The sequence below is a fragment of the Rosettibacter primus genome, from assembly GCF_036860675.1.
Lineage (GTDB): Bacteria > Bacteroidota > Ignavibacteria > Ignavibacteriales > Melioribacteraceae > Rosettibacter > Rosettibacter primus.
On the sequence record NZ_JAYKGK010000005.1, the window covers coordinates 115,343 to 173,013 of the forward strand.

Here is a 57,671-nt window from a genome sequence, read left to right on the forward strand (position 1 = left end):
ATCAAATATTTCTTGCTCCACATGAACAATTTCAATTTTTTTATTTAGTAAATTAGCAAGTCGTTGTAGATATTCATTAAGTGAAAATATTTCTTCTGATGCAACATTATATGCATTACCTATCGTTTCAGGATATTCTAATAATTTCACAAATGTATCGGCAAGGTCATCTACAAAAACTAATTGTGTAGCAAAATCTCCACTACCAGGAACAAGCAAAGGTTTTCCATCCATGATTCTTTGTATCCAGAAATAATCTCTTTTATAAGGATCTCTTGGTCCACAAACATAAGGTGGTCTGATTGTAGTAACAGGGAATATTTTTTCATTATGAACAGACCAAAGAAATTCTTCACATTTCCTTTTATTAATTCCATATTCCATCCCAAAGGGATTGCGTGGGAAATACGGCATTATACTTCCTTTATCTTGGTCTTCTGTTATTGGACATCTTATTTCATTAGAAATCATGTAAACAGAAACTGTACTACAGTGAATAAATCTGCCTATTTTGCCTTTAAAGACATTGTATGCAAGTTTAGAATCTATTGGTTCATAAGCAATCATGTCATAAACAGCATCAAACTTTGTTTGAGAGATAATCTCATTTAATAAATTAAGTTCATTTCTTTCTCCCTTGAAAACTTTAATTCTATCATCGGATAATAAATTACTTTTTGTATATCCTCTAATTAGTATTGATACTTTATAATTCTTTCTCAATAAGAGCTCTGTTATTTTCGAACTAATAAACCCAGTTCCACCTATTATTAAAATATTCATATTAATTCCTAATTATTTAAGGAATAACATTTTCCTTGTTAACTTATTTCCATTAAATTCCAAACTATAGAAATATACGCCACTTGATAATCTATCAGGTTCAAAGTTTATTCTATAATATCCTGCAGTTTTATATTCGTTAAATAATGTGCTGATCTCTTTACCTAACAAATCATATACTGATAATTTTACATTTCCATTATCTGGTAGATAATAATCAATAGATGTAGAAGGATTAAAGGGATTAGGATAATTTTGAGAAAGCCATAAACTTTTAGGGATTATATATTTATTATCTTCAGCAGATACAATTGTCACCACTGTATCTGTCAATAAATAAATTTGACACTCATAAGGTCCCAATTTCAAATTTATGTTTGACAACTCGTTAGATTTCCCTGTAATTGTTTTACCATCTAATAAATTTGTTATATAATAACATTGAGCAGAATCCAAATTCAATTTATTAATGGGAAGTTTCATAGATGATTCAGTATTAACAAAAGAAAGATTTAAAACAACAAAAATATTCTCTTTATTAATCCATCTTCTGAAACCATAAATAAAAGAATTATTATCTATAAAAAGTTCTTCGAAGTTATCTGAAGTAATGGAATTATATTTTTTCCTTAATGATAATAAATACTTATAGTGCTCGAATAATTTATACTTATCTAATGACTTAATAGAATTACTTGGCCAAAATATCATCCAGTCATTATAAGGATGACCTTTTTTGCCAATTTCCTGTCCATTAAATATCATAGGAACACCATTCAATGTCATCAATAAAGCCGCAACCATTTTAGTTTGTTCAAGAGAATGATTTTCCATAAATCTATAAGTATCGTTATTTTCCATGAACCTCAAAATTTTTGCATTTTGTGAAAAACCATTACCATTATTCGTTAAAGCATTCCTTAAACTATTAACACGAGAAGTTATGTTACTTTGATTGAAAATTGTTTTGCTACCATAAATATCTGTTGCCCATGACCAGTGAGAAACCCACCAATATTCTGGGGTCCAATCGTAGGCCACATCAAATCTTTCATCAAATACCTGCGGTTGTGATGCTTTATCTTCTGCAATCAATAAAATCTCGGGTTTAATTCTCTTTAATGCAAATCTTAGTTTTTTTGTGAAATTGGGTGAACGGTCATTTGTTGCCCAGACAGCATCAAAACGAAATCCATCAATATCAAAATTTGCTACCCAGTATTTAGCAGCTTCAATTAAATATTTTTCTGTCTCAGGATTATTATGATTCCAATTAGGCATATTACTCCAATCAAAGTAATAATAAAATCCATTTGAAGATAATTGTAAATCAGATAAATAATTACCCGACCCCTTCATCCGTTGATAGAAATTATAATAATATGACTTACTTCCATATTTCAAGGAATGTTGAGCAAAAGGATGATATATTGATGAATGATTGATTACAAAATCTAATATTACATGAATTTTATATTTTCTTGCTTCAGTTATTAACTCTCTCAAATCATTTTCATTCCCATAATCTTGTCTTATCTTGAAATAATCAGTAACATCATAACCCTGCCCTTTATTATATGTAGGGAAAATTGGCTGAAGATAAATTGTATTTATTCCAAGTTCGTATAATTCCGGAATTTTTTCTTTTACATCTTTTATCTTTCCATTTTCAACAAAAATATAAGGGGCTACTTGATAAATAATAGCTTTGTCTATCCATTCACTACGAGCTTTCTTGATATCAAAAGGTATTATGGTATTTCCTCTTTTTGTTATATAAGTTCTACTTTTTACAGTATCGTTCCCTGATGTAATAGTTATTAGATTATAATAATATTCACCATCAGGGGCATTCAGCGGAAGTTGAAAAATTGGTTCTTCACCATAACTGTTAGTTAATAAGTAAGCCAGAGGATTATTTATATCTTCTTTCCAAAGAAATTTTAAAAAAACATTTTTAGGATTAGTTATTACTTCTTTTTTTAACCTTACATTATTGCCTATTACTTCTGCATAAGCATAAACCTCAGGTAAGATTTTATAACCTAATTTTAAAATTAATGTATCAGAAATAAATTTATACCCACTACTATCAATTACAATAAATATTTCATTAACTCCATCGTCAAGATTCACCTCAACAGAAAATGTAAAATCATTTTTTACTATTACATCAACCGTGTTCCCATTCAGAAATAATTCAGCTTTAGAAAAATTATTTGATGATACAATTCCTGAAATAAATTGAACATGAGACCAAACTTCATTACCATAAACTTTATCAAACTTTATGTCAATCCCGTAAATAGAGAATGTATAAATGATTACGATGGTTAAAAAATACTTAAATACTAAGTTCATACAATTACCTTAATATTTCCCATTTTTCCAAAAGTTCTTTTAACCTATAAAAAGACATTTTTGGTGAGCTATCCTCTCTTACTAAACCTCCATTAATTATGAACGGTCTGAAATCAGAAAAGTCATACCAATTAATTGCTTTAATAGAAGGTCGTGAATAACAAATTGTATACACTTGTTCAAGCCAATCAGCTTGAAGTTCTTCATCCCATTGACGATGCCAATCATAGGGTAAATTAAAGTCTTTTAATGGTTGTAGTGTATACGGGTTTATTCCACCTGATGTAGCACCTATTTCAGTGATATAAATAGGTTTATTAAATTTTTCAAAGCGCTCAAGAAGTCTAACAATGTCTGATAAATCTCTGTTTGGAAAATAAATTTGAATACCAAGAACATCAAAATCTACACCACCATTTATCATGTCTTCAATATATTTTCTTGGTGAGCGTAAGGGACGCGTAGCGTCCATTCTAGCCATTCTTCCTCTTGCTACATACTCAGCCCATGGATAACAATTATTCAAAATTGTCACAACTTTAGGATTAACTTCTTTTGTTTTATCAAATGCAAATTTTGTTAGTTCTAAAATCTCAGCTTCAGTATGGTTATGAATATTAGCCCAATCATGATATTCATTAAATACTTCCCAATGTAAAACATTATTACCATAATGAGTAACTAAATCGTATATATGCTTATCCATGTATTTTTTTAGTTGTTCAAAATTTTTACTTTTAAGCCATTCTGGGGTTACAGTAGGATGAAACCAAAATAAGGGTCTTCCTTCGATAGTAATATTATTTTTTAACAACCAATTAACAATGTTATCTTTAATTCCCCAATTATAAACACCTTCTTCAGGTTCGAATAGTTCGTACCAAGTATCCCACACATAATGAGTAATTGTAGCATAATTAAAAATCTCCGTAAATCTCTTGACAAAATCTTCCGATTTAGCCCAAACATATTGACGGGTTTCACAGCCGAAATAAACCTTATCAATTCTTTTATTTTTTTCAATTTCGTATCTGGCTTTTTCAATTTCCATCTTTTCACCTGCATGAAGAGCATAAAGAAGAGCCTTATCTGAAAAATCGGAACATTGTTTTTCATCATTTATTTTCTTTGTAGCAGATTCAAAAAGTTCTTCTGATAATGCTAATAAGTATTCAACTTCTGGAGAAAATGCTATCCCTGTTTTTTTATAATTCAATTTAACTTTTCTATTCCTAATTATACGAGATTTTGCAAATTCATAATTTAGGTTAAAACATCTACCACTGTTGAAGTCCTTTATGGAATAAAGTTCTCCACCATTATCTGCAGTAAGCATTATATATCCAAATCCCTCAACGAACCAACGTGTATTTAAAGAAAATCTTTTTTTACCTAATTCTTTTGGAACAATAATTCCTTCATTAGATACTTTAGTATTTGAAAGAAATGGATCTTCCTGTTCATCCGTCAAATAAGCAAAATCTATTTTAGGCATCCATGGATGAGGATTTGGTTTGAATATTAAATCATTTTCTGTTTTTGCAAATAAATTAAGATATTTATTAAACGTAGAACTAATAGTAACTGTACCTAAAGCTAAAATTGATTTTGTTAAAAAATTTCTTCTTGTAAAATTACCCATAAAAGCACCTTTCAGATTAACTGTAATTTTTGCTTTAATTTAATTAACCTATCACAAGCAGATTTTTTTTCACCATTAACAGAACGGAGCAATCCACCATATTTTAAAAAACCATAAGGATCTACAAAATCATACCAGTTAGCAGCTTCTATATATTTTTTTGAATAAGCTATTGAAAAAATAATTTCAAGCCAATTTGCTTGTAACTCTTCATCCCAATGGCGATGCCACTCATAAGGCTGAGTAAACCAATCTAAATCTTCATCACAAAATTCTTGTGTAATTCCCTTAGAGGGAGCTCCAACTTCTGCTAAATGGAGAGGTTTTTTAAATTCTTCATATCTTTCGATAAATTCTACTGTTTCAGTTATTGTTCTATGGACAAAATAAACTTGTACTCCAATTAAATCGAAATCTACATCAGCATCTAACAATTGTTTTGTAAATTGATAAGGAGTTCTCTGAGGATATTTGGCTTCTTTTAAAAACCATTTTTTACGCTGTATATAATCTGCAAATGGGCAACAATTATTAATTAATAATTTAATTTCTGGATTAGTATCTCTTGCAACTTCACAAATAAGTTTTGTTATTTCAATTGTTTGGTTATGATTCAATTCCAATTCATTAGCCCAGTCATGGAGCTCATTAACAACTTCCCATATTTTTATTCTATTTCCATAATGACTTATAACTTCTTTTACATGATTAGTTAAATAATTCTTTAATTCATTGTAAGATTTTTTATAAAGCCAATCTGGGGTAACCCAACCATGAGTCCAAAATAGAGGTCTTCCAACCACAGTAATATTTTTTTCAAGCAGTTTGTCTAAAAGAATATCTCGTTCTTTAAACTGTTTTTTCCCTTCTTCTGGTTCAAAATCCACTATATCACCTTTAAGATAATGGGTAATAGTAGCAAGATTAAATAGTTCAGTAAATCTTTCGAAGAAAAGACTTTCATCCATCTTAAAATATGCACGAGTATCACAACCAAAAAGAAAATTCTTTCTCACACTATTTTTTTCAATCAAATAATTTGCATATTCTATTTCTATTAATTCACTTACTAACAATGAATAGACTAGTGACTTTTGGGAATTCTCAGCGCATTTTAAATCGTCATGTTCAAAAAGACGTGCTTTTTGAAGAAAGTCATTTGCTATTTCTGATAATTTTAATATTTCATTTGATGGATTAAAGCCCATTGATTTTGTTTTTTCAAATCTTTTCTGATTTCTGTAAACTCTTGTTTTTGCCAACTCATAATTTAGGTTAAAAACATGTTCTCCATTTAATGGGAACTCATAAAGTTCACCTTCATTATCGGCGGGTAGATATAAATATCCATAACCCTCTACATTCCAGCGTACAGATATTGAAAACTTCTTCAAGCAATTATCGTTTGAAATAATTATCCCATTATTGTTAACAGAAATATTCGAATAAAAAACATCACCATTTTCATCTATGGTTAAAACAAAATCATTTAAATGTGGTCCTCTCCCTTTTTGTATAAATATTGGTTTGAATCTAACTACTTTTCTTGACATTAAAACCCCACAATTTATTCGTCGATTTTAGATTTCATCATTAATTAATTCCCCATTTTTTTCTTAATAAAAGGATTCTATCAAATGATAATTTTTTTTCACCTTTAGGTGATTTCAAAATTCCACCTCCTTTAATCCATGAAAATGGGTCTACAAAATCATACCAGTTTATGGCTTCTATCCATGATTTACTGTAAGCATACGAGTAAAGGGCTTCTATCCAATCAGCTTGTAATTCTTCATCCCAATGACGGTGCCATGCATATGGTTCATTCGGAATTTCAAGTATACCTGTTTTAACAGATTCCTCAGTAGGTCCTGAGGAAGCTCCTATTTCCGTTATATGAACAGGACGATTAAAATCTTTTAATCTTTCAAGTAAAATTATAATATCAGAAATGTCACGATAAGGGAAATACATCTGTTGACCAGTAATTGTAAAATTGACTCCAGCATCAGCAAGATCTTTCATAAATTGATATGGGGTTCTTTGAGGGTAAGTTGCATCTAATTCTCCCCATTTCTTTAGTTGAACATATTCAGCATATGGACAACAGTTGTTTATTAGTCTATGTATTTGGGGATTAACATACTCAGCAACATCGCAAGCAAATTTTGTGAGTTCAATTATTTGTTCTGGTTTTAACCTCAGTTCATTTGCCCAATCATGAGCTTCGTTAACTATTTCCCAAGCATAAATATCATTACCATAAAAGTTCATTACTTTTTTAGTATGGTCTTCCACATATTTCATTAAGGAATCAAAATCTTTTTTTCTAAGCCAGTCTGGAGTAACTGTTCTATAAAACCAGAAAAGAGGTCTTCCTTCTACCGTTATATTTCTTTTCTTTAATTCATCTAAAACTAATTTTCGAAGATTAAATTGTTTTTTCCCTTCGATAGGTTCAAAATCTTGATATACAGAACTTACAAGGTAATGTGTAATGGTTGCATAATTGAATAATTGAGAAAATAATTCCAAAAACAAGTCAGGATCCATTTGATTAAATCCTCTCGCATCACATCCTATAAAAAAATTATCCCTCTTATTTTTTTTGTTAATATCAAAATTTACCTTATCTAACTCAATTAATTCGCTTGTTTTCATTGCATAGAGTAGGCACTTTTGGGAATAATAACCACATTTATTTTCATCATTAAGACAATTAGTTGCATCCTTAAATAAACTTTCTGATAAATCATTAAACGCCATTACTTCAGTTGAAGGACTCCATCCATCTTTTTTATGTAGAGCAATTCTTTCCCTGTTACGAACTATTCTGCTTTTTGCCAATTCATAATTAAGATTTAATACAACTTCATTTTTATCTTCTGGAAGTGTATAAAATTTTCCACCATTATCAGCTGTAATAAAAAGGTATCCAAAACCTTCTACGTTCCACCTTACGTTAATTCCAAACTTCTCTTTCCCAAAAGTCTCTGAAATAACAACACCTTCTTTTGAAACATTTATATCTGAATAAAAAGCATCCCAGTTTTCATCACTCGCATAAGCCCAATCCAAAAGGTTTGGACCCGAGCCTCTTTGAACAAAAATAGGTTTGAATATTAATTTGCCTTTCATTGTTAATCCTTATAAATGAATAATATTATATTGGTAAATTTTTAAATTTATTTTGTAATCTTTTTAATCTATAAAAAGCTTCTTTCTTATCACCTTTAATATTTCTAAGTAAACCCCCATTTTCCATAAATGAGCCGGGGTCAATAAAGTCAAACCAGTTTATTGCATGTATGTAATTTTTACTGTATAATAAAGTATAAATATCTTCAAGCCAATCTGCTTGAGTTTCTTCGTCCCAGGGACGGTGCCACAAATAAGGTTCTTTAGGAAAGTTTGATTTACCAGTTTTTATAGTTTCATTTGTTGGTCCACCACTTGCACCTATTTCAGAGATATGCATAGGTTTCCCAAGTGTGGAAAGTTTTTCTATAAGCATTATTGTATCCTGCAAATCACGATATGGGAAATAGAGTTGCTGTTCTAATATATCAAAATCAATCCCTTCATCAATTAACTCTTTTGAAAACTTATAAGGTGATCTTTGTTTACATACAGCCTTCTTACCAGAAGAATATTGATTTAACTGAACATATTCAGCAAAAGGACAACAATTATTTATGGTTCTTTTAACTTTAGGAGCAACCGATTTAGCAATATCATTTATCAACCGTGTTAATTCAATAGTTTGCTCATTTGTTAAATTTAATTCATTTGCCCAATCGTGTAATTCATTAACAATTTCCATTGCATACAAATAGTCTCCAAAATATTTCATTGTATCATAAGTTAATTTTTCGGCATACTTTAATAAATTATCATATTTCATATTTCTTAACCACTCAGGCATACAGCAGTCATGAAACCAAAATAATAATCTCCCTTGTACTTTAATACCCCTTTCAATTAACTTTTTAATCAGTACTTCTCTTGTTTGTGTATTAATAATTCCAGGATAGGGTTGATAATCAGACATCATCCCATCATTTTTAGCCACAAATGTGATATTTGCATAATTAAAAAGTTCACTGAAAAGTTCGAGAAAGGTATCCTGATACATTTGATAAAAACTTCTTGCATCACATCCAAAAAAAAATCCTTCTCTATAACCATTTTTGTTAATATCAAATTTGGCTTTTTCTAATTCCATAATTTCGCTTGCCCAAAGAGCATACATTAACGAACGCTGTGAAAATTCCGCACATTTAAATTTGTCATCAATATTTTTGTCTGCCTCTTCAAGGAATTCTTCTGAAAGATTGATAAAAGTAAGAAGCTCTTTTGTTGGCTGCCAATTATCTTTAACAAAATCATTAATTCGTTTTCTATTTCTTACAACGCGACTGTTTGCGAACTCATAATTAAGCAATAAAGTTTTAGTTTTCCCTTTTGGAGGCAATTCATAAAAGTATCCTCCATTATCAGCAGTAATATTCGTAAACCCAAATCCTTCTGCGTTCCAACGTATATTAATTCCAAATTTTTTTTCATCATAAGTATCTAAAACTTTGATTTTATTGTTTTCTATTAGAATATTTGAATAAAAAGCATCCCATTGAGTATCAGTAGTCCATGCCAATGGATAAATATGCGGTCCTCTCCCTTTTTGTACATAAATTAATTCGAATATTAACTCACCTTTTATGATTTTTTTTTCTGTTCTCGATTTAGTTATAATTTCAGGAAAATCTTTAGCATAAATCGAAGGAATTACAGATGTCCCTAAACCTATAATTCCAGCTTTGGATAGAAATTCTCTTCTTTTCATATCAATATAATTTAATTTGATTGTAAATAAATTTTTCTTGGTTCTTTTACATTATATAAATACCATATTGTAACAAAGAAAGATATTGCAGAACTTATTATAAAAATTGTATTAAAACCATAAAGCTGTGCAATCCATCCTGCAATAATATTACTAAAAAGAAAAGGAACAGTGATGACGTTTGTTAGTGCAGCATAAATGGCTCTCTCACTATCAGAACACATTTCTGCTATTATAGTTAGTCTTGATACCTGTATAAGCGAATTAGTAAGAGCAACAAATACAAATACTATATAATATAATGTGACATTCCATGATATTAAAGCTATTAATGATGCCAAGAACGTTGATATACTAGTTAAAATAAGATTAATTTTATGCCCATATTCATCTGCTAAATAACCAAATATAATACTTCCTAAAATCATACTAGACATCATAATCATAGTAAATACACCAGCTGAACTATTAGATAGTGAAAATTTATCGATGGCATCTACAGTAAAGAAAGCAAATGATGTGTAAGCAAGAATCATAAGTGAGTCTGCAATCATAAAATTTCTATAGTTTTTGTTACGACTCAATATTACAGGGAAATATTTTATATATTCTTTATAATTCAATAAAAAAGACGCACTCGGTTTATCTTCAATAATAGAAAATAGAATTGTATAGGAAATCATTGTAATTATAAAAGCTAAAAAAAAGAGTATAGAATAACTATATGGATAAGTGAATGATTCCATAATTAGCTTAACAATATACCCCCCTAAAACCCCAAGAAACCCACCTAAAGAAATACGCCATGCAAATAACTTTCCCCTCAAATTAACAGGGATAATTTTAGAAATTAAATCAAACCAATTAGGTAAATTAAAACCACCTCCTACAGCAGCTAAAAAAAATATTACAAAAAATAGACATACTTTAATCTCGCTTCTCTCAATATTTAATGAGAAAAATGCAAATATTCCTAGGAATAACCAAAATATACGTTGAAAGAACCCAGTTATTAAAAGTAATTTCTTTTTATACATAAATTTACTTGTATAATTTGCTATTAATATTTGAGGCAGATTAAATCCAACTGTCCACACCACAGGAATTAATGCTATAGCAATACTATCACCGCCAAGAGATTTTACAAAAATTGGTAAAACTGTATTTTGTGACACAATCGACATTGCGAATGCAAAGATAGCTCCATCTAATACATTCAATATAAAATTATGTTTTGTTGTTTTATCATTAATTTCTGTTCTGATAATTTTTTCAACCAAGATAAACCTTTACCTCCTTAGGGTTTAATTTAATTTTGAGAATTGTCCCTTCTGATGTATTTATTGTGTTAATCACACTATTATCGAACAATTCACTAAATGTTCTTTCAAAATATTCTTTAAATAATAATTCATCATTGACAATTTCATCACTAAGATTTCTGATAATCAGCATAATTTTACCATCACTATCAACCAAATTATCTACTCTTACCTTCGAATTATTCAATAATTTTGGTTTTGTAAATAAAGCGCAGTATTCTACAAGTGAAGATATCAATTTTGCATTATTTATTATTACATTTCGATAAAGACACATTCCTATATAAGAACCCATCATAATTGCTTTACCTTTACCAAAATTATTTATTATAATTGCGGGTTCCCCATCGTCATAAACTGCAATCACTTCTGCTGTATTTATAAAATATGTTTCTCTTACAAGAAGTCCATTAACAATAAAACCTTTTTCAACTCCTGGCAAATCAATTATAGTTCTTATATTAGTTAATTCAGGTTTTAAAGCAGGATGAACAATTTTTTGTTTAACTCCGAATACTTCTTCAAAGCCATAACCAGGAATAATCTTCTCATGATGTCCATCATCAATATTCCACCCACCAAAATATGCCTCTGAGATAAACACTCCACCATTGAATATCCATTCTTTCAATATTTCACTCATTCTTTTATTAATCACATAAGGAAATGGATAGATAATTATTTTATAATTATTTAGAGTTTGAATAGAAAACTCATTTGGATGAATAAAATCAATGTTGAAGTTATTTTCATATAAAGCTTTATGGAACCCAAGCAATGAATCGGTAGCACTTTTTTCATTTCCAGTAGATGCCCAAGCAAATATCTGATTCTCGGGATTATAAATTAATGCTATATCACTTTTTCTTGGTTTAGCATTTAACAAAAATTCCTGATTTCTCTGCAAATTTTTACCTATTAGCGAAAAGGCTTTAAGCCATGGCGTCGGTTTGCCATCTAAGTAAGTAAGTCCCCATGCTGGTGCTTCTCTCCCTAAAATTTCTGGGCGGTACTGCCAAAATATAAACCCTTTTAAGTTACCTGCTATTCCGCTAAATATAAATCTTTTCACATCATTTTCATCAATATTTTTAGGCATATCCAGTGTATACCCGGGAAGCATGAGCATTTCTGCAGAAATAACTTGTTTATCTTTGGCACACGAACGTAGAATATCAACCATCATTGGGTCATCCATTTGAGTAAAGCCATGTAAATCTCCATATTGTCCTACATTCCAGGGGTCATTGGCAGTTGACGTTATAGGGAAACCCTGAATAAACACATGATGACACATTAATAGATGTTTTCCATTATCTATACTTTTAGTAATCTCAAATCTTTTCTTTATATTTTCTCCAAGTACATGAACAAAAAACATTCTCCAGTCAATTAAATCGTTAAAAGTATTTCTTGTTTTAGGCACTTCAATTTCATCAACGTATCGATAATTTCTATTCCATACTTGGTTTAATTTATGAAGACTTCCATATTTTTGAACAACCCATTTTTTGAATTTTGTTATGCAATGCTCACAGTAGCAAAGCATATCACCTATTCGAGTTGCATCATCAGCATATCCACGTAATTCAGCCATACTATTAGTAATCTCTGGTTCACTGCCCACATTCCATATTTCAAGAGCAGGGTGATCTTTATACCTTTTTACAGTTTCAGCTAAAAATCGAAATTGATGTTCAGTAACTTTTTCATTATTCAAGCAATAACCTAATCCACCAATCTGTCGATGAGGTTGGGTTTGTGGTCCAACTCTAAAACCTGAAAGTGTAATCATAGAAGCATCAGGGTATCTTTTATATATCCATGCTGGCGCAACATCAAAAATCGTATTCAACATTACTCTTAATTTATACTTATGGGCTAAATCCATTAATTGGTCTATATCATCAAAATAAAACTCATTTTCAGCTGGATTATTCCATCGCCATTGAACCCAAAACTTAACTGTGTTAAATCCTAATTCACTCATTTTCTTTAAGTCATTTTCCCAATCATCCTTATAAGGTGATGGAGCTCTATAATATTGGCTCCCAAAAGGGAAATATTTTAACATTTTCATTGACACTCTTCCTTAATTAAATAACATATTGTGATAGGTGTTTTAATCCTAACTTAAGACCGTATTTAATTTTTTCAATATTTCCTTCCCATACCGGATCTTCATGTTCAATAGATAAATACTTATCGTAACCATTTTCTTGTAAAGTTGATATCAAACTTTTCCAATCAATTTTCCCAAGTCCAGGAATTCTGTATCTCCACCATCCTGATTTCCAAGGTATTGGATCAATTTGTTTACCATATATTCCAAATTGATATATTCCTTCATGTAAAATTTCAGTATCCTTAGCATGTGCATGAAAAATTTTAGGAGCAAAATCTTTAACTGCTTTTAAATAATCTATTCCTAGCCATAAAAGATGTGATGGGTCAAAATTTAATCCAAAGTTGTCTGCTTGAATTTCATTAAAGAGTGCCAGCCATAATTCAGGCGAATATGCATAATTGCCAGGTAATCCAAATTTAACCCAATTTTCCATTGGACAATTTTCTATCATAAGGCAAACATTTCTATCTGCTGCATATTTAACTAGTTCATTGAATATTCTCCCTATAGCTTTAATATTTTCTTTTGGAGTTAAATCTGGATTCCCTCCTACAAAAGTTCCTACCAATTTTACATTTAGCATCGATGCCACATCGATGACCTTTCTTAGATGATTATGGAAAAACTCTCTTTGTTTAGTATCAGGATGAAAATTATTATCATAATATGCCATTGCCGAGATTTCGAGATTATTTTTTGCAAATAATTCCTTTACTCTTTCTGCATCATCCTTAGAAAATTTTTCTGCTTCTATTTGACGCGCTTGATAATCGCGGCTTGAATCACTTGGCCATGCAGCTAATTCTAAAGCTTTGAATCCACTTTTTGAAGCAAACCTCACTATTTCTTCAAGTGATAAACTTGGCAAGCATGCAGTTAAAAAACCAATTTTCATATTCTACCTCTCAATTTTATTTAATCTATATTAATCCATTTTTTTTCTTTATTACTTCTTATAATAGCTTCAACAATTTTATTTAAATAAAGTCCATCTTCAAATGTTGCAAAATGTCTATTTGCTTCATTACTAATACCTTTACCTGTTCTAACCAAATCATAAAATTCATTAAATAAGTTTTTAAAACAATCTGGATAACCTTCAGGATGGCCACCTGGATAATGTACATATCTTTTTGCTCCCTTATCAATCAATGATGGGTCTTTAATCAGAATTTCATTTGGTTTATTTCTATATCCTATCCATAATTTATTAGGTTCTTCCTGAGCCCATGCAATTGATTTTTCGCTTCCATTAATTTCAAAGAAGAATTGATTTTTTCTTCCTGCACTAATTTGTGAAACTGTAAATGTCCCATTAATTCCATCTTCCAGTTGAAATATAACAGTTCCACAATCTTCAGTTTCTATTTGAATTTCCTTTACATTTGATAAATGACTAATTTCTTTCTCTTTAAATGTTTCTACTTCTGTTTCAGGTTTATATCTTGTTTTATGTATAGTAAATAGATTAGCAAGTACTTTTTTAATTCTTTTTCCTGTTAGAAATTGGATCAAATCACACCAATGTGAACCAATATCTGCAATTGCTCTTGAATCACCGCTCATTTCTGTTTCTAATCTCCAATTGTAATCTGTTTTATAAAAGAGCCAATCTTGTAGATAATATCCATAAATAAAGTATAATTCACCCAAATCACCTTTATTGATAATACTTTTTAAATGTTGAACAAGTGGATAAAATCGATAATTAAAGTTAACAGCATTAATAGTCCCCTTTTGCTTAACAAGTTCAACTAATTCTTGTGATTGTTCTGAATTAATTGTTAAAGGTTTCTCCGAAATAACATGTTTACCCTGTAGTATAGCAGATTTGTTTATTTCGTAATGCAAATAATTTGGGGTACAATTATGAATTACTTCTACCTCCTTATTATCAATTAAATATTCCCATTTTTCATAAATATTAGGGATATTATATTTTTCAGCTAATTTCTTAGCTCCATTTAAATCATTAGATGCAATTGCAATAATTTCAACTCCTCCTATTCTCATTAACGCTTCTGCATGAGCAGAGCCCATAAATCCAGAACCAATAATTGCAGATTTAATCTTTTTCATAAAAGCCTCATTTTTTTTCTGTGCGTTTAATCATCATTTTTACTTCTGGGATTTCAATTTTTTGTTTATAATCATAAAGACACAAAGCAGGGATTACATTTAATTTTTTATATGCATTTTCCTGAAATTTAAACATTGGATGTGTTGGATGTTTGGTTAAAAGATGTGCTACATACCGGGTATATTTACCGAACAAATATGTTGAAACAGGATGAACAAACCGCCAATTAGTTTTTCCTTCAATACCATGAATTTCTGCAATACTATCAATACCATGAATCTGGGCTAAAGGTAAAACCTCAACATTTAATTCATGAAGACCTTCACCAGCAAATAAAATTCCCGGGAATGTTTCTTGAAGTCTTTTAATATAATTTTTCATACCCAAAATAAAATTTGGCCCTCTTTTAACATTAAAAGCAAGCAAAGTTTGATCTAAAAAAACAGCATCAATCTTAAATTTTGAAATTAGACTTCCGATAATTTTAACCATCAAGTCTCCCCAAGCTTGATAACCAGGATTAATATAGGCAAAAAAAGGTTCGGTTAACCAATCACCATCAATATCTAATGCCCATCCTTGCATTCTATCAAATACATCTATAACTTGATATTTTTTAAATCTCTCATATAAAGGATGTTCGAATGTCATCGCAATAGCATTAGTATGAATCATAATTTTATATCCCAATTGGTGTGCATAATCTACTAGTTTTTTAAAATCTTTTTCACCACCACACTGTTTACTTGGATTATAACTAGGGGCATTCGAATCAATCCCATGCTCTGCAAATCCTGGAAGATAAACTAAAGTATTCTCGGGGTTATAATTTTTTTTCCATTCGTCCAATCTATAAATCATTTGTCTAAATGTGTGCATTGGTTCTTCTCTATCTTTTCGTGCCCCCCACAACTCCAAAATAAATTTAATTTTCTTAGCCCATAAAGGGATTAATTTATTATTCTTCCAAGGAATTAAATTATAAGTTCGCTCCATCCAATTTCTATGAATGTCAACCCCCTTTTTCCAGCTTCCTTCAAAAGCTTCTAAGTACCACTCAAAATAAAACTCTCTTTTATTATCTTTAAAATTTGATTCAAAGCCTATAGTAATTGAAAACTTCTCTTTCTCTTTTTCTACTCTTAATAATTTCAGATTTGGATTAGAATCTTCAATTCTAAAAATTATACCTCCTTCTTTTAACATACCAATTACGAATTGAGCATTCCACCAAAATGGATACTTATAGGATATTGAAGTACCATCGGGCATATTTTTAGAAATTACTTGACCACCTAAAGCAGGAACTAATATCTTATCTAATTCTAAACCGGAAAATTTGCATTCAGTAAGCCAGATAGGGTCTTTAGAATTTATTAAAATAGAAAATTTTATTCTTCTATACTCACCTTGGATTTTAAATTCAACGCTCTGTGAATTAGTTTTATTATAATTTTTAAAAATAATACTATTATTTCTATAGATTATTTTACGACATATTAATATGTCGGGTTGAGAAACAGAATTTAATTTTCTTGTTAAAATAGTAATGTTACTTTTTGCACAAACCTTTGTTCTATTAATCGATAAAAATTCAAGTCCATTTTCTATTTTATTTTTATTATAATGAAGTAAAATTTTTGAATCCTCTGTCGTTATTCTGCACATATTTATTCTCATAATTAAATTATTATTTTAACTGGATTAATTTTTCTATGTTCGACATCTTCATATGGTGTATTGATTTTAAAAATAACAAAGTAAGATAATTTCTCTTTATTTATAGGTAGACAAGCTGCATGCCAAATTCCCTCTTTAATAATGACCGCTTCACCTACATCAATACAAAATGCTTTTAATGATTTTTCATTTTCATCTTCTTTAAATAATGGTATAATAAATGAACCATCAATAGGAATAAGAATTTCTGGCGTCGTCTTATGTCGTTCAACACTGTCAATTATATTTTTACTTTGCTTATACACAGTACAAATGCCTATCTCCGTCTTACCATTAATATAGTAGTTACCAATATTTGACCAAAACTTATAAGAAGACCCTTCAGAAGTCGGTTTATTCTGAGGGAGTGTAATGTGCGTTCCGTATTCTTTGAAATTTTCTTGGTTAATTTTTATTATCTTCATATTGTTTTACCTATTTTTTTATTTCTAATATAATGATACTACCTCCTGTAAGTTTTAATTTATTAATCACAGTAAAATTTTTTTTAATTTTTATAGTAGTAAAATTTTTACTTTCCCCTAATTCATTATAAATTTTTGCTTTACCAGTTAGTTTATATGGTATTTCTATATCAATCTTTTCTATTCTTTTATCAACCTCATCACCTTTAAAATTAATTCTTCTACCTGGTATATGAGTTTGTAACCAAGCAACAATTATTACATCACCATTTTCTCTTTCGAATGAATTAATTCTTGCATCGCTACTTACGGACTTTTTAACTAGAACCTCATTATCAATAGATCTCATTGGTTTTGAAAAGAGTTTATTAATAAAGGAAATTGCATAATAAGCTGGTTTGGGGTTATGGTCAGCCCATGCAACTCCTAAATGTTTATTATTATAAACATCACCTATGACTTCATCAGAAGGTGGTAAATCTTTTACTTCGTACCAGGCAAGCGCTGCTATTTTTTCTGTAGAACGAACTAAAGAAATTCTTTTAATCAAGTCAACTGCTTGATATTCAGGTGTATGCTCATAATTATAATTACATGAATATGAATCCGACACAAAAGAACCCTGTCTAAAAGTACTATAACCCACTTCAGCCATCCATATCGATTGACCATTCCCATATTGTTTTATAATATCAGACACACTTCCTATATAATCAACTATTGACTCAACAGGATTATGGTGCCAAGTCTCATAATAATTATGAATGTTAACTATATCAACATAGGGACTTAAGCCATAATCTTTAAACAAAGTTTTTATCCATTCGGGTCGATAAGCAATTCCTCCTAAAACAACTTTTGCTTGTGGATCTGCTTTTTTAACTGCTTCCGCCCCTACTTTGATAAAGCGAGCAAATTCTTTTGCATCTTGTGTGCTCCAGTAAATTGGAATATCCGGTTCGTTCCACAATTCCCATGTTTTAATCCAACTTTTATAACGACTAACTAAATCAAACATAAACTGGCCGAATTCTTCAAAATCTGTGGGAGGTTTGTTCCAGAAAAATAGGGAATCACTTGGATCGGGAGCTAACCATCTAGGAGTATAACAAATATATGGTATAAAAGTAATCCCATATTCTTCTACCCCTGTTTTAATAAAATCATCCCAGAACAACCAATCATATTTATCCTTTTGGAATTCTATCGCATCCCAGCCAAAAGAAATCCTTAATAAATCGATTCCTGCTCGTTTCAATAATTCAAAATCTTTAATATAAATGTCTCTTGTTGTTGTTTCTTCAGGATAATCTTCGCACAAACCTATCGGCATATGATAATATTTTAAATCTGACTTTTTCGTTAATCTATCATAATTAAGATTTTGTGAATAAACTAAGGATACATACAATAGTAACAAAAGTATTTTTTGAAAAATTTTCATGTTAACCTCTTTTAATTAATAGAAATAAAATTAATAGTCATATTTCTTTTTGAATCAGCTATTTTCTTCATTATAATTTTTACGCAACTTTTTTATTTAATTGTAACTCTTATTACTTTCAAGATTCATATTATCTGCAACTTCTATTCTTTTTTCGCATTCAAGTAATTATTTTTCACTATTTTATAATGTTAAAAAATCTCAGTGAAATTTCCTAGTATAAAATTTCTGAATGATGTTCATATAAATAATTTTAATTATTTCCCTTATTAAACACATATTGCTTTTCTTACGAGACGTAATTTTTCATGAAATAAGTTATAGTTTAAATGCTCTACAAATAGACTATATACTTCTTTAATAGAATCAGCTTTTAGCATTAACAAATGAACCAATTATATTTTTAATCCTAGAATTTATGATACAAATATTAACTTCCTATAATGTTATCATAATATCTTAACTTTTGTAGAACATTGTGCCAATATTCACTATAAAACTTGAAAACACATACAAGTTTCATAGACATAATTATAATCTTGATTCAAAATCTTTATTAATTGTTTACATCCTCTGGTTATGTGTCCAGTGAAGTTGACTCTGTTATATTCTACACAATTTAATATAAGTAACTCAGTAACATTAATAGATTGAACTTTAATAAACAAAAATATTCTCCTTTCTATCTTTAATAGTTGGTTTGCATCAATATTTTCAATATAATCTACAATCTTAGTAAAGATGTTAATAACATAATTTTCTTGTAGTTCCCACATATAATGAACAATTCACAAAACAAAAATCAAAACTTTAAAAATGTATAAACCAAGTGTAAAAAAAGTTTACATATTTCATTTATTATTCGTCTAAGCGAAATCTACACCAGAAACTAGGATTATATTAGAATATGGAGTAGCTTCTCCTGTTCTTACAAATGATACATTACTTTCTTTAATTAATTTTTTAAATTCTTCGTGTTTAACTTTTTTAACATTTATCTCTTTTAACAATTCCATTAGTTTTTGATAATTTTTAGGATTTTCAATCTGAAGTTCTTCTGATATTATAGCATACTCCACAACTAATTCATTTAAGATTGTTTTTACTGTTTCAATAAAACCTGGTAGATTTTTCTTCAATGCTAGATCTACTTTAGGCACACCCTTGGGAATTGGTAATCCACAATCAGTAATCACTAATTTGTCTGAGTGTCCCATTGAGGCAATTATATAAGACAATTCAGCATTAAGGATTCCATTTTTTTTCATAAATACTCCAGAAAAGTTTATAATAAATTTAATACTTCTTCCTTCGTTGGCATTGAAGTCTGCGCTCCATATTTAGTAACAGACACTGCTGCAGTAGCATTTGCAAATTTGATTGCATCATCAAGTGGATATCCTTCACTTAAAGCATAAACCAATCCTGCATTGAAAGCATCACCTGCAGCTGTTGTATCCAATGCTTTTATAGCGTAGGGAGGGAAGTATTTTGCAATTTTTCCGTTGTAAAGGAAAGCCCCTTTTTCTCCCAACGTAACTACAACATTTTTTACGCCTTTAGATATTAAAATATTCGCAGCTTTTTCAATAGAATTACTATTAATTTCCATATTAGTTAAAATTCCTAATTCAGATTCATTGGGTGTAATTATATCTACTAAACTAAGAATTTTTTCAGGTAATACTTTAGCAGGTGCAGGGTTTAACACTGTCATCATGTTATTAATCTTAGATAAAGATAAACATACATCAATAGTTTCTAGTGGTATTTCTAGTTGAGTCAAAAAAATTTTAGCTCCACTGAACAAATTTTGCTTTTTATATATATCTTCTGAAGAGAGATTCATATTAGCCCCTGAAATTACAACAATATAATTCTCTCCAGATTCATCAACCGTAATCATAGCTATTCCTGTAGGATTTTCATTGTCAATTATAATATTTTTAACATTTACTCTATTTGCTTTTAAGTTCATTAACATTTTTTTACCGAAATCGTCATTCCCTACTTTAGAAATAAAAACTACATTCTTACCTAATTTCGCCAAACCAACAGCTTGGTTTGCTCCCTTCCCTCCAGGATATATATGGAACATTTTACCAAAAATTGTTTCCCCAGGTTTTGGAAATTTTTTTACAAAAGACACTAAGTCTGTATTTGTACTCCCAACAACAATAATTTCCTTATTTCTTTTCATACTTATCCTCATTTTTATAATAAAATTCATATATATTGTATGGTTTTATATACGGTTGTCTTAATAAACCCGATTCTTTTTCAACTGCCTCGAGCATATTTATCAAAGTATTAGTAACTTTAATTTTAATTTCGTTATTACCAACTTTGATATAATTTGTAATATCAGCAACATATGGCTTCCATGGTAAAACTTTCACTATTTCTCCATTGACAACTATCTCGGCAATGTCTTCACCAACATCGCATTCTAAAAATAATTTGCAATTAAGATATTTTTCTGGAATATTTACTATTTGTTTATAAACACCTGTTCCGGAATAGAATGGAAACCCTTGCTTAGTCCAGCTTCCAATTTTTAATTTCTTATTAGTATCTTTAATTATATAATAATTTCCTCTTTTCGATAAAGAGAAATCTCCGATAATTTTAATCAGGTCAAGTATACCATCCGTTCTCCTCACCACTTCAAGACAGATTGCAATTAAATTTTGGCCAATTTCAACATATTTACTAATATTTATCTCATTAATTTCTGCATCCAAATTACTGCGAGTACCTCTTTCAAAAATCTCTTTACCATTTATGAATAATCTATAACTCTTACCACTAAAACCATCAATTAGAATTGAAAGATTTTTGGGCATTTGCTCTACTTTAAAATCTGTTCTATAAACCAAATGGACAGGGTAATTTTGTTCGTTTCTTTCCTGTGGTAATTGCAATTCCCATGCCCCGGTTGTAACATTAAGCCAATTTGAATCATCACAATCTTTCGATACAAGTTTAGGAATATCATCACCATTCTCAATCATTTTCATTCTGAATTTATCTAAACAAAGTACATTTTCGTTTTCAATTTCAAATTCGAAATCATTCTTAAATTTTATTATTTCTTTATTCTTTTGGGGTGCAATCGAATACTTGTGAGTTTTATTTCTATCTTTTAATGACACAAAAATATTTTCATCTTCTACATCAGTAAAACCAATAATTTTATATTCATTAAAACTTTCGATTGTCATATTTGAAGTAGTAATATATTTTTGAGGTAGTCCTTTTTTAAGTATTACTATATGTGAATCTGTTCCGTTAAAGTTAAGTGTAAGTTCCAATCTATTATTAATTATTCTATAATTATAAACTGGTTTAATTGAACCATCATTAGCATTCCATAATGAGGGTATTCCAATATTTTCGAAAGTAACTTTTACATTATGTTTGTCTAATCTTGAAGTATTTGTCAGAAAATAAATATCATAATCATTTTGCTTCCTATGGTGATAAAATATATCTCCGTCGCTAATAGTTACATCCGGGGTTATAAATTTTTCAATTGCTTTTTGGAGTAGTTTATAATTTCTTTTCTTATATAATTCTTCTCCAGTAAAAATTATTATATTCTTCTTTCTACTTATAATACAGGTCTTACTTTGCTTTATATAATTTTCATACATTACATTAGGGTCAATGCCGAATACTCTTTTAATCAATTTACCATAATTATTATCTTTACTTTCAACTACTCCAAGAGGAATTAAAGAGCTTGATATTAATTTTCCTCCAGAGGACAAAAATTTTTTAATCGAATTAAGAGTTTCTTTTTTAACATGAGTGATTGGTGGCAAAATTAATAATGAGTATTCTTCTTCATTAATGATTATTTTACCATTTTTAATAATTGCGTCGTTTAAAATATCTTCATCAACATAATCGAAGTCATAATGAAGTCTTAACAGTGCATCGGTTAAAAAATTAAATTCATTCTGAATTGTATTAAAAATATCATTAGTTCCACTTGGTGTATAATTAGTCCAAGCACTTGTTATTGGATAAAGCATTAATATTTTTGCAACATGCTTACCATCAGTTAATGCATAACCAATTCTTTTTATATAATCTGTAAAATAATTATAGTATTTCCACCATGTATGATGATAAAATTGTGATGGAGGCCAATCTCGTTTTCTTTCCCCTTCAATAGAATAGTGATAACCATGATTATTAAATATGTTCACTCCTAATACATATTCCCAGTTTGCAATCCATTTCATTCTTTCCAAAGTGCAGTCCCAATAAGTTCCTCCCATCGATTCACAAAGAACTCTTTTACTTCCGTAATGATGGGCTGCCGAAGAAGCTATTTTTAAAGCCACATGCTGATCGGGATTATCTTTCGTTCCAATAATTGGATAAAGATGGTCTACCCCAATGATATTAAAATGTTTGAGATGTTTAAAAATATTCCCTTCGCATCGAGCATGCATCCACAACCATTCTTCCCCTAATAGATGACCAGTAAATAAAAGATTATTTTTTTCACACCAATTGCGTATTTGTTTATAATAAGATTCAGAGTATTGTTCTGTTAATGTATTCCAGAAATCATATCTTATCTTAGGTGTTATATCCCCCATGTTCATAAATAATGCAGGTAAATATGGTTTTAAATCATATCCATTTCTTTCACGAAATATTTTAAACATTTGAGAAGTCCATGGGATTATATAATTAGTCATTCCAACATGATAATAGTGCATAGCAGGCTCGTCAGTATAGAAACCAGGGATTACAGAACCAAAATAATTACCGACAACATTTTTATATTTTTCGTGTGTTTCTTCTAAAAACCTTTTTGTAGATTCAGGATTTAATGCATCAATATAGTAGTCAATTTCTTTTTCAAGAAAGTAAAGCAATTTCCACTTTCCTTCCGGTGCTTCCCAAGGGATAACTGCATCAAAGGATAAATTTGGGGTAAGATCAATAATATTTCTTATTTCAGTGTTATATTCTTCTTCAGTGCATGCATAAGCAACTATAGGTTTCGAATTGCCTGTATTAACATATCTATCATCAGTGGCTTCGAGAAAGGTAAACAATGGACCATTAACAGGAAGTATGCATAGTTCCAGATATTTTTGTTTCAAATGCGGATATTTTTGTGGCACTTTTTTATTAGCTGTACCACTAGGCCAATTCATTTCATCATAAATCCATAAATCCATACCTATTTCTTTAGCTTTTTCAGCAGCATATTTTGCTTTTTCTAACCATACATCTGATAAATAACCAATTTTTTCTCCAAACCTCCCATGTAAGAATATACCTTTGATTCCTTTATTATAATACTCTTTCATCTGCCATTCCATTTCTTTTTCGTCCATATTACCATTCCAGAACCAAAAAGGAAGTAAACTAAATTCTATTGAAGGACTTTTAAATTTTTCTTCTGTGAGTTTTTCTCCTGTAATCAAAATTTTATCAAATGCCATATTATACCTTAGTTTGTTTACAAATATTTTTTAATTAAAAACTTAACATTATCGAAAATCGATGTGGTGATTCTAGATAAATATGATGGACATATGAGTAATCTAACTGAATAGAATACTTATAAATATCTGTTTTAACTCCAACTCCTAATGCGATATTCCCTTCATCAACATTAAATTTATAGCCTCCTCTTATAAAAAATTTATTTAGAAAAACATATTCGCCCCCGATATTTAATCTTTCCGAATAATCATTTGAATGTATTGCGTCTACATTCACAGTAAGACGATGATAATCTGGATTCCCACCTAAAAAAAGATTTTCTCCTCCCAAAAGATCAATAGAAACTGCAATTCGATATAGAAGAGGAATTTCATAAGTTTGCTGTTGCTGGGAACCAACGTTCAACCATCTTGCTTGATTCGCAAAATTCTGAGCACTCATAGCTAAACGAATTCCTTTCCATCCAGTATTATAATAACTCCCAATATCAAAAGCCCAGAGCTTAGAACTGTAAGTAAATAAATCTTCTCTTAAGTACTTTACATTAATACCAATAGATAATTTATCCGTAAAAGCACGTGCATAAGAAAAAATGAATGATAAGTCTTTCCCTGAAAAATAATTACCTGTTCTTGTATCCATTCCGCCACTAGGACTAATTACTTTGGCTTCCTCAATATTTCCATAATCAAGAATTGAATATCCAAGAGCTATAACTCCAAAATTTCCTAAATTAAATCCAATTGCTGCAGATTTTATATCTAAATCAGCAAACCAACTAACATAATTAAGTGAAGCCTGAAAACCATTCATATTGGATAATGCAGCTGGGTTCCAGTAAATTGCTTGAATACTATTAATGTTAGCAGTACAAGCTTCCCCCATAGCTGTTTCTCTTGCACCTATACCTATCTTAAGAAATTGTAATGAAGTTCTGCCAACCTTATTAAATTGGGCAGTTATATTTATACTCATTAGTAATACTATAATAATTACTCGTCTCAAGTTACCTCCAAAACTTTTTATTTATTACTTATCTTATAATCATAAACTTACCTATATCTCTTTTGCCTTCGGACCCTTTAGTCTCTGAGTCAACTACAAATATGTAAAGACCTGGAGCAACTAAAAGACCTGAATCTGATTTTTGATCCCATGCAGCACTACCAGATAAGTTACCATAAGTATCAGGCCCATGATGAAGTGTCTTGACAAGTTCCCCTGCTAGATTATAAATTCTTATTGTTGCTCTCTCTGGAAGATTTCTAAATTCAATTTTTTTGTCCGATAATTGACCAAAACTATAATCAATACTACCTTCTATATACGGATTGGGGACTACAAAAACATTAAAATCATTTTGTGTTATGTCAACAGGTCCTGGCTTTGCAAAGGTTAGTGGTGTTCTGTTATAATCAGCGCTTTTTAATTCTGAAAGATTATTCACAACTGTACCATTAGCTGATATCCAAGTTTTTGGTTTTGAGTTATATGCTTGAACATAATAGTAATAACCAAATCCAAAATGTAAATCTTTATCCAGATATTCATAAAGATTTTTTTCTGAATTCCAGTATTTATGTAACTCAGTTCTGGGTATATCAATTAATAGTTCCCATATACCTCTTTCATCATCTGTTCTAAAAATGCGATAGCCACTTAAATCAGAAACACCGTCATAAAAAATATTTCCGCTTTTATCGCTAATCTTTGTAGTTTCTGCTAGTTTATCCCATTGAATAGCTATGATAGCAGTGTCTGAACCTATAGAAGCATTAACAGCTTTACAGTTAGGTGCTGGAGGAGGTTCTGGCACATCTGCAGCTAAATTTATACCATTAATATTAGCCCCAAAACCCCATTTTATTGCTTGTCTAACTGCATTGACATTTCTTCTTATTGCCGATATAGAACTATCAGGGAAATGATGCATGGGATCTCCCATTGCAATTTCTTTCATATCCATCTGCCCTGCTATTTCTGCTATTATTAATCGAACAGAATCACCAGGGGCTAATGTATACGGTCCAAATGATGCTGTATACCAAGCATAAGTTTTACCATCATTCGGTCTTCTATAACTATGACGTGCAAAATCATAAAAGAATTGTTCTTTGAATTTATTAAATCCAAAGAATTCATTGAAATCTAAATCCTGACCTTTAAAATTATCACCTTCATCAGTATAAACACTGAAGTATGTTGGGTCTGCATCAAATGGGTCAGAAAAAGATGAGTTTTGAGGAGAATCCCTGTAAAGAATTACCCATCCAAAACATGCAGGATCCTGTAGTTCAGGCTCCCATTCGGGTTTTAATCTTAATAAGTCCCTCCAATTTTGCTTCACTGGCCATTTATCCCAAGGAACAGGTTCTCTTCCCCCATTATAATCTCTGCTGTAAAATATAATTCCTTTCCCATCACCATTATTATCATCTTCAATATGATAAATATCTGACCCTGGTTTTCCTCCATATCCACCAAATCCACCAGCAGGTGCAGCAGAATTTAAAAACTGATTTGGGTCATAATGAAAATTCAATGTACCTTTTGTGGAAACAGAAATGCCACTGTGAAATACAATCCAAACTTCATTTAAAGTTTGTTGATAATTCATTGTTTTATTTAATGACGGTATAACCATATCTCCTGTGTTTTTGAAAACATAGTCATAAATAATAAAGTCACTGAATCCTGGATAACTCCAAGCCATAGACCTTTGTTTTATAGTAATTCCTGTTACAGTAGGTATTTCTGTATAATACATTTCTTCAGGGAGCAGAGGATTGAAATTTTCAGTCCCTATAAAATTTTTTGTGGCCACAAAAGGATAATAGTTGGTTATAGTACCATACTTTGTTGGAGTTAATGAAGCATGATACATTAAAAAGTCTTTTGGTTTAGGGCTAAAATCAGGTGGTTCCAACGAAAAAAGGTCTTTTGCTATAATCCAAGGACCACTTCTAAAATTATGAAAATTAGCATTTGTTACTTTATTAGGTGAATTTGCTAATTGTTCATCATTCGGAAAGTAATAACCACTAAAACCAGGATAAAATCCTAATCCAGTTGTTTCTAAGTAATCCCAAGCTCCCGCACTACCTATTAAACCATTATTGTTAATTGTTTCCCATAATTTCCCTCTTGTGTGGGTGGCAAGCCCTTGCTGAGCATTTAAATTAAAAATAATAATAAAAAATGCTATAATAAAATAAATTGCCTTTTTAATTAGACTTACTTTCATCTTTCCTCTCGTTTTATTTAATTTCTACTGCTAAACCAAGTACTATTGAGCGTGGTAAGTTCAAATACTTTATAGGTTCCGGAAATGGACTACCATCAGGAGTATATTCTGGAAAAACTGTAAATCTTGAATTAATAAACTTTACTCTATCTTCTAATGTTGCAGTTGAAGAATTAATAACCTGTAAGTTAGTATGTGTATCATTAAATAAATTAGAAATCTCTAAAAACGCAGCAAGTGAAAATCCAGGCCTAATAGGAAATTCTTTTCTAACTCTAAATAGAGCATTTTTATATGGCATACGTGTATAAGTTTTCCCACCTTCACTTATATTATCCGATGCAATTTGTTTATGTGGATAATAAATCTGATAGTCTAATGAAATCTGCATATTTGAAAAAGCATTAAACATGAACGAAAAGTCTTTTGGTACGGCAAATATCACCCCAAATTTTAATCTTGGTGGTTCATAATTAATATAATCACCTGTAAATTGTGTAATTCTGCTTTGAATACCAGATTTTGGTGAAGCAACAATATCAGGATCGCCTGAACGTCCTGTAATTCCAGTACTCCATGAAAAGTTAAGATATCCACCCCATAATTCTGTTAAAGGTTTTCTCAAAGAAATTTCTATTCCTTTTTCATCAGCATAATTTGAATTACCAGTTGTCAGGTATGAAGTCCCATCATCCATAAATACGGTAACAGTTCTAATTGTATTTGTAATATCTTTATAGTATGCAGTAATCATACTTACAATTCCACCAAAATTATGTTCTATCCCTAATTCATATGCTACTGTTTTTCTTGGTTTTAATAATCTATTACCTAAATTATATGGCGTAAGTGTGCCATCAGCATTTTTGATAAAATAAGAATTTAATATTCCTGAAACAGTTTGACCTTCTACATTACTACCAGAACCTTCCCCATAATCTCCGAAATTTGCACGTTGAAAAAAATGTCCATACGAGAAATGTAACACAGTATTTTCTGAGATTGGATGAGAAATACCAATTCTCGGGGACAACTGACCAAATATTTTTGTTGGTTCTTTTAAAGGATTAGGTGTTCTTCCATCTTTTGTTGCGTTTATTATATCTAATGGGTCAAAAATATTTTTATAGACATAATCATTTGGATTATAAAAATCATACCTTAAACCCACATTCATTATTAAGCCTTCAAATTCAAGAGTGCTTTGAGCATAGATATTGCCTTCGTATGGTTTGTATACTGCCTTTTCTACAATATTATATGCTTTACCTTCTTGGTAACGGTCTATATGGTAATACGTAAAATCAAAACCTGTTTTAATTTGAACTTGTTTTTCCAATTGACTAACAAAGTCGAATGAGAGAGTATAATCTGTATTTTTATCAATCCCTCTGTAATAATAGCCAGTTGTATGCAATCCAATAATATTATTATAACCACCGGGGATAGGCAATCCATACTCATTTAACGCCCTTAAACGGTCATAAGTCGGTGTACCAGTTTCCCAACCACTATCATCACCTGGAAAAGTCCACTGACTACGATATCTATATATTCTGCTTAGCTGTAATTCATAAAATGTATATTCACCTAAAATATGTGTAAGTTTTAAGGTTTGTCCATCAACTCTATTTTTTGGATAACCAGCAAAATCATACAATGCATATTTATTATTGTAGCCATTTTCAAAAGCTAAATATTCCATACCATGACTTGTCTTTGAATCACTATAAAAACCCGAGAATAATAATTTAATATTTTTAGATAATTTGTAATTTATTTTCAATGTACCATCAAACCATCTTCCCCTTCTTTCATATGTATTACCGGAAATTGGCGGAGAAGTTCTATATTTACCAGAAAAGAAATAATACATATTATCAATTGGTAAAGGTCCACCCAAAGAAAATTCAGTTTGATATGTAGCTAACTTTGTATAATCTGTTAGCGGCTGATGAGTTTTAATATAATCTTCGTATGCTTGTTCTGGCTTCCAAATACAATTTGGGTCATTACCTGGGATACCGTTGGGATCGACCCATTGATTTGGGTTATCTATCCACCATTGTAAATGTCTTGCATGAGTATTTTCCCAGAATTTTGAAGTTGAATAATCATATAATGAAGTGCCCCAATGTTTAAGGCCGGGTGGTGTATATCTTATTTCTGCATATGCCTGAAATTTTTCTGAACCCTCTTTCGTAATAATATTAAAAACTCCAGATTGAGCTTCACCATACTCAGCATTAAATCCACCAGTTATTATTTCAAGTTCTTGAATAGCAGATAGATTTATATTTGTATAAGGTTGAAAATCAAGAGGGTTGCGCGCTCTTATACCATCAATTACAAAAGCCACTTGATCAAGTGTTCCCCCTCTTACTAATATTTCTCCTGAAGAACTAACATCGATGCCTGGTAAAGTTGAAAGCAAAGTGGTTAATTGATTTGTTGGCCTTGAAAAAATCTCTTTTGATGAGACAAAATGTCGCGTAGAAGTTAAATCTTTTTGTATTAATGGTTTATCTGCAACAACCACAATTCCTTCGCTTAACTGAATAACAGCTTCCTCTAATTCAAAATCCAAATAAGTTGTATGATTTACACTAATTTCAACATTTGTTTTAGTTATTGTTTGATAACCTACCATTGATGCTCGCACATTATATACTCCTGGAGGAATGTTTATCACCAAATATTCTCCTTCGACATCTGTAGCAGCTCCCATATTAATTCCTTCTATAACAATACTTACTCCAATTAGTGGTTCCTTAGTATTTTTATCAATAACCTTTCCTATTAATTTACCTCCAGCGGATAATACTATAGAATTATTAAATAATAATATGAAGTAGAAAAAAACAAGATAAATCCAACTTACTTTTATTGTTTTCATTTCTATTCTTTGTTTATTAATAAATATTAATCCATAATTATAACTGATTTTACAAATCCTGCAGGTTTATTTTTAGCAACAGTAAATGCCTGTTCTATCTCAGATAAGTTATATTTATGTGTAATTAATTGTTTAACATTAATTCTTCTTTCATTTAATAACTGTATACCTATTCTTGAACCTCTTAGAATAGTGTTAATATTACGGAAATGTGCATTTATAATTTCAAATGCCATCCAATTCCAATATCCTAAATCTTGAATAATTCTTTGACCAGGGTGATAACCGAAGATTACTAATTTACCTTCCATTCTACAAATACTTGCAGCTAAATCAATTGTATTTTGAATTCCTCCTGATTCAAAGCTAATATCTACTCCTTTGCCATTTGTAATATCGTTTATAATTTGTTTTACATTATCATTTTGAGGATTAATAATTATATCTGCACCCATATCTTTTGATAGTCTTAAAATTTCATCTCTTATATCAATAGCTATAATCTTGCTCGCTCCAGTTAAACGAATTAGTTGTAAAAGAATTAAACCCATAAATCCTGTACCTATAATAGCTACCGTATCACCAAGTTGTATATTAGTTTTCAATATCGCATTTATTGAGCACGAGACAGGTTCTAACAGTGCTGCTTCTTCGAAACTAAGTTCCTCATTCATTAAATATAATCTATCTTGCTTTATTGAGATTTTGTCTGCATAACCTTTGCCGTCTACCCAAGCTGCAACTTTATCCCCGATTTTAAAATTTGAAACATTTTGTCCCACGTCTATAATCTCACCACTAATTTCATGTCCAATATGTCTTGGATAATTTAATTCGAATATTTTTTTATCCCACTGATGAATTTCAGAATGACAGACACCACATGCTTTTATTTTAATTAAACATTCATCTTTCTCTATAACTGGATCTGGTAAATTTTCAATTCTAAAATCATGTGCATCATAAAGTATTGCTGCTTTCATTACTTCTCCGAATTTTATTTTATATGTGTGACAGATTTATTTCAATCTGCCACACATACTTGTTAATTAATTACTTTAAATACATCATTTTTTTAGTAATGACTTTACCATCAGCTTCTAAACTATAAAAATAAACACCGCTTGCTAACTTATAAGGATTCCATGTAACTAAATAAGTTCCACTACCTAAAATTTGATTATCAACCAATGTAGTAATTAGTTGACCAAGTGTGTTGTATATTTTTAATGACACTTTTGTTTTATTACTTACATGAAATCTTATAGTTGTTGATGGGTTGAATGGGTTAGGATAATTTTGGTCTAAAGCAAAACTAATCGGTAAATTATTTGCAAATTCATTCTTTATACTTGTACTAATTTCTTTAACAAAATTGAGAACAGCATGAGCTTGAGAAGTTGCTAAATTACTTGTCCCAGGATCACCCCATAAACCTTGGTCTCTCCATTTCTGTATTATTGGGGGTTCTGTATAGGGTTGGTCAGGCACATTCGGCTGCCAGCAATAATATGCATATGCATCCCCATTCTTTTCATGAAAATATCTTGAACCCGTACTTCCTCCTATGTTAAATCCCAAAGCTGATTGATAGGCTATAGAAGGATTATAAATAGCTAATTCAACATCCCAAACCCCATTTACCGTATCTATAATAGCTGCCATTCGTGCGTATTTTTTTGCATCAAAAGCATCTCTTGTCCATACTGTATCACCTAAAAATCTTCTATACCCTTTAGGAATAAATACAGAATCACCACCATTAAGTGTTATTTGATCTCCTAATATTAAGAAATGGTATGGCCCATCTGGAACTGTAAATACATTCCCATTATATCTCCCTTCCGGTGCAAAATCTATCCCTAACCTGTTCGATATACTTACAAACAATTGATCCCCTGTCCATTTACCTGCCCAGAATAAATTCGTTGAATCATTTACTATTTCATCTATATGGATAAATACATATAGCGTATCTTGTGTCCATAGCATCCTTGCATAGTACTCATCATAATCTGGTTCAGTTAAATCATCCCTGTAATATTGATTTGTATATATCTCATATCCTGATGATGTTATTAAATTAGCTTGGGCTGCTCTCTGCCATGCTGCTTCGTCCATCTTTCCATCAATCTTGATTGTATTAGGTTCAACTAATGGGACTTCTACTTCTTTACGGACATAAACCTCATTATCTCCCTCAAATACTAAAACAGCATGAGCTTGAGAAGTTGCTAAATTACTTGTCCCAGGATCACCCCATAAACCTTGGTCTCTCCATCTCTGTATTATTGGGGGTTCTGTATAGGGTTGGTCAGGCACATTCGGCTGCCAGCAATAATATGCATATGCATCCCCATTCTTTTCATGAAAATATCTTGAACCCGTACTTCCTCCTATGTTAAATCCTAGTTTTGATTGAGCTGTAACTGAAGGATTATAAATTGCTAGTTCAACATCCCATATTCCATTTACCGTATCTATAACAGCTGCCATTCGTGCGTATTTTTTTGCATCAAAAGCATCTCTTGTATAGGTAGTATCACCAGCTTTTCTTCTATACCCTTCAGGAATAAATACAGAATCACCACCATTAAGTGTTATTTGATCTCCTAATATTAAGAAATGGTATGGCCCATCTGGAACTGTAAATACATTCCCATTATATCTCCCTTCCGGTGCAAAATCTATCCCTAACCTGTTCGATATACTTACAAACAATTGATCCCCTGTCCATTTACCTGCCCAGAATAAATTCGTTGAATCATTTACTATTTCATCTATATGGATAAATACATATAGCGTATCTTGTGTCCATAGCATCCTTGCATAGTACTCATCATAATCTGGTTCAGTTAAATCATCCCTGTAATATTGATTTGTATATATCTCATATCCTGATGATGTTATTAAATTAGCTTGGGCTGCTCTCTGCCATGCTGCTTCGTCCATCTTTCCATCAATCTTGATTGTACCTGGTGCTACCTTAGGTACTTTTACAACCTTTCGCTCATATAATTGTTGAGCAAAGATTACATTAAAGATGGAGATAGTAAGTAAACTAAAAAATATAAAATATAATTTTTTCATTGAGCCTCCGATTTTTATTTATTATTTATTTATTAGGTGCATCTAACACCTATAAAACTTTATAAAATGTATTTTATTGTTAACATAGGTATAACTCCTTTTATATCATATAAGCCATTAAATAGTTTGTTAGTTTTATTTAAAACCTTTTTACTATCTCCCATATTATATATAATACTGCCAGAGATGGTCATTTCACTATCATGATAACTTAAACCACAAGAAATTGAATGTTGATTTACAGTAGGCATTAATAGATTATATGTTTCCTCTTTATTAGGAGTAGATGAATATCTGTACCCTAAATAAATTTCTAAATTGTGCGACGCTTTATATTCTATACCAGCTCCTGCATCAAAAGAATCCTTAAATTTTTGTAATATATAACCTGCTGAAAAACCCGTGATAGTATCTAAATTGAACTTATTACTTTCCCACTTTTTATTATCATAAGTGAAAACAATTTTTTCATTTAATGAAGAATAAATATTATATCTAAAATCAAAATTTAGATTTATGTAATTATTAATTTTGTAAAGTATTCCAAAACCTATTCTCCATGGATTTTGAAATTCACTTTCTACACCTACTGAACTCTTTGTAGAATCTCTTATCTCATATAATTTGCTATTAGCAGTCCCTTTTAGTTTTATTGATGTTCCAGAATTTATCGATAAACCAATTCGTGTTTTATTTGATAGCTCATAAATAACACCAAAAATATATTCTAAACCCCAACCTTTATTAGACATATCAAGCTGATAAGTTGGTAAGCCAATATTTTTTAAGTATTTATCATTACCAATCGCATATGCAACATTGTGAACTACTTGGAATACATCTAATGATAATCCAAGCATAAATTTATTTGTCTTATAACTTATACTTGGTGATATTCTTTTCGTGGTAATTTCATTATACATATCACTTGCAGTTGTTACAGATGTTTTACCTATTTTGAATAGAAGTACATAAGGCCAGGATACTTTATAATCTACTACCGATTCTATAGCTATAGCTGTTTTAATATTTTCTGATATAGAATAAAATAAACCTGCTCCAAAATTTATATCATCATCAAGTAGAGATTTAAATAAGCCTTGATATTGACTATCAAAGATTTGTTCCTCGGTTTTTGTAAAAATTGAAAATTCTATAAAGCTCTTGCTAACATTTAGTCCTAATCCTGCTGGGTTTAAATACACATTTGATATTCCATCATTTCCCGCATAATAAAGAGAATTTAATGAAGTAGATTTTGTTCCGAACTGTATTAACCGATTTGTGCCACCAGCATGTATTATATTTGATGATAAAAATAACAATAGAAAAATTCTAATATATGAATTCATAAAAACTCCAAATTATTTTACCAAGTTCTAAATGTTGCATATGCATAATAATTAGTTACACGAGTGCGATTCTTTTGGTCCCATAAACTTGTAGCTATCCATAAATAGTAATTTTTATTCCTTTTAAGACCATCTTTGGGAAATTCAACAAATGTTCTTGTACCTTCAATTTTTTCACCTAAGTATATATGGTTAGGAATCACGTCTTTTTTTCCATATATTTTTTCTCCACCCAATGTTACTTCTTCAGACCACACTTCCCATATTATATTTAATGCACTATAAGTTTGAGCTTCAACTAATCCAATTGCTGCTATTTTATCCTCAGTAACCCCACTTTGAGTTATCTCCCAAGAAATTTTTATACCAGTGTCATCTTTAGGAGATGTTAGATTGATTTTACCTAATCGCCCAAAAGTTGTTAAATCTCCAATATTAACATATACATCAATTCCTTGAGTAATAAAAGCAAATGAATAAGAAGAAATTTTGACTGTATCCTTTACAACATAAATTTCTCCTGCAGGTAGTTTAGAATCGGTAATCATAATTTTATTTTTTAAATCTTTTACTTTATTCCATACATCAGCCTTCATTAACCAATATGTATATATATTATCTTCTTGTAGCTCTTTTAATTGTATTCCATTATAATTATTGATTATATTTTGTGTACCTTCAATAATTGTCCCAAAAGTTACAGGATATAAAATTTTATCACCACTTTGATTATATATGAGCCATACCAAAGAAGAATCAAGGATTGCAAAGTTTCCTCTGTTAACTCCAATAACTGCAACATAACCACCTACCCAAGTAATCCTTGGAATAAATTTTCCTTGTTCAATTTTGATATTTGATAGCGGCGGACTTCCTGCATATGGTGCTAATACTGTATTTTCATTCTGACAACTTATCACTGACAATAAAATAATGATAGTGTAAAGTAAGTTTCTTTTAAGTTTACATAAAATCATACAAATCACCTTTTTTATTTTCGACCATTTAATTAAATGCCAACGGCCATTTTTTACATTCTACATTAGAATCAAAAAAGAACTAAAAATTTTAAATCTACACACAAATAGTGATGAGCAATTTTCAATATAAAATAACTTCAAAATCATGCCATTATTTTACTTTAACTTTCAATATTTGAATAAAATTTTAAGTTAACGATGCTTATCGCAGTTATTTGCCAACATAGAACAAAGGTTTGTGCAAATTCAATAATCAATATATAGATCGTAATAACTTTCATTATTATTCTTTCAATCCACTTAAAGTAATTCCTTGAATAAAATATTTTTGAGCTATAAAGAAAACAATAAGGATTGGAACAACTGCAGTTACAGAACCTGCCATTAATAAATCCCATTGAGTAAAATATTTATCACGGAACGTTGCTAATCCTAGCTGCACGGTTTTTAATTCTTCTGAATTAATACAAATTAAAGCCCAAATAAAATCATTAAAAACACCCATAAAAGTAAATATTGATAAAGTAGCTAAAGCTGGTTTAGATAACGGTATAATTATTCTTAATAAAATTTTTAATCTCGAAGCACCGTCAATATAAGCAGATTCTTCTAAGTCTTTGGGTATCGTCATAAAAAATTGACGCAATAAAAATGTGCCGAATGCTGATGCTAAACCGGGAACAATTAAAGCATTAAGCGTATCTATCCATCCCAACCAACTCAATATCATATAAGCTGGAATCATTGTTACATTCATTGGAATCATCATAGTTCCTAAAAACATATAGAATAATATATCACGACCAGGAAATTTTAATCTTGCAAAAGCATAAGCGGCCAAAGAACATGTTATTAATTGACCAAATGTTACGGTTGTAGCAACTATTAAACTATTGAGATAATATCTACCAAAAGGAGCAGCATTAAAAGCGTCTATATAATTTGATAACTTTAATTTAGTAGGAAACCATTTTGGAGGGTATATAAATATTTCACTTATATCTTTCACTGAAGTTAATACCATCCAGATAAAAGGTAAAATTGTAATAAATGCTAATGCATAAATTATTAGATGAATTATAATCGAATTAATCATTAACCTTATATTTTTAATTTTTCTTTTTCTCATATTATACAAATACCTTGTTCTTCATATAATTTGCTTGTAACATTGTTAAGGCAAAAAGTACTCCAAAAAGCATATAAGACACTGCAGATGCGTAGCCCATATCGTTATATATAAAAGCATTTTCATATATATAAAATATCATAACCTTGGTTGAACCAAGAGGGCCACCCGAAGTTAATACATATACTATATCAAAGACTTGAAATGAACCAATCATAGACATAACCATTATAAAAAAAGTTGTTGGACTTAATAAAGGAACAGTAATTTTCCAAAATTTTTTCCATGAATTTGCTCCATCAATTATAGCCGCTTCGTAGTATGATTGGGGTATAGCATTTAAACCTGCAGTGAACAATATCATGTTATAACCAAAGGTCTTCCAAACACCCATTCCAATTAATGCAAACATTGCAGCAGAAGGGTCGTTCAGCCAATTAACAGGTTTTAATCCCATAAATACCAAAAAATAATTTATCAATCCAAAGTTCGGATCATATAGCCATCTCCAAATTAACGCTGCTGCAACGGGTGAAACTACAACTGGCGCAAAGAACAAAGCTCTTAATAATTTTTTCCCTACTAATTTTTTGTTAAGTCCATAGGCAACCAATAATGAAATTATCATATTAAGAGGTACAGTCCCTATTGTATATATAAGTGTATTCTTAAATACAGACCAAAATTCTTCGCTATTAACCATTCTTATATAATTATCAAATCCAACAAACTCACCGCTCCAAGAAAAAGAATTCCATTTTTGGAAACTTAAATAAAATGAAAACAATACAGGGAAAAAAGTAAAAGTCAAGAATATAACCAAAGTAGGAGCAAGAAATCCTAAAGCTGTAAATATATCTCTGGTTTTCTTATTCACTTGTTTACCTAAATTTCTTATATGATTTTAATAAATTATTCGATTTTTCAGCTGCTATTTTAAGCGCATATGCTGGTTCAATATCTCCGATTGTTACACTTTCAATAGCTTCTCCTAAATATCGTGTTATTTGCATACCACCATAATCAATCGATCTTTCTGCCTGGGCATATTCCATCTGGTCGACAAATACTTTGAAATTAGGATTTTCTTCTAAATACTTTTTAAATTCAGGCAATTTATTTGTTGCTTTTCTTACAGGTAGATAACCAGAAGCCATTGACCACATAGCTTGAGTTTCAGGTTTTATAATCCATTTGACAAATTCCCAAGCTTCCTTAGGATGTCTACTTTGTTTGAAAATTGCTAAGTATTCACCTCCAACAATTGTAGCTCGTTTAACTGGTCCTGCAGGAAGTGGTGCAAAAGCCCAATCAATATTTTTTAATAATTCTTTATATCTTGGTAAGCTCCATGGGCCGTCCATAGCCATACCAAGTTGACCAGAAACAAATAACATATCAAAATCGCTAGTAATTCTACTAAGATTTTGTTCCTTATATAAGTTCTTCCAAAGAGTTAATGCCCTAATACCTGCCTCACTATCAAATATTACTTTCGATTGATCTTCTTCTATTATTTCTCCGCCTGCTTGCCAAATAAAAGGTCTAAATTGCCAAACCATCCATCCATTCCTAGAACCAGTAGAGGGGAAAACAGGAATAAAAAATCCAATTCTTTCAAATATTCCATCATTATTGAAATCCTTCAGAATTTTTTTTGCATACTCATAAAGTTCATCCCAATTATTAGGGGGTTTATCAGGATTTATTCCCGCCTCTCTAAATAATGTTTTGTTATAAATCATTGCTAAGTTAGTAGCTTCCATTGGTATACTATACAAAGTACCTTTCCATGAAGCATAAATTCTAAGTGCAGGATATATATCTTCTATTTCTTCTTTTGTTAATCCATTTTCACTTTCTATAAATTCTTTCATTGGATAAATAGCATTTGCTTTAACTAAATCCTCTAAATAATCAGCATAAATCCATGAAATATCAGGTGCTGTATTACTTTGTAATGCGGTCATTATTTTTTGTATACCTGCATCTCCATTAGGTATAGTTTGAGCTTTAATTTTAATATTAGGATGAGATTTTTCAAATTCCTCAATCAATTTATTTAATGCGGGGATAGAAGAAGACATCATTCCATGCCAAAATGTTAATACTATTTTATCTGATTTAGATAAATTAATTTCATTCTGCTCTCTATTACAACCGACAATTAAACAGAAAATTATTAAGTATATAATTTTTTTCATCATGGTGCTAAAATTATTTGTGTTTGAACAAACGTTTGTGCATAAAAATAAATTCTTCAGTAAACCACCTTAGCATTAATAAAATTTAACTCATTTAATTTTTTTACTGAATTTCTAATTATCAATTTAGGAGATAACACAATTTTTCTTTTACTTAAATTAGGATTATTGTTCCTCATATTTTCAATTAATAATTTAATTGCATATTCTGCCATAAGATACTTAGGCTGTTCAATCACAGTAATTGGCGTTTGTAAAAATGGAGCAAACTCAAAGTCATCAAATGCAATTATCGAAACATCATCAGGTATTCGGTAACCTTTTTCATAACAAGCTTTAATAGTTCCCAAAGTAATAAGATCAGAAAAAGCAAAAATTACAGTTGGAGGTTCTTTTAATTCCATTAATTTTATTGTCGATAAATAACCATTTTCACTCCTAAAATCATTTCCCATTATTAAAGTTTCATCAATTGGGATACCATTATCAGCTAAAGCATTACGGTACCCTAACAATCTCTCATTGTTTGTAGAGGTGTTAGGTAAACCTTGAATCACTCCTATTCTTTTATGTCCCATTCTAATTAAATATTCTGTTGCCTCATAAGAACCTAAATAATTATTTACTACTACACAATTTGCATTGAGAACACTTATATTCCTATCAAGCAATACTAATGCTTTATTATATTTAATTAATTCCTCCAAATGCTCATGTTTGATACCTACTGGCATAATAATATATCCATCAACTCCTTTTCTTCTAAAAATTTCAATATTTTCAATTTCTTTTTCAATGTCTTCGTTTGTATTTGCTACAATTAAACTATATCCATATTCACTTGCTAAATTTTGTATAACTGAAGTTATATATGAGAAAAAAGGATTAGATATATCAGGTACAATTAAACCTACTAAATTAGTTTTTTTTAGTCTTAAGCTACGAGCTATATCATTAGGTCTATAACCCAATTCTATAGCCTTTTTATTAATAATATCTGCAGTTTTTTTACTTATACGATATTTTTTAGCTTTTTTGTTTAAAACCCTTGAAACTGTTGTAATAGAAAAGCCTGTTAATTTAGCAATATCATCAATAGTAACTGACATAGTAATGCTCAATCGTTGTCGCAACGATAAAAAATTTTTTTTTATAAGTCAAGAGAAAAAATAAAATAGTATACAAAATTTTGGATTCTTTTTCATTTTAATACTTGTTAAAAATTATTTGATAATAGTGGATAAATTCGCTGCTACAATTCCGAAGATAAAACTTATTTTTTTATCTTTATCACGAGTCAAATCATCATTCACTAATGGTTATTAAAAATCAACAAATTATCTTAATATTTCTATTAGAGAATTCATATGTTTTTAACCTTTGGCTATTCATTTCATTGTATACCAAAATTTTTTCCTCATTTATCTATTTATTAATTGATTTTACTCCTTATACATTCTATAGCTTGAAAAAAAATTTTTGTTTTTTTTTACATTGATAACTTTCTCTCATTCTCTTTAGCTAAAAAGACTCATGAGCCTACGGCTCAGTGGAATAAACCACTTATTGAATTGACAAAATATTTTGTTAGTTTTTTATTTCGGGGAACCCATTCCTTTAGAATGGTATAATGCATATGCTATTAACCAAGCATTGGCATTTTCATAATTTAAAAATTTATTTATTGCATTTTGTATATAATGTGAAGATTTTAAAGTAGTACAATTAACTACTCTTTGATTTTCTCGAAAAACATCTTTTATTTCAGTTGATTTAAAAAATTTATCTGAAAGATTTTTTTCAATCCGGTTTCATTTCATCATCATTATTAAAAATTTCTTCTCTTACTTTATATATACTAATTATTTTTTCTTCCTCGGAAAGCCTTTTTACTTTCTGCCAAAAATTAACCACCACATCTAAAGGATTTGTAACAAACTTATACAATTTACAATAATTTTTCACTGCTTAACCTCAACCTCTCATCCTTCAGAGGCGGACCGATAATCCTCTTTACTTATTATTTTTTCAATCTCCGGATCTATAATCTTAACCTCTTCGTAGGTTAACTCGTAAAGTTTGTCGGAACGATATTTAAGATAAATCATTATGTCAATCAGGTATTAAGGTTTTTAATGATAGTACAATTAAAAATAGCGTTCTAAAAAGTGTGTAAGGTATAATAAAAGAAAGAGGCATTTACCCTCGTAAATTTGTAAAAACAAAAAATGGTAATCCATTCCTTCGGAAGAGGATAAATGCCTATGGAACTAATAACTCAAATAAACACAGAGGAAATTAAGAAAAATATAAAAACAAATAAAGGGTTAATGGAGTTAATAGAAGATAGAGTAAAAAATTTTATCAAACTTACATTAGAGACAATATTAAATATAGAATTTGAAACGAAAAGAGAAGGATTAAAAATAAAGAAAAGTTGGCAGCGCAATGGTTATTATCAAAGGAGTTTATTAACAAGTTACGGTTTAATAGAAAATCTAAAAGTGCCTAGATATCGAGGGGTTAGATTTCATAACTTAATATTTAGGCCGTGGCAAAGGAGATGGAGAGATGTAGAGGAAACGATAATAAAATTATTTGTCCAGGGAGAAAGTTATCGAGACATCAGACGAATGGTGGGTCATCTTTATGGAGATAACACAATGTCAATATCAACGATAAATAAAATAAGCAATACTCTAATGCAAGCAGCAGAAGAATTCCATCAAAGGAAAATTCAGAAGAGTTATTCAATTATTTGGATAGATGGGATATACTTTCCTCTGAAAGGCACTAATGGTTTGCAAAAAACTCAAAAAGGGAAGAATTTTTGTGTTTTAGTGGCTTTAGGATTAGATAAGCGGACGGGAAAAAAAGAAGTAATAGATTTTATGACAGCAAGAAGTGAAAATCAATGGACTTACGAGAGATTTATAACTTCTTTAATTAATAGAGGTTTGCAGACAAATGCAATTGATGTAATAGTTCACGACGGAGATTTGGCAATAAAAAATGCATTGGATAAAATATTTGGGGATAAAGTTAAACAGCAAGATTGTATTTTTCATAAATTGCAAAACATAAAAAATGTTATTAGCAATAAAGAGAAAAAATCAGAGATACTAAGTGATGCCTCAAAAGTTTTTAAGTCATTAAGTTATCAAGAGTATTTGACAAGGAGGAAAGAGTTTATAAATAAATATAAAAACAAGGAGACAGAAGTTGTCAGAGTTTTTAAGAATGATGAATTAATAAAAACTAAATTCTCTTTAGATGTTCAACTTTATCATTTAATTAATACAACAACACCAATAGAGAGAATGTTTAGAGAAGTACGCAGAAGAACTAATATTATTGGTTGCTTTGAGAATAAGTCTAGTCTAAATAAAATATTGTTCTTTGTGTTTGATTTTATTAATCAATTACTTGGGAATGCCTCTTTCAATGATATTTTGGCCTTTACACAATTTTAAGAACGTTATTCAATTAAATAACCTCATAAAAAATTTTTGATATTGTATAAAAAAATATTATATTTGTAACAATCCAGTTCATCTGGAGGTGGAAGGACGCAAGAGCCTTTGCCCCGAGCAATCGGGGTTTTTCTTTTTATGGCAAAAGCTTTATACCATATCCTTCTATGACACCAGATTTTCCTCTATAATATTTTTCCTCAATAACTGAAATAATCTTATCCCCAAATACAAATTCTTTCCCTTCATTTATATCGTATTTCCTAAACATAAATCTTCGTGATGGATGTGCTATTAAATCGGTTAATTGTAAACAAGCTATATTTAACATTTTGGGTTTTACTTTTAATTCCTTGCTCGTCAGTCGCTTTTGTAATCTCTCTGATTCTATAAACTGGGTACCATTTTGAAATATTTTTGAATATGACTTTTTTAATCTCATATCTTCTTTACCGCCGCGAGATTCAACCATCACATCACCGACAGAATCAACTGATTCAAGAAAAAAGAAAAATCTCTCTATTAATATTTCCATACAGTAATGATAAGGATCATATTTCCACGTTTGGTATTTTAATTTATGCTCTTTTTTATCTATTAGAACAGAAACCACTAAATAATCTAAATCCTTTAATAACTGGATGAATTCAGAATTGAAATTTTCTTCTATTATTTTGTCTTTGAGTGAATCGAAAGGAAATTTTTTATTTACCAGTTCTTTTCTATGGAGTATCACTGGCTCATCAGGGTGATATGGAAAATATTTTTGCTTTAATTTCTCCAATGCTGGAGTTACAACATCTTTTACATAATTTAATTCAAAAATCAAACCGGTTAGACTTAGATAACGATGATTGGGATTATCAGAACTTTCAAGATCATTGTTACCTACTTCGTCAATATAAATTCTATATTTTTTCATAGTGTTTCACACACTCCTCGCTTTGTTCAATCTATTTTGCACAAGCTCACAAACTGAGTAATAAACTTCTTCACGCTCTGCTTGGGTTAAACCAAGTGCATCGAAGATAATATCATCGAGTGCTTTTCTGTCTGGCAATGGATTTGGCTTTTGCGAGCGAATTGGTTTGGTTTTGTCGAAACCAAGCTCCTCAAAGATTGGCAATGGTAATCTCTTTAAAAGATTTTTGAAAGCATCAGTTAATTTATCTTTAGTATATTTATCAATTTCTGGTTTCATAACTAAAAGTTTTGAAATTTCTGGCCCATACATTAATAGAACACCTTCACCCATATTTTTTCTACCAATAAATTCTACAAAAAAACTACTTAGAGCTGAATTTAAGTATGCAGCTAGTTCATACCATTCAGAGGAATTTATTACAAAGAAAGTATCCCCAATAAAATAATTATTAGGATTTATAAAGAATGAAAATTTAACATCTACGAATCGTTTTGAAAGAAGCGGCGCAAATATTTCATTTAATGACCACCATTGATCTCGGGATTTACAAGTTGGTCTTAAGTGATAACCTTGTTGTTCTCCCCATTCGATGTATTTAAGTGCTTTTAATTTTTTGTCATCTTTTAATTGCTTCTTTGATTTATTACATATAAAAACTTTTGAAACTAAATCGGTTTTTCTTATTGATATAAAACTTAATTCCCTTGGACTCTTAATCACTGGTTTTAAAAACTCTTCTTCAATTCCCCACTTTTTAATTTTTTCGTCATCAAGATAGAAAAATTCATTTGCCCCGGTTTTAATTCCAAATCTTACTTCAGCAATATCCCCAAGTCTTACAAGTTTATCTTTGCCTTTTTCAAGAATAGTAAAGAAAATATCCGGTGCTCGTAAGTATTTTCCACCCCATTTATCGCCTTCATAAATTCCATTGCCAAGTTTCTCATCGTTTTCATCTTCGTAAACGGTGCCGGCTTCCTTCAGTTCTTTGTATGTAATCGGATAAACTCTAAAATCATCATCTTTAGTTATAGTTTCAGCATACTCGTTTAAGAGTAAGTTTTCAGTGTTCAGCACTTCTTCAAATGGTTTTTTGAAAACAATAAATTTTACTTTGTGTTTTTCATCTATTTCATTTTTAGGTGCATCTAAAACAGTAATTATTGTATTAACATCTGCACTTGCAAAAGAGCGTTTTGCGTGGTTGTCAATTACAAAGTGAAGTTTTGTATTTTCCAGAATAAATTGCTGCAACCATTTTCCATAGCCAACATCAAGCCAAGAGTTGGAACAAATAAATGTAAGCACTCCTTTCTCATTTAATAGCTTCAAGGATTTCAGATAAAAGAAAGTATATAAATCTGATTTGCCATCAATTTTAATTTTTAGTTTTGACTTTTGTTTATTTGTATAAAAATAATCTGGATATTCTTCATAAATTGTTTTTCGAAGAAGTTCTTTATATTCAGTTTTTGTGTTTTTTCCATTTGGGTCAGAAATTTGTTCTTGTCTTACATAAGGTGGGTTTCCAATAATAATATCAAACCCTTTTTTATCATAGAATATTTCAGCAAACTCAATGTTCCAAATAAATGGATGTTCATCTTTGAATGATTTTATCTCATCTTGAAGCGCAGAAATTTCTTTTTTTATCTGTTCTTTCTTTTTATTGTCCATTTCTAATTCTGTGCTTTGTAAAACATTACCAAAAATATCTTCAATCGGTTCATAACCACCAAATAATTTTAAGTTTTTTTTCTTTTCGATTATTTGTTTCTTTTCGATTATTTGTTCTTGAATAATTTCTTTGAAGATGTCATTTTCTTTTTTTCTGATTAAATTTGCCCTTGCTCTTTTGCTTCCGTAAAAGAAATCACTTTTTTCTTTTTTAAGTTCTGTAATTTTTCTTTTGATTGAACTTGAAATATTAGCTTGGCTATCTACTGGAAATATTTTATCACCTATTTTCTGAACAATAGAATCTCCTCTTCGGATTTTGAATTCAAGGTTAGGCAAAAGAGGTTCAAATGATTTGCTAAGTTCATCTGGCATATCAATAAAAAGAGAAAGCCACAAACGAAGCTGACAAATCCAAACAGCCCATGCTTTTACTTCAACACCATACAAAGAACGACTAATTATTTCTTTTTTTTGTTCAAAAGTATTTTCTCTTTTTTCTTTTGATAATAAATACATAGTTTCATCTAATACCTGTAACATTCCAACAAGAAAAGCACCTGAACCTGCAGCTGGGTCGCAAATGGTTACATTTTTCAACAAATTTAATATTTCTTCTTTTTCATTTTCATTAAGCATCTCAACAATTTGTTCGTCGTGTTTATCAAAAAATAGATGATAAAGTTTTTTCTTAGGGACATCCGAAGTTTTTTGAAGCCACTTAACAAGAGCAATTCTACACATAAAATCAACTTCTGTTCTTGGTGTATAGACTGCGCCGTCTTCTTTATTAACAAGTCGTTCGAAGATAATACCCAAGAACTCTGGGTTTAATTCTAAATCCTTGTCATAAAGTGTATTTTCTTCTATAGTAAAATTGTAAGAAAATAGAAATTCCAAAAACTGTTCGATTGCTTTATCAGGTATTATCAAATCTTGGTCATCAAATCCAATCTTTCCCTTAAAAAGTTCACCATTGAGATAAGGAGCCATTTGTAGAGCCAGCAATGTTTTTTCAGAAAAAGGAGTTGAGCGACTAAAAATTTTTTTACCTGGAGGATTATTTAGTGATTCAAAGAATAACGTTCTTAACCATTCAGAATAAAATAAGTTCTTACCATAATATTTTTCTTTATACTCTTTCCAAAAATTTAGAATAAAATTTTCATCTTTATTTAACCATAGTTTCTTTTGAACAAAACCAAGAAATATTGTTCTGATAATAAATAGCAAAGCAAAATCTTGTTTTAGTTGTTTATCTTTTGAACCAACTACACTTTCAGAAAGTCTATCAAAGTTTGGTTTAAATTCATTATAAAAATCATCAGTAACAGCTTCAATAGAGAATCGGTTTCTCAAATCTTCATAATCTCTTACTCTTCCTTTACTGACAAGAAAATTATAAGGTGTTTTTACTTTTGCATTCGGACCAAGAAAGAAAGAGTATCTACGTGGATTGGAATATTCTTTCTTTACCTTACTCCCTTCAAGTGAAAGTTCAATTGTCGCAAGCGATAGACGATAGTTTTCTGATTTACATGAATGAAGCAGAACAAGCGCTCTCTTGTATCCATAAGATGACATCAAACGAAAAATATCTTTTGACAAACCAACACGCGGGTCATTTTCAGAATCGTGCAAGACTTCGAGTACTTTTATTTCAAGAGATTTATCCTCTCCAATAACAAATGCACTTTTTAAGTATTGCGGAGTAAATTCAAATGAAAGTTTCTCTTCGGAGATTTTGAAATCATCAGTTAAAAACTGATTCTGAAAAAAATCTTTGTACGCTTCCCGCGAATATGGATTGTTGAAGTTCATATATGTTCCACAGTTTGACATTTGTTCTGTTTTTCGACCTCACCCCTGCTCCTCTCATAAATTAGGAGAGGGGTTTTAAAAAGTGCCTCTCCTTATTAAGCAGAGGGATTTAGGGAGAGGTCAACTTTTTTACTGCCTGCTCAATCCTCTCAAAAGCCAAATTAGGATTTCCAAGCAGTTCTTCATTTTTTATTCTTACAAAAGTAATCCCAAAATTTTCTAAATAACTCTGTCGTTCTTTATCATAAATTTTTTGTTCTGGCTTTTCGTGATAATCACCATCAATTTCAACAGCAAGTTTTAGTTTAGGACAGTAAAAATCTATAACATAATGATCAATGGAATACTGACGTCTAAATTTGTATCCGAGAAGTTGTCTATTACGAAGATACATCCATACAATTTTTTCACAGTGAGTTTGTTGTTTACGCAAATCACGTCGAGTTTGTTTTAGTTCTGGTTTGTTATAGTGTTTTGTCATAATAATCATTTTCGACCTCACCCCTGCCCCTCTCCTAAATTAGGAGAGGGGTTTTTAAAAAGTCCCTCTCCTTTCTAAGGAGAGGGATTTAGGGAGAGGTCAACTCCTCTGCTAATATTAAGTTCTCTTCTGCTTCATCAATCAATTCTGCTTTTTTAATTATATCCATCAAATAACTATGTGGAATTTCTTCCATAAGTTTCTTTAAATCTCGTTCAATTGTCTTTACACTAATCTTTCTTATCTGTCTATGATATAATTCTGGCAAAGAATCAAGTTCAGCAACGACAAAAAGAAGATCTTTCAGATAATCCTGATTACCAATTTTATTATCAATTAAAAAGCGAAGTTTATCAATTGTCTCTCGTTTTCCTTTATCAAGTGCAACTTCATTTTTCTTTGTAAACAAATTCGCTTTCACGTTTTGATAGATTGCTTCAAATTCATTGCTTACTGGTTTTGCTTCCTCATCAAATTCTGATTTGAATAGTTGGATTGCATCTCTTGAATGCAATGTGTGACATTCTGTAGATGAAGTACCAAGTTTGAAAATATAATCTGTGCCTTTCTTACCAAAAACAATAACTCCTTTTTTTTCAAAAGTTTTTGTTCGTTTAATTCTGATTCTTCTTGGCAGTTCTAATGCTTGACGGTAAAGTTCCGGATTTGAAGATTTAATTCGATTTAATTCATTTAAAAACTTTGCATCCCAGGATTCCTTAGCTTCCTGCTCTTTCAATTCTTCACGAAATCGTTCAACAAAAAATGAGCGAAGTTCTTCATCGGTAGTTAGAACTTTTGTGTCTTCGCCAATGAGTGCTTGTATCATTGCAAGTTTAAGAGTTGCAATTTGTGTAACAAAAGTATGCTGCTGTCCTTCAGCTGATGGAAAAAAATTATATATAAATAACTCATCAAAAACTTTTTTGTTGATACGGTTGATTCTTCCAACTCTTTGAATAACTCTCGTTGGATTGTAAGGAATATCGTAATTAAAAATTATTCCCGCACGATGAAGATTAAATCCTTCTGATATTGCATCGGTTGCAATAAGGATATCATAATCATTTTGCATAAGACTTTCACTAATGCCAGCATCAAAATTTCTTCTGATAATTTCTTTGTTTGTTAGTGAAGCATCTTTAGAAGAATATTTGAAAACCCTGAAATCATCTTTTAATTGTTTATATAGATAATCTGCTGTATCACTGAATTCGGTAAAGACAACAATTTTGCATGAAGGCATTTCTTTGTGTTTATTTTTCAGAATTATCTTAAAATCATTGAGCTTTGGATCATCCGGATAACCATTAGCAAACCAATCATTTCTGATTTCTTTCAACAAGCTGATATCTTTTTCGAGATCGCGAATGAAATTTATACTTAGTTCTTTTTTGTCAATAAGGAAAAGTCCCTTTTCTGTATAAGAAGCAAGTTGCTCTTCAAAGTTAATCTCTTTCAAATCTATTTCTGCTTCTTCGCTTTCCAGATTAAAAAGTTCTTCAATGGAAGGAAGATTTCCTTTTTTATAAATAGGAACTTTACCAAGCCGTTCGTACCATTCTTTGATATACTCAGAAGATTGAATCATTGAATCAAGACTTTTTGCAAATGCTTCCATCGAACTTTCAAAACGACGCACAAGTAAGTGTTTCATAAAGTCAGCTAAGTTTCGCTGGGCTTGTTTGAATAAATTTACATCATCAATCTCTTCAGAAATTTTCTCTTTATACTTTTCAATATTTTTTATGTAATTAGCCGGCATATAGCGAGCACCGATAAATCCTTTTCCTTCTTCCTGAGGTGCGATTTTATAAAATGTGTTTATATATAATTCAGTCAAATTACCAAGCTTGTATTCGAGCACAACCGGATCATTAACTTTTGGGAAAGAAATTTTCTGACGCTCCAAATCTTCTTTGTATTCATCAATCAGCTCAAGATCAATGCGTGAACGTCGAATTATTACCGGCGAAAGAATATCTCTTATTTTGTCCGCAAGTATTTCAATTTCATTTTTTATTTGTGCTTCTGATTTTGTTTTCTTCTTTTGACTTTCTTTTAGTTTCTTAAATTCTTTTATCATCTCTCTGAACTGGTAACTTAAATTATCAACCGTTCTGATTGTTGATTTGGCGGTTATCTGGAAAAGTCTGATTAATGCAAAAATATCTTGCGGACGGTTGTTGAATGGAGTTGCAGAAAGAAGGATCACTTTATTCTTTTGACAAAGCTGATGAAGCATTGCATAGTCTTGTGTATTTTCATTTCTGTATTTATGTGCCTCATCAATGATTATTAGTTTTTGCTCATCGTCATTATTTTCTTCGAGTGCTTGTTGAATTTTTCCGCTTGAATAAATTTTTGTTCGGAAGTTAAATTCATAAGAGTAATCGTTCCACTGCGGTATTAAATGAGGTGGTGCGATAATTATAGTTTTGAGTTTCATATTAAAAGCAATTGCAGAGGCAATTATGCTCTTGCCAAGTCCAACAACATCAGCAATTATAACTCCATTATGCTGCTCCAGAATATTTATTGCTCGGTTTACAGCATCAATCTGATATTTTAAGTTCTTAAATTTCTCTCCTGTTATATCAGACGGAAATGCGATTGTACCACGCTTTGCAATTGTAAAATATTCAATTAAAACTCTGAGATAAAGCAAATAAGGGCTGGGTAATTTATCTATCCAGATTTTCTCAATAACTTCTTTATGAAATTCGTTGTAATTATCTTTATCAACAATTAGAATTGAATCACTCCACAACTTATTGAATAAATCAAGTCCTTCCTGAAAATGTTCATCTCTGAACACAACATTTATTTCGTGTTGACCTTTTAATCCTGCACGACTAAGATTACTTGAACCGGTAATTAATGTTCCAGGAAATTCACCGCCTTGAGAGAATTCATCTTTGTTTTCAAATAAATAAAGCTTGGCGTGATTTGGTCTAAGTGTTTTTCTTATTTCGAGTGTACCATTTTTAATTTTTTCTATAAAGATTCTGAAAGCTTCTTGTTTTTGAGTGGAATCAAAATAGTCTGTATCGTTAAATATTGTAACAAAATTCTGATTAAATTTTTTTCTCACTTCCCCACGTGATTGATTTACTTGGTCTATAATTTCAAATTCTTTTATTTTATTAAAAATATCTTTTTCAGCATCAAGTCCAATAAGAAGTTTAATAGACTTATCCTGAATATTTTTATATATTTCTTCAAATCCTGAGAAATAAAAGTAGCCTACAAGGAAATACAAAGATTTTGCTGAAGGAAGGATATTATTAAAAACTTCTGAAAGTAGTTTTTCAGTATTTGTTATAAATTGATTTGGCATATAACATAATAAAATTTTTTAGCAAGTTTTAGTTCTCTACCCTCACGGAAATCATTCATAAACTTTATTTAGATTATTTGAATGTATTAATAAAATTAAAAAATGAATTAGAAATTATCTACAAATCAGAACCACTAAAAACTCATAATAACTTTCTTAAAAATGTGTAAAGTACAAAATATCACTACAGAGTCATTACTAAATACTGATTAATAAAACCAAAAACATTATTTCTTCTATCTAAATTTATTCTAAAATCAACTAATAATAAGTTCCTCTTCTCTCAAAAGGATGGCTGCTCACTTTTTGTTTTTACAAATTTACGAGGGTTTAATCCCTCTTTCTTTATTATATCTTACACACTTTTTAGAACGCTGATTTTATTATAAAATTTTTGTTTTATCCATTATTTACGAGAACTTTATACCAATGTAAATATTTATTTAGTCTATTTAATTCCCTTTCGGCCAATTCATTGTATCTTTTAACATCAAGGTTATCTGATAAATCGTTTATCTTAACTCGCTTTGCTAAATCACTTGTACGTACTCTGTTAATAAAATCCTCATAAGGTTCATCCTCACTCAATTTTGTCAAGCATTTCAATGCATCAATAATATGCTGTGGGAAACCCTCTGCTTCTAGCTTTTCAAATGTCCAATCTGTATCTTCTACAATATCGTGCAGAACTCCGCATATCTTTTCGTCCATTGTTTTACCCATATTCATTACTCGAAAAATATGTCCAACATATGGTTGACCATTTTTATCAACCTGTTTTTTGTGTGCTTCAAAAGCAATTAACATTGCTTTGTTTAATAATTCTTCTTTTGTCATAATTATTCCCTGTTTATTGGATTAATAATTTTAAAAATATCTTTCATATTTACTTCAATATCCTTTTTCAAAATTATTGAGTTTGCAAGTTTTGTTATTTCTCTGTCTGCATTTATACTGTTAAGCATATTAATTAGCTCTTTTGTATGTCCTTCTGCTGGTTTATATCCTTTTTCAGTAACAAGTTCTATTGCTCTGACAAATTCTAAAAATCTTTTTTCATATAATCCTAAAAATTCTGCTATAACACTATCATCTAATATACTCTCAAGTATTCTGCGTATTTTGTTACGCTCGTACAATTGCTTAGTGTATTTATTTAAGACTTCTTGAAAAAATTGATAAGCTTTTTCTTTGTGAACTACATCTTTGAATAAATAATCCCTCATTAAATATCTATAATCGAAGTATATTGAACCTGCTATTAAAATCCCGAATAGTGACAGCTCCCATGTGTGATAATAATGTTTAGCATCAGAACGTAATAATCCAAACCTTCTTAATTCAAGTGATGCAAATCTTGTATTTGTTATAAATCTCTGGACACCTGTTTTTGTCTTGGCAAAATCACCTTCTTTTAAAAATTCTTTGCAGTCATTCATAAAACTTAATGAGGTTTCTAAGGCAGGTTTATTTTCTTTGTGATGAACAAGCAAATACAACATTAATGGTATGATTAAATGATATTTTGTGTATGCATTATAATGACCAAACAACCTTTCGTATTGAGAAAATCTCTCCTGTATCTCACTTGAATTTGGATTTTCGATTATCCTTAATTTGTACTTTAATAACCACGACTGATATTCCAAAAGCTTTAACCTGATTTGAATTTCATCAAGTAGTCTTGGATTATTACTTTTATTATAATCAAGAACAAGTTGATTAATTTCTTCTACAAGTGCAGCATCCATATTGTAGTTAGAGAAAGTTAACAGTAATATTTTTTTCAACAACTAAAAATTATAAAAGTATTTTATAAAATATATAAGAATTTTATTACATAACATATCTTAAAAATAAATACAATATTTTCGTAATACTTGAAAAATTATTTTGAGTGATAAAAAATTTTGTTAATTACATTTTCATTCAAATTATTGTAAAAATAGTAATAACATAACTTGGTAGGAGTGTTTAAAATTTTTTCATTGATAAAATTTGCTGAGGAATGCAGGTAACAAATAAAAAAGCTGAAAAGCATTTTAATGAGTGGTGAGAAAAATTTAATCTTAGAAGAAAATTCTAAAGAATCCTGATTATTTGAAAAAAACCATCTTTATTAGCAAATCATCTACTTTTAGAATGGAAACCGCTCTCCTAAAAGCACTAAAACTAAAATTAAATCTGAAGCTCTCCGTTTCTTAACTCAGTTCAAAGAATTAATCAATTCGCCAAGGGCGAATTAATCAAAAAAAATTTCTACCTAAAACTTTATTTGATTTTGAAGAAGAGTATATTAATTACATTACAAAAACTCACTCTAAAAGTTATGTCGAAAAATCTGTAATATTTTTTTAAGCTCAATTGGTGGTTACCTTCTCAAAAGAATTCATTTTTATTCTAATCTTTTATATGTGATTTCTAAATTCCTTAAGTAGCCCTTTAATAATATTCCACCAATTAAAGCAATTAAAATAAAGATTGTTATTATAAACAAGTCTGAATTTAGTTTATTCAGATACATAACAATTACCATTCCTATTATAGCAATTGACATTAAAACTCCAAAAATTAACATTGCGGGAGCTAACAAATATCCAATTTCTCTTTTCTTTATTAGCATTATTGCAGTAATAATAAATGCTGGCAGAAAAATAGAAATGTCAAGCACATGAACAGGATTGGTTAATATTCCATTTTCTAAAATACTTTTAGGAATTTCATTTTTAATAATAGCAGGAATAATTTCCGAAAGCCATAGAAAATAAAATAGAATAGCTAAAATTATTAAAAACACACTTGTTGCTTTAATGATTGCAAAATTCTGAACGTTAATTTTTATTTCATTGATTTGAGAGAAAATAAAATATACAAATGAATAAAAAGATAAACCGAGTATCACACAGTAAGCTAAAAAAAGAAAATTAAAGTGCATAGAAAAACAATAAATAGCATATGAGTAAATTAAATATAAAATTACACCGCTCCAGATTAGCATAGCCGACTTGCTTTTTGTATATCTCAATGAAGTTATAATAAGTAAAGGAACAACAATTAATAAATTAACAATATCTTGCCCAATTCCCTGAACAGCATAATATTTTACTTCCCGTATATATGTTTCATCAATAAAAATTCCACAGTAGCTCACTATCATTATTAATAATGATAAAGGAAGTGATAATATTAAAATAATTTTTTGTGAATCATTATTTCTCATAAAAAAAACAGTCTCAATTTATTTTAGAAAAGCTAATTACTTTTTATAAAGGAGTTCTTTCAAGAATTAACAAAATTTTTCCTATACTTCGATTTACACATGGTCTCTGAAAATTTTATCACATAATCGTTTGCGGGCTTAATTACAATTAAAGAACTCTGAAAAATTAATGATTGCCATGTTTAACAATCAGTTTGCTAAATCAGGTTATTGCAAATCAAAAAATAGTTAGTCATACTGAACGGAGCGAAGCATCTTAATTTTTAAATTGCCCACTGCAAGTATTTAAAATCGAGATTCTTCATTTCGCTCCTCTCCATTCAGTCCGCCTTTGGCGGAGACTTTTTTGTACTATTTAGAAACTACTACCTCAAGCTAATCTTTTTGACAACAATAAGTCTTCATTTCATTACCATCATTTTCTTATTAATTCTTATTCCCTTCCCTATTAAACTGTAAATATATATTCCACTTGAAAGTTTTCCTCCGTTGTATTCAACTTCGTAATATCCGCGTTTCTTATTCCCTTCATCTATTACTTCTATTTCTCTGCCTAATATATCGTATACTTTTATTTCTACTTTCCCTTCTTCCGGTATTTGATAACCTATTCTTGTTACCGGATTAAATGGATTTGGATAATTCTGTTCTAAGACATATTCCTTTGGTGCTTCTGCTTCTATCTTTATTGCTTTCTCTTCTATTGTCCTATTTTCACTCTTTATTATTAACTTCATCTCTTCTTCTTTCCCTATCTCTGATGTCTTTTCTATTGTAAATTTTATCAATGCTATTCCTTCTTCTCCGCTTTTTATTTCTTCTATCTCATTCTTTGTTTCTTCTATCCTTATCCATTCGGGCTTACTCTTAATTTCTACTTTCACTCTTTCTAAATTTATTCCCGTCTCATTCGCTATTTCTAACTCTATCACATTCCCTCTGCTCCCAAATGGTATCTTGTAGATTGGCTGTGAATATATTAATGAACTTATTAAAATTAGTGAAATAATCCAATATGGGAATATTGGAATGATGGGGTTGAGTCTTTTTTCCATAGCTACTCCTAATTTTTATTTCTTGTTCTTTCTTACACTCGCAGTCTTTCTCTCAAATAAACTGAAAAATTATACAAAAACCTATATGCATCTTCATTTATCCAGCCTAAGCCCTTTACTGTGTTTATCCAGTTTTCATATGCCTGAAGTATTATCTCTGCACTTATTGGATAGCCCATATTTATCATCATCTTTGCATTGTTTAATTGGTAATAATTTATGTCTCTTACCCAGTAATATTGTATCCAACCCAAATTATAACATTGATTGTTGTAACTGATTAAACTGTCTATCATTGATAAAGGAGTTTCGGTGCTGTCGGGTTTAGGTGGTCGGTAATCCTTTAGTTCTATCTGTAATGTATTCTTTACTTCTAAATTTGTTTCCTTCTCCATAACTTCTTTTACTATGTAATAATCTGTTGGACTACCATATCTTCTAAGCAATATCCTCGCCTCCCAGTTCTTATTTATCTTATAAGTTTCTTTCGGTAATTGTTCTCTTAATGCTTTGTTTATTTCTAAACTCTTGTATTTTTTGTAAAAATAATAAAATAATATTCTATCTTTATTACCTTCATTTATTTCTCTCTTTAATGATTCAATTAGTATTGGTATAGAATTTTCTCCCAGTATCCATTCTAAATAATGTATTGATGATGACCGCGACCTATCAATATTTGAATTTAATGCTGTATTAATCAATAAGTCCAATGCTCTTTGTGAATTTATTGAATCATACTTTATGATATATGTTAATAATGGTATCGCAATTCTATATTTATTCTCATCACAACACATTAAATTCATTACATAATTACTATAACTGAAATCTCGTTTATCAAATAATATCTCTATGGCAAATGATTTATCACTATATATATATGTCGTATCTCTTCCTTCTCTCTCATAATATATGTTCACTGAATCAAGATATTTTTTGGCGTATTCATATGCTTTAGTGGATTTTAATTCTTTTAAGGCATATAAAAAATGCGGCTTCGATGTTGTACGAGACTTCCAAAAATTATTTTCTAATTTTATTACTGCTTCGTAAAATCTATATCTTATTGCATCATCTATAGCATCTAAATACTTTGTAGTGTTAAGACTATCAAGATTATTTAGAATTCTATATTTCTCTTCCTCTGTAAGTGTTCTTTGTGCAAATACATTATTAATACTTAATAAAATAATAACATGAATTACTAACTTAATTATTTTCATATTGACCTCTATTTTAGATGCATTTAGTAATTTTTTTAATCACTTCAAAATATTTTTCTATAATACCTTTTAACTTATCATTAATATCTCTTTCGTTATCAATCCATCTTTGGATTTCTTCAATATTATCTGAATAAGGGTTGCCTTCTGTATCTTTTTTCTTTTGCTTAAATCTCTCTAAAAGTTCCAATAACATTGGTTTATTATCCTGTAATGCAATAAATCTGGCTAAATTATCATTGTTAATTTCATTACATGTTAACCTGTACTCCTTAAACTTTTCATAAAACTGAGTTTCTAATAGTGCTTGATTAAACATATTTTTATTCTGCTCTACATGTAATTCTTCATGTCTACGAATAATCTCTTCTATTTTATAAACTGTATGTTGGGCATTCTCAAAGTTTGATATATCTGCTTCTGCATTACACAGCTCTTCTATTGATAACGCTTTCAAATCACTTGTATCTCGTAAATAAATTTTACCTTCTCTATAACATACTTCAGATGAGTATTTTAAGGGTGTTATTATCTCAAACTGCCATTTGTCTAATTGGTTATTGTTACATGCACTTAAATTAAACTCATTTTCAAATCTGTTTATGTAAAATACTGTTACTCCATCTGCATTTGGATTATCATTACAATGACTTTCTTCAATTTTTATTATATTTATCTTAGGTTCTACTTCCCCCTTGCACTGCGGTGCTGAGGAACAATCAGACTTCTTACCAAATTCTATTGCAGCTGTTGTATGAGTTATTGACGGCACACCATAAATTCCGCAATTTGCTAATGGAGGACATTCTACTGTTAATGTTTTTGCTTCTCTTTTACTCTCTTTTTTATTATGATTAATAACATTTTCCCCCTTTTTGCCCATTAATATACAACCAGTCTCACAAGATGAAAATTCTACCCTTATATATCTTGTACTGTCGTAATTTGATTCTATCTCTAAATTTACTCCTATATATCCTCCCTGATTTATTCTTATAGACCCTCTAACTGTATCCCCATTTTCATCCCTGAAAAAACAATACTCTGCTCCTGAGACTACTCTAAATTCTGCTACAAAATTTACATAAAGACTTATATATAACTGTAAAAATTCCCCTTCATAATTATAATACCCAACTTCTAACTTTATTATATCTCCTCCTTCTATTTTTTCTTTACTACTTCTTATTTCCATTTCTCTCCAATCTTCATAATAATCACTAACTGCTTCTCTCTTTATTTCAACGCGTTCTTTTATCGTTACCTGTGAATATGTGATATTTAATAATATGTTGTTAACTATCAAAATCAATAGTATGATTTTTAAATGTTT

At 30.0% G+C, this 57,671-nt stretch carries 40 protein-coding genes (1 of these 40 cut by a window edge); 1 reads left to right on the plus strand and 39 read right to left on the minus strand.

Annotated elements, in window-relative coordinates; all coding sequences use genetic code 11:
* The 29 genes from VJY32_RS08135 to VJY32_RS08275 all read right to left on the minus strand — a co-directional run.
* Positions 1–783 carry the 5' portion of an NAD-dependent epimerase/dehydratase family protein gene (locus VJY32_RS08135; RefSeq protein ID WP_353677413.1) on the minus strand. It extends 261 nt beyond the left edge of the window, so only the first 783 of its 1,044 coding nucleotides appear in the window; it begins with the start codon at positions 781–783; its stop codon lies beyond the left edge, outside the window.
* Between the two features lie 12 nt (positions 784–795).
* The gene (locus tag VJY32_RS08140; protein WP_353677414.1) at positions 796–3,144 is read right to left on the minus strand and encodes an alpha-amylase family glycosyl hydrolase; all 2,349 of its coding nucleotides are present in this window, start codon (positions 3,142–3,144) and stop codon (positions 796–798) included.
* Between the two features lie 4 nt (positions 3,145–3,148).
* Positions 3,149–4,786 (minus strand): endo-1,4-beta-xylanase, encoded by a 1,638-nt coding sequence (locus VJY32_RS08145; protein ID WP_353677415.1) that lies wholly within the window; start codon positions 4,784–4,786, stop codon positions 3,149–3,151.
* Between the two features lie 11 nt (positions 4,787–4,797).
* The gene (locus tag VJY32_RS08150) at positions 4,798–6,339 is read right to left on the minus strand and encodes an endo-1,4-beta-xylanase (RefSeq protein ID WP_353677416.1); all 1,542 of its coding nucleotides are present in this window, start codon (positions 6,337–6,339) and stop codon (positions 4,798–4,800) included.
* A 40-nt stretch (positions 6,340–6,379) separates the two neighbouring features.
* Positions 6,380–7,924 (minus strand): endo-1,4-beta-xylanase, encoded by a 1,545-nt coding sequence (locus VJY32_RS08155; RefSeq protein WP_353677417.1) that lies wholly within the window; start codon positions 7,922–7,924, stop codon positions 6,380–6,382.
* Between the two features lie 25 nt (positions 7,925–7,949).
* Entirely contained in the window at positions 7,950–9,629 is a 1,680-nt protein-coding gene (locus VJY32_RS08160; RefSeq protein WP_353677418.1) for an endo-1,4-beta-xylanase, read from the minus strand.
* A gap of 11 nt (positions 9,630–9,640) precedes the next feature.
* A complete protein-coding gene (locus tag VJY32_RS08165) occupies positions 9,641–10,909 on the minus strand; it encodes an MFS transporter (protein ID WP_353677419.1) in 1,269 nt (422 codons plus the stop codon).
* On the minus strand, positions 10,902–13,031 hold the full coding sequence (locus VJY32_RS08170) for a beta-galactosidase (RefSeq protein WP_353677420.1): 2,130 nt from the start codon (positions 13,029–13,031) through the stop codon (positions 10,902–10,904). The genes VJY32_RS08165 and VJY32_RS08170 overlap by 8 nt, the downstream gene beginning before the upstream one ends.
* A 16-nt stretch (positions 13,032–13,047) precedes the next feature.
* The gene (locus VJY32_RS08175) at positions 13,048–13,974 is read right to left on the minus strand and encodes a sugar phosphate isomerase/epimerase family protein (RefSeq protein ID WP_353677421.1); all 927 of its coding nucleotides are present in this window, start codon (positions 13,972–13,974) and stop codon (positions 13,048–13,050) included.
* 20 nt (positions 13,975–13,994) lie between these two features.
* Positions 13,995–15,158, minus strand: a complete 1,164-nt coding sequence (locus VJY32_RS08180) for a Gfo/Idh/MocA family protein (RefSeq protein WP_353677422.1) — start codon at positions 15,156–15,158, stop codon at positions 13,995–13,997.
* 7 nt (positions 15,159–15,165) lie between these two features.
* A complete protein-coding gene (locus tag VJY32_RS08185) occupies positions 15,166–16,827 on the minus strand; it encodes a DUF6259 domain-containing protein (RefSeq protein ID WP_353677423.1) in 1,662 nt (553 codons plus the stop codon).
* A gap of 14 nt (positions 16,828–16,841) precedes the next feature.
* A complete protein-coding gene (locus VJY32_RS08190; RefSeq protein ID WP_353677424.1) occupies positions 16,842–17,303 on the minus strand; it encodes an ureidoglycolate lyase in 462 nt (153 codons plus the stop codon).
* A gap of 10 nt (positions 17,304–17,313) precedes the next feature.
* Complete coding sequence (locus VJY32_RS08195) at positions 17,314–18,747, minus strand: GH39 family glycosyl hydrolase (protein ID WP_353677425.1); 1,434 nt, start codon at positions 18,745–18,747, stop codon at positions 17,314–17,316.
* 866 nt (positions 18,748–19,613) lie between these two features.
* Positions 19,614–20,015, minus strand: a complete 402-nt coding sequence (gene rbsD, locus VJY32_RS08200; RefSeq protein ID WP_353677426.1) for a D-ribose pyranase — start codon at positions 20,013–20,015, stop codon at positions 19,614–19,616.
* A gap of 17 nt (positions 20,016–20,032) precedes the next feature.
* Positions 20,033–20,947 (minus strand): ribokinase, encoded by a 915-nt coding sequence (gene rbsK, locus VJY32_RS08205; RefSeq protein WP_353677427.1) that lies wholly within the window; start codon positions 20,945–20,947, stop codon positions 20,033–20,035.
* Positions 20,934–24,221, minus strand: coding sequence for a glycosyl hydrolase (locus VJY32_RS08210; protein WP_353677428.1), 3,288 nt, complete (start codon positions 24,219–24,221; stop codon positions 20,934–20,936). Before VJY32_RS08210 ends, rbsK begins: the two co-directional genes overlap by 14 nt.
* Positions 24,222–24,255: 34 nt before the next feature.
* Positions 24,256–25,230: a PorV/PorQ family protein gene (locus VJY32_RS08215; protein WP_353677429.1), complete on the minus strand. Its 975-nt coding sequence runs from the start codon at positions 25,228–25,230 to the stop codon at positions 24,256–24,258.
* A 28-nt stretch (positions 25,231–25,258) separates the two neighbouring features.
* Positions 25,259–27,469, minus strand: coding sequence for a flagellar hook assembly protein FlgD (locus VJY32_RS08220; protein WP_353677430.1), 2,211 nt, complete (start codon positions 27,467–27,469; stop codon positions 25,259–25,261).
* A gap of 13 nt (positions 27,470–27,482) precedes the next feature.
* Entirely contained in the window at positions 27,483–30,365 is a 2,883-nt protein-coding gene (locus tag VJY32_RS08225; RefSeq protein ID WP_353677431.1) for a TonB-dependent receptor, read from the minus strand.
* 26 nt (positions 30,366–30,391) lie between these two features.
* Positions 30,392–31,348: a zinc-dependent alcohol dehydrogenase gene (locus tag VJY32_RS08230; protein WP_353677432.1), complete on the minus strand. Its 957-nt coding sequence runs from the start codon at positions 31,346–31,348 to the stop codon at positions 30,392–30,394.
* A 70-nt stretch (positions 31,349–31,418) separates the two neighbouring features.
* Positions 31,419–33,455 (minus strand): T9SS type A sorting domain-containing protein, encoded by a 2,037-nt coding sequence (locus VJY32_RS08235; RefSeq protein WP_353677433.1) that lies wholly within the window; start codon positions 33,453–33,455, stop codon positions 31,419–31,421.
* A 59-nt stretch (positions 33,456–33,514) separates the two neighbouring features.
* Positions 33,515–34,807: an OmpP1/FadL family transporter gene (locus tag VJY32_RS08240; RefSeq protein ID WP_353677434.1), complete on the minus strand. Its 1,293-nt coding sequence runs from the start codon at positions 34,805–34,807 to the stop codon at positions 33,515–33,517.
* A 17-nt stretch (positions 34,808–34,824) separates the two neighbouring features.
* Positions 34,825–35,784 carry a hypothetical protein gene (locus VJY32_RS08245; protein ID WP_353677435.1) on the minus strand — a complete coding sequence of 320 codons (960 nt, stop codon included), beginning with the start codon at positions 35,782–35,784 and terminating at the stop codon, positions 34,825–34,827.
* Between the two features lie 286 nt (positions 35,785–36,070).
* Complete coding sequence (locus VJY32_RS08250) at positions 36,071–36,916, minus strand: carbohydrate ABC transporter permease (protein ID WP_353677436.1); 846 nt, start codon at positions 36,914–36,916, stop codon at positions 36,071–36,073.
* Between the two features lies 1 nt (position 36,917).
* Complete coding sequence (locus tag VJY32_RS08255; RefSeq protein WP_353677437.1) at positions 36,918–37,793, minus strand: carbohydrate ABC transporter permease; 876 nt, start codon at positions 37,791–37,793, stop codon at positions 36,918–36,920.
* 4 nt (positions 37,794–37,797) lie between these two features.
* A complete protein-coding gene (locus VJY32_RS08260; RefSeq protein ID WP_353677438.1) occupies positions 37,798–39,120 on the minus strand; it encodes an ABC transporter substrate-binding protein in 1,323 nt (440 codons plus the stop codon).
* Positions 39,121–39,176: 56 nt separating this feature from the next.
* Positions 39,177–40,229 (minus strand): LacI family DNA-binding transcriptional regulator, encoded by a 1,053-nt coding sequence (locus tag VJY32_RS08265; protein ID WP_353677439.1) that lies wholly within the window; start codon positions 40,227–40,229, stop codon positions 39,177–39,179.
* Positions 40,230–40,715: 486 nt separating this feature from the next.
* Positions 40,716–40,925, minus strand: a complete 210-nt coding sequence (locus VJY32_RS08270; protein ID WP_353677531.1) for a DUF4411 family protein — start codon at positions 40,923–40,925, stop codon at positions 40,716–40,718.
* On the minus strand, positions 40,921–41,085 hold the full coding sequence (locus VJY32_RS08275) for a DUF4411 family protein (RefSeq protein ID WP_353677440.1): 165 nt from the start codon (positions 41,083–41,085) through the stop codon (positions 40,921–40,923). The genes VJY32_RS08270 and VJY32_RS08275 overlap by 5 nt, the downstream gene beginning before the upstream one ends.
* A gap of 293 nt (positions 41,086–41,378) precedes the next feature.
* Between VJY32_RS08275 and VJY32_RS08280 the strand changes: the two genes are divergently transcribed.
* Positions 41,379–42,593, plus strand: a complete 1,215-nt coding sequence (locus tag VJY32_RS08280) for an IS256 family transposase (RefSeq protein WP_353677441.1) — start codon at positions 41,379–41,381, stop codon at positions 42,591–42,593.
* Between the two features lie 136 nt (positions 42,594–42,729).
* Here the strand turns inward: VJY32_RS08280 and VJY32_RS08285 are convergent, their stop codons facing one another.
* The 10 genes from VJY32_RS08285 to VJY32_RS08330 all read right to left on the minus strand — a co-directional run bounded on the left by VJY32_RS08285 (position 42,730) and on the right by VJY32_RS08330 (position 57,644).
* Positions 42,730–43,515 (minus strand): DUF3800 domain-containing protein, encoded by a 786-nt coding sequence (locus VJY32_RS08285; RefSeq protein WP_353677442.1) that lies wholly within the window; start codon positions 43,513–43,515, stop codon positions 42,730–42,732.
* A gap of 6 nt (positions 43,516–43,521) precedes the next feature.
* Positions 43,522–47,016: an Eco57I restriction-modification methylase domain-containing protein gene (locus VJY32_RS08290; protein WP_353677443.1), complete on the minus strand. Its 3,495-nt coding sequence runs from the start codon at positions 47,014–47,016 to the stop codon at positions 43,522–43,524.
* A 109-nt stretch (positions 47,017–47,125) separates the two neighbouring features.
* Positions 47,126–47,506, minus strand: coding sequence for an endonuclease domain-containing protein (locus tag VJY32_RS08295; protein ID WP_353677444.1), 381 nt, complete (start codon positions 47,504–47,506; stop codon positions 47,126–47,128).
* Between the two features lie 79 nt (positions 47,507–47,585).
* Positions 47,586–50,837, minus strand: coding sequence for a helicase-related protein (locus tag VJY32_RS08300; protein WP_353677445.1), 3,252 nt, complete (start codon positions 50,835–50,837; stop codon positions 47,586–47,588).
* A 399-nt stretch (positions 50,838–51,236) separates the two neighbouring features.
* On the minus strand, positions 51,237–51,674 hold the full coding sequence (locus VJY32_RS08305; RefSeq protein WP_353677446.1) for a phosphohydrolase: 438 nt from the start codon (positions 51,672–51,674) through the stop codon (positions 51,237–51,239).
* A 2-nt stretch (positions 51,675–51,676) separates the two neighbouring features.
* On the minus strand, positions 51,677–52,627 hold the full coding sequence (locus VJY32_RS08310) for a hypothetical protein (RefSeq protein WP_353677447.1): 951 nt from the start codon (positions 52,625–52,627) through the stop codon (positions 51,677–51,679).
* A 605-nt stretch (positions 52,628–53,232) separates the two neighbouring features.
* Positions 53,233–54,057 carry a hypothetical protein gene (locus VJY32_RS08315; RefSeq protein WP_353677448.1) on the minus strand — a complete coding sequence of 275 codons (825 nt, stop codon included), beginning with the start codon at positions 54,055–54,057 and terminating at the stop codon, positions 53,233–53,235.
* 401 nt (positions 54,058–54,458) lie between these two features.
* On the minus strand, positions 54,459–55,112 hold the full coding sequence (locus VJY32_RS08320) for a T9SS type A sorting domain-containing protein (RefSeq protein ID WP_353677449.1): 654 nt from the start codon (positions 55,110–55,112) through the stop codon (positions 54,459–54,461).
* Between the two features lie 32 nt (positions 55,113–55,144).
* Positions 55,145–56,338 carry a hypothetical protein gene (locus VJY32_RS08325; protein WP_353677450.1) on the minus strand — a complete coding sequence of 398 codons (1,194 nt, stop codon included), beginning with the start codon at positions 56,336–56,338 and terminating at the stop codon, positions 55,145–55,147.
* 13 nt (positions 56,339–56,351) lie between these two features.
* A complete protein-coding gene (locus tag VJY32_RS08330; RefSeq protein WP_353677451.1) occupies positions 56,352–57,644 on the minus strand; it encodes a hypothetical protein in 1,293 nt (430 codons plus the stop codon).
* Positions 57,645–57,671 lie beyond the last annotated feature (27 nt).

Excerpts from the sequence above, each read along its gene's own strand:
- VJY32_RS08140 (WP_353677414.1), bottom strand. The coding sequence starts at position 3,144 with ATGAACTTAGTATTTAAGTATTTTTTAACCATCGTAATCATTTATACA.
- VJY32_RS08145 (WP_353677415.1), bottom strand. The coding sequence starts at position 4,786 with ATGGGTAATTTTACAAGAAGAAATTTTTTAACAAAATCAATTTTAGCT.
- VJY32_RS08150 (WP_353677416.1), bottom strand. The coding sequence starts at position 6,339 with ATGTCAAGAAAAGTAGTTAGATTCAAACCAATATTTATACAAAAAGGG.
- VJY32_RS08155 (WP_353677417.1), bottom strand. The coding sequence starts at position 7,924 with ATGAAAGGCAAATTAATATTCAAACCTATTTTTGTTCAAAGAGGCTCG.
- VJY32_RS08160 (WP_353677418.1), bottom strand. The coding sequence starts at position 9,629 with ATGAAAAGAAGAGAATTTCTATCCAAAGCTGGAATTATAGGTTTAGGG.
- VJY32_RS08170 (WP_353677420.1), bottom strand. The coding sequence starts at position 13,031 with ATGAAAATGTTAAAATATTTCCCTTTTGGGAGCCAATATTATAGAGCT.
- VJY32_RS08175 (WP_353677421.1), bottom strand. The coding sequence starts at position 13,974 with ATGAAAATTGGTTTTTTAACTGCATGCTTGCCAAGTTTATCACTTGAA.
- VJY32_RS08180 (WP_353677422.1), bottom strand. The coding sequence starts at position 15,158 with ATGAAAAAGATTAAATCTGCAATTATTGGTTCTGGATTTATGGGCTCT.
- VJY32_RS08185 (WP_353677423.1), bottom strand. The coding sequence starts at position 16,827 with ATGTGCAGAATAACGACAGAGGATTCAAAAATTTTACTTCATTATAAT.
- VJY32_RS08190 (WP_353677424.1), bottom strand. The coding sequence starts at position 17,303 with ATGAAGATAATAAAAATTAACCAAGAAAATTTCAAAGAATACGGAACG.
- VJY32_RS08195 (WP_353677425.1), bottom strand. The coding sequence starts at position 18,747 with ATGAAAATTTTTCAAAAAATACTTTTGTTACTATTGTATGTATCCTTA.
- rbsD (WP_353677426.1), bottom strand. The coding sequence starts at position 20,015 with ATGAAAAAAAATGGAATCCTTAATGCTGAATTGTCTTATATAATTGCC.
- rbsK (WP_353677427.1), bottom strand. The coding sequence starts at position 20,947 with ATGAAAAGAAATAAGGAAATTATTGTTGTTGGGAGTACAAATACAGAC.
- VJY32_RS08210 (WP_353677428.1), bottom strand. The coding sequence starts at position 24,221 with ATGGCATTTGATAAAATTTTGATTACAGGAGAAAAACTCACAGAAGAA.
- VJY32_RS08220 (WP_353677430.1), bottom strand. The coding sequence starts at position 27,469 with ATGAAAGTAAGTCTAATTAAAAAGGCAATTTATTTTATTATAGCATTT.
- VJY32_RS08225 (WP_353677431.1), bottom strand. The coding sequence starts at position 30,365 with ATGAAAACAATAAAAGTAAGTTGGATTTATCTTGTTTTTTTCTACTTC.
- VJY32_RS08230 (WP_353677432.1), bottom strand. The coding sequence starts at position 31,348 with ATGAAAGCAGCAATACTTTATGATGCACATGATTTTAGAATTGAAAAT.
- VJY32_RS08235 (WP_353677433.1), bottom strand. The coding sequence starts at position 33,455 with ATGAAAAAATTATATTTTATATTTTTTAGTTTACTTACTATCTCCATC.
- VJY32_RS08240 (WP_353677434.1), bottom strand. The coding sequence starts at position 34,807 with ATGAATTCATATATTAGAATTTTTCTATTGTTATTTTTATCATCAAAT.
- VJY32_RS08245 (WP_353677435.1), bottom strand. The coding sequence starts at position 35,784 with ATGATTTTATGTAAACTTAAAAGAAACTTACTTTACACTATCATTATT.
- VJY32_RS08250 (WP_353677436.1), bottom strand. The coding sequence starts at position 36,916 with ATGAGAAAAAGAAAAATTAAAAATATAAGGTTAATGATTAATTCGATT.
- VJY32_RS08260 (WP_353677438.1), bottom strand. The coding sequence starts at position 39,120 with ATGAAAAAAATTATATACTTAATAATTTTCTGTTTAATTGTCGGTTGT.
- VJY32_RS08265 (WP_353677439.1), bottom strand. The coding sequence starts at position 40,229 with ATGTCAGTTACTATTGATGATATTGCTAAATTAACAGGCTTTTCTATT.
- VJY32_RS08280 (WP_353677441.1), top strand. The coding sequence starts at position 41,379 with ATGCCTATGGAACTAATAACTCAAATAAACACAGAGGAAATTAAGAAA.
- VJY32_RS08285 (WP_353677442.1), bottom strand. The coding sequence starts at position 43,515 with ATGAAAAAATATAGAATTTATATTGACGAAGTAGGTAACAATGATCTT.
- VJY32_RS08290 (WP_353677443.1), bottom strand. The coding sequence starts at position 47,016 with ATGAACTTCAACAATCCATATTCGCGGGAAGCGTACAAAGATTTTTTT.
- VJY32_RS08295 (WP_353677444.1), bottom strand. The coding sequence starts at position 47,506 with ATGATTATTATGACAAAACACTATAACAAACCAGAACTAAAACAAACT.
- VJY32_RS08300 (WP_353677445.1), bottom strand. The coding sequence starts at position 50,837 with ATGCCAAATCAATTTATAACAAATACTGAAAAACTACTTTCAGAAGTT.
- VJY32_RS08305 (WP_353677446.1), bottom strand. The coding sequence starts at position 51,674 with ATGACAAAAGAAGAATTATTAAACAAAGCAATGTTAATTGCTTTTGAA.
- VJY32_RS08315 (WP_353677448.1), bottom strand. The coding sequence starts at position 54,057 with ATGAGAAATAATGATTCACAAAAAATTATTTTAATATTATCACTTCCT.
- VJY32_RS08320 (WP_353677449.1), bottom strand. The coding sequence starts at position 55,112 with ATGGAAAAAAGACTCAACCCCATCATTCCAATATTCCCATATTGGATT.
- VJY32_RS08325 (WP_353677450.1), bottom strand. The coding sequence starts at position 56,338 with ATGAAAATAATTAAGTTAGTAATTCATGTTATTATTTTATTAAGTATT.